Source organism: Enterobacter sp. I4 (genome assembly GCF_022669095.1).
In the GTDB taxonomy this organism is placed as follows: Bacteria; Pseudomonadota; Gammaproteobacteria; order Enterobacterales; family Enterobacteriaceae; genus Enterobacter; species Enterobacter pasteurii.
Genome location: NZ_JALBUO010000001.1, coordinates 1,090,333 through 1,148,003, shown reverse-complemented (window position 1 = coordinate 1,148,003; position 57,671 = coordinate 1,090,333). Strand labels below are relative to the sequence as shown.

At 59.2% G+C, this 57,671-nt stretch carries 49 protein-coding genes (2 of these 49 only partly in view); 21 read left to right on the top strand and 28 right to left on the bottom strand.

Features of this window, described 5'->3' with window-relative positions:
- Positions 1-1,337, bottom strand: the 5' portion of a protein-coding gene (maeB, locus tag MOQ06_RS05410) for an NADP-dependent oxaloacetate-decarboxylating malate dehydrogenase (RefSeq protein ID WP_242171813.1). Its footprint begins 943 nt before the window's first position; the window shows 1,337 of its 2,280 coding nt (coding positions 1-1,337); it begins with the start codon at positions 1,335-1,337; its stop codon lies off the left edge, out of view.
- A 286-nt stretch (positions 1,338-1,623) separates the two neighbouring features.
- Here maeB and tal point away from each other — a divergent pair, with 286 nt between their 5' ends.
- Both tal and tkt read left to right on the top strand, forming a co-directional pair.
- Positions 1,624-2,574 carry a transaldolase gene (tal, locus tag MOQ06_RS05405; protein WP_242171808.1) on the top strand — a complete coding sequence of 317 codons (951 nt, stop codon included), beginning with the start codon at positions 1,624-1,626 and terminating at the stop codon, positions 2,572-2,574.
- Positions 2,575-2,593: 19 nt separating this feature from the next.
- Positions 2,594-4,582 (top strand): transketolase, encoded by a 1,989-nt coding sequence (tkt, locus tag MOQ06_RS05400; RefSeq protein ID WP_242171806.1) that lies wholly within the window; start codon positions 2,594-2,596, stop codon positions 4,580-4,582.
- Positions 4,583-4,621: 39 nt separating this feature from the next.
- On the opposite strand, the gene MOQ06_RS05395 is transcribed toward tkt, so the two are convergent.
- From MOQ06_RS05395 to aegA, 3 genes are all read right to left on the bottom strand, one after another.
- Entirely contained in the window at positions 4,622-5,665 is a 1,044-nt protein-coding gene (locus tag MOQ06_RS05395; protein WP_148420720.1) for a DUF1176 domain-containing protein, read from the bottom strand.
- 109 nt (positions 5,666-5,774) lie between these two features.
- Positions 5,775-6,365, bottom strand: coding sequence for a GDP-mannose pyrophosphatase NudK (nudK, locus tag MOQ06_RS05390; protein ID WP_242171777.1), 591 nt, complete (start codon positions 6,363-6,365; stop codon positions 5,775-5,777).
- A gap of 67 nt (positions 6,366-6,432) precedes the next feature.
- A complete protein-coding gene (gene aegA, locus MOQ06_RS05385) occupies positions 6,433-8,409 on the bottom strand; it encodes a formate-dependent uric acid utilization protein AegA (RefSeq protein WP_242171775.1) in 1,977 nt (658 codons plus the stop codon).
- Positions 8,410-8,561: 152 nt separating this feature from the next.
- On the opposite strand from aegA, the gene narQ reads away from it, so the two are divergent.
- Entirely contained in the window at positions 8,562-10,262 is a 1,701-nt protein-coding gene (gene narQ / locus MOQ06_RS05380) for a nitrate/nitrite two-component system sensor histidine kinase NarQ (RefSeq protein ID WP_242171759.1), read from the top strand.
- A gap of 135 nt (positions 10,263-10,397) precedes the next feature.
- Entirely contained in the window at positions 10,398-13,511 is a 3,114-nt protein-coding gene (acrD, locus tag MOQ06_RS05375; protein ID WP_193356711.1) for a multidrug efflux RND transporter permease AcrD, read from the top strand.
- A 108-nt stretch (positions 13,512-13,619) separates the two neighbouring features.
- Here acrD and ypfM read toward each other — a convergent pair whose 3' ends face one another.
- Entirely contained in the window at positions 13,620-13,679 is a 60-nt protein-coding gene (gene ypfM / locus MOQ06_RS05370; protein WP_102751470.1) for a protein YpfM, read from the bottom strand.
- 387 nt (positions 13,680-14,066) lie between these two features.
- Between ypfM and MOQ06_RS05365 the strand changes: the two genes are divergently transcribed.
- Genes MOQ06_RS05365 through MOQ06_RS05355 form a run of 3 tightly spaced genes read left to right on the top strand, consistent with a single transcriptional unit; the run spans position 14,067 to position 15,776 of the window.
- On the top strand, positions 14,067-14,423 hold the full coding sequence (locus MOQ06_RS05365; RefSeq protein ID WP_176609787.1) for an ArsC family reductase: 357 nt from the start codon (positions 14,067-14,069) through the stop codon (positions 14,421-14,423).
- 3 nt (positions 14,424-14,426) lie between these two features.
- The gene (gene dapE / locus MOQ06_RS05360) at positions 14,427-15,554 is read left to right on the top strand and encodes a succinyl-diaminopimelate desuccinylase (protein WP_148420714.1); all 1,128 of its coding nucleotides are present in this window, start codon (positions 14,427-14,429) and stop codon (positions 15,552-15,554) included.
- A 24-nt stretch (positions 15,555-15,578) separates the two neighbouring features.
- Positions 15,579-15,776, top strand: a complete 198-nt coding sequence (locus MOQ06_RS05355) for a YpfN family protein (protein ID WP_000383991.1) — start codon at positions 15,579-15,581, stop codon at positions 15,774-15,776.
- Positions 15,777-15,875: 99 nt separating this feature from the next.
- On the opposite strand, the gene ypfH is transcribed toward MOQ06_RS05355, so the two are convergent.
- The 6 genes from ypfH to dapA all read right to left on the bottom strand — a co-directional run bounded on the left by ypfH (position 15,876) and on the right by dapA (position 22,333).
- Positions 15,876-16,571, bottom strand: coding sequence for an esterase (ypfH, locus tag MOQ06_RS05350; protein ID WP_176609786.1), 696 nt, complete (start codon positions 16,569-16,571; stop codon positions 15,876-15,878).
- Between the two features lie 73 nt (positions 16,572-16,644).
- Complete coding sequence (locus tag MOQ06_RS05345) at positions 16,645-18,591, bottom strand: GNAT family N-acetyltransferase (protein ID WP_242171757.1); 1,947 nt, start codon at positions 18,589-18,591, stop codon at positions 16,645-16,647.
- Entirely contained in the window at positions 18,591-19,460 is an 870-nt protein-coding gene (locus MOQ06_RS05340) for a neutral zinc metallopeptidase (protein WP_242171752.1), read from the bottom strand. The genes MOQ06_RS05345 and MOQ06_RS05340 overlap by 1 nt, the downstream gene beginning before the upstream one ends.
- A 120-nt stretch (positions 19,461-19,580) precedes the next feature.
- Positions 19,581-20,294 carry a phosphoribosylaminoimidazolesuccinocarboxamide synthase gene (purC, locus tag MOQ06_RS05335; RefSeq protein WP_148420711.1) on the bottom strand — a complete coding sequence of 238 codons (714 nt, stop codon included), beginning with the start codon at positions 20,292-20,294 and terminating at the stop codon, positions 19,581-19,583.
- A 109-nt stretch (positions 20,295-20,403) separates the two neighbouring features.
- On the bottom strand, positions 20,404-21,438 hold the full coding sequence (bamC, locus tag MOQ06_RS05330) for an outer membrane protein assembly factor BamC (protein WP_148420710.1): 1,035 nt from the start codon (positions 21,436-21,438) through the stop codon (positions 20,404-20,406).
- 16 nt (positions 21,439-21,454) lie between these two features.
- On the bottom strand, positions 21,455-22,333 hold the full coding sequence (dapA, locus tag MOQ06_RS05325; RefSeq protein ID WP_148420709.1) for a 4-hydroxy-tetrahydrodipicolinate synthase: 879 nt from the start codon (positions 22,331-22,333) through the stop codon (positions 21,455-21,457).
- A 145-nt stretch (positions 22,334-22,478) separates the two neighbouring features.
- Between dapA and MOQ06_RS05320 the strand changes: the two genes are divergently transcribed.
- Positions 22,479-23,048 (top strand): glycine cleavage system transcriptional repressor, encoded by a 570-nt coding sequence (locus MOQ06_RS05320; RefSeq protein WP_148420708.1) that lies wholly within the window; start codon positions 22,479-22,481, stop codon positions 23,046-23,048.
- Complete coding sequence (gene bcp / locus MOQ06_RS05315) at positions 23,048-23,518, top strand: thioredoxin-dependent thiol peroxidase (protein WP_148420707.1); 471 nt, start codon at positions 23,048-23,050, stop codon at positions 23,516-23,518. The genes MOQ06_RS05320 and bcp overlap by 1 nt, the downstream gene beginning before the upstream one ends.
- Positions 23,519-23,603: 85 nt before the next feature.
- Here bcp and MOQ06_RS05310 read toward each other — a convergent pair whose 3' ends face one another.
- Complete coding sequence (locus tag MOQ06_RS05310) at positions 23,604-24,668, bottom strand: AI-2E family transporter (RefSeq protein ID WP_148420706.1); 1,065 nt, start codon at positions 24,666-24,668, stop codon at positions 23,604-23,606.
- Between the two features lie 219 nt (positions 24,669-24,887).
- Between MOQ06_RS05310 and bepA the strand changes: the two genes are divergently transcribed.
- Both bepA and arsC read left to right on the top strand, forming a co-directional pair.
- A complete protein-coding gene (gene bepA, locus MOQ06_RS05305) occupies positions 24,888-26,351 on the top strand; it encodes a beta-barrel assembly-enhancing protease (RefSeq protein ID WP_148420705.1) in 1,464 nt (487 codons plus the stop codon).
- A 14-nt stretch (positions 26,352-26,365) separates the two neighbouring features.
- Positions 26,366-26,722 carry an arsenate reductase (glutaredoxin) gene (gene arsC, locus MOQ06_RS05300; protein WP_242171742.1) on the top strand — a complete coding sequence of 119 codons (357 nt, stop codon included), beginning with the start codon at positions 26,366-26,368 and terminating at the stop codon, positions 26,720-26,722.
- Here the strand turns inward: arsC and MOQ06_RS05295 are convergent.
- Positions 26,719-27,543, bottom strand: a complete 825-nt coding sequence (locus MOQ06_RS05295) for an XRE family transcriptional regulator (protein ID WP_242171722.1) — start codon at positions 27,541-27,543, stop codon at positions 26,719-26,721. The two genes, arsC and MOQ06_RS05295, sit on opposite strands and share 4 nt — an antisense overlap.
- A gap of 147 nt (positions 27,544-27,690) precedes the next feature.
- Between MOQ06_RS05295 and celB the strand changes: the two genes are divergently transcribed.
- Genes celB through MOQ06_RS05280 form a run of 3 tightly spaced genes read left to right on the top strand, consistent with a single transcriptional unit; the run spans position 27,691 to position 31,412 of the window.
- Positions 27,691-29,010 (top strand): PTS cellobiose transporter subunit IIC, encoded by a 1,320-nt coding sequence (celB, locus tag MOQ06_RS05290; protein WP_242171720.1) that lies wholly within the window; start codon positions 27,691-27,693, stop codon positions 29,008-29,010.
- A gap of 3 nt (positions 29,011-29,013) precedes the next feature.
- A complete protein-coding gene (locus MOQ06_RS05285; RefSeq protein ID WP_242171711.1) occupies positions 29,014-29,970 on the top strand; it encodes a N(4)-(beta-N-acetylglucosaminyl)-L-asparaginase in 957 nt (318 codons plus the stop codon).
- Complete coding sequence (locus MOQ06_RS05280; protein ID WP_242173214.1) at positions 29,970-31,412, top strand: leucyl aminopeptidase family protein; 1,443 nt, start codon at positions 29,970-29,972, stop codon at positions 31,410-31,412. Before MOQ06_RS05285 ends, MOQ06_RS05280 begins: the two co-directional genes overlap by 1 nt.
- On the opposite strand, the gene MOQ06_RS05275 is transcribed toward MOQ06_RS05280, so the two are convergent.
- The 4 genes from MOQ06_RS05275 to MOQ06_RS05260 form a co-directional block, all read right to left on the bottom strand.
- A complete protein-coding gene (locus MOQ06_RS05275) occupies positions 31,402-32,103 on the bottom strand; it encodes a DnaA inactivator Hda (protein ID WP_211482948.1) in 702 nt (233 codons plus the stop codon). The two genes, MOQ06_RS05280 and MOQ06_RS05275, sit on opposite strands and share 11 nt — an antisense overlap.
- A 96-nt stretch (positions 32,104-32,199) precedes the next feature.
- Positions 32,200-33,489, bottom strand: coding sequence for a uracil permease (uraA, locus tag MOQ06_RS05270; protein WP_148420700.1), 1,290 nt, complete (start codon positions 33,487-33,489; stop codon positions 32,200-32,202).
- Positions 33,490-33,574: 85 nt separating this feature from the next.
- Positions 33,575-34,201 carry a uracil phosphoribosyltransferase gene (gene upp, locus MOQ06_RS05265; RefSeq protein WP_040074548.1) on the bottom strand — a complete coding sequence of 209 codons (627 nt, stop codon included), beginning with the start codon at positions 34,199-34,201 and terminating at the stop codon, positions 33,575-33,577.
- A 226-nt stretch (positions 34,202-34,427) separates the two neighbouring features.
- The gene (locus MOQ06_RS05260) at positions 34,428-35,858 is read right to left on the bottom strand and encodes a 6-phospho-beta-glucosidase (RefSeq protein ID WP_148420699.1); all 1,431 of its coding nucleotides are present in this window, start codon (positions 35,856-35,858) and stop codon (positions 34,428-34,430) included.
- 266 nt (positions 35,859-36,124) lie between these two features.
- On the opposite strand from MOQ06_RS05260, the gene purM reads away from it, so the two are divergent.
- The 4 genes from purM (at position 36,125) to ppx (ending at position 41,606) form a co-directional block, all read left to right on the top strand.
- Positions 36,125-37,162 carry a phosphoribosylformylglycinamidine cyclo-ligase gene (purM, locus tag MOQ06_RS05255; protein ID WP_242171708.1) on the top strand — a complete coding sequence of 346 codons (1,038 nt, stop codon included), beginning with the start codon at positions 36,125-36,127 and terminating at the stop codon, positions 37,160-37,162.
- A complete protein-coding gene (gene purN, locus MOQ06_RS05250; RefSeq protein WP_242171698.1) occupies positions 37,159-37,800 on the top strand; it encodes a phosphoribosylglycinamide formyltransferase in 642 nt (213 codons plus the stop codon). The genes purM and purN overlap by 4 nt, the downstream gene beginning before the upstream one ends.
- Before the next feature lie 203 nt (positions 37,801-38,003).
- Positions 38,004-40,064 (top strand): polyphosphate kinase 1, encoded by a 2,061-nt coding sequence (gene ppk1 / locus MOQ06_RS05245; protein ID WP_148420696.1) that lies wholly within the window; start codon positions 38,004-38,006, stop codon positions 40,062-40,064.
- Between the two features lie 3 nt (positions 40,065-40,067).
- Positions 40,068-41,606, top strand: coding sequence for an exopolyphosphatase (gene ppx, locus MOQ06_RS05240; protein ID WP_193356047.1), 1,539 nt, complete (start codon positions 40,068-40,070; stop codon positions 41,604-41,606).
- A gap of 4 nt (positions 41,607-41,610) precedes the next feature.
- On the opposite strand, the gene MOQ06_RS05235 is transcribed toward ppx, so the two are convergent.
- Positions 41,611-43,848: an EAL domain-containing protein gene (locus tag MOQ06_RS05235; RefSeq protein ID WP_193356048.1), complete on the bottom strand. Its 2,238-nt coding sequence runs from the start codon at positions 43,846-43,848 to the stop codon at positions 41,611-41,613.
- A 368-nt stretch (positions 43,849-44,216) separates the two neighbouring features.
- Between MOQ06_RS05235 and MOQ06_RS05230 the strand changes: the two genes are divergently transcribed.
- From MOQ06_RS05230 to MOQ06_RS05220, 3 genes are all read left to right on the top strand, one after another.
- Positions 44,217-44,387 (top strand): YfgG family protein, encoded by a 171-nt coding sequence (locus tag MOQ06_RS05230; RefSeq protein ID WP_176609775.1) that lies wholly within the window; start codon positions 44,217-44,219, stop codon positions 44,385-44,387.
- A gap of 201 nt (positions 44,388-44,588) precedes the next feature.
- The gene (locus MOQ06_RS05225) at positions 44,589-45,056 is read left to right on the top strand and encodes a DUF6130 family protein (protein ID WP_148420693.1); all 468 of its coding nucleotides are present in this window, start codon (positions 44,589-44,591) and stop codon (positions 45,054-45,056) included.
- 11 nt (positions 45,057-45,067) lie between these two features.
- On the top strand, positions 45,068-45,811 hold the full coding sequence (locus MOQ06_RS05220; protein ID WP_242171697.1) for an alpha/beta hydrolase: 744 nt from the start codon (positions 45,068-45,070) through the stop codon (positions 45,809-45,811).
- An 89-nt stretch (positions 45,812-45,900) separates the two neighbouring features.
- Here the strand turns inward: MOQ06_RS05220 and iolB are convergent, their stop codons facing one another.
- From iolB to MOQ06_RS05170, 10 genes are all read right to left on the bottom strand, one after another.
- Positions 45,901-46,725: a 5-deoxy-glucuronate isomerase gene (gene iolB, locus MOQ06_RS05215; protein WP_242171696.1), complete on the bottom strand. Its 825-nt coding sequence runs from the start codon at positions 46,723-46,725 to the stop codon at positions 45,901-45,903.
- Between the two features lie 9 nt (positions 46,726-46,734).
- Positions 46,735-47,625 carry a myo-inosose-2 dehydratase gene (iolE, locus tag MOQ06_RS05210; protein WP_242171686.1) on the bottom strand — a complete coding sequence of 297 codons (891 nt, stop codon included), beginning with the start codon at positions 47,623-47,625 and terminating at the stop codon, positions 46,735-46,737.
- Positions 47,626-47,636: 11 nt separating this feature from the next.
- Positions 47,637-49,541: a 5-dehydro-2-deoxygluconokinase gene (gene iolC / locus MOQ06_RS05205; protein WP_242171682.1), complete on the bottom strand. Its 1,905-nt coding sequence runs from the start codon at positions 49,539-49,541 to the stop codon at positions 47,637-47,639.
- A gap of 12 nt (positions 49,542-49,553) precedes the next feature.
- Positions 49,554-50,687: a Gfo/Idh/MocA family oxidoreductase gene (locus MOQ06_RS05200; protein ID WP_242171679.1), complete on the bottom strand. Its 1,134-nt coding sequence runs from the start codon at positions 50,685-50,687 to the stop codon at positions 49,554-49,556.
- 8 nt (positions 50,688-50,695) lie between these two features.
- Entirely contained in the window at positions 50,696-51,724 is a 1,029-nt protein-coding gene (locus MOQ06_RS05195) for an ABC transporter permease (RefSeq protein WP_242171675.1), read from the bottom strand.
- An 11-nt stretch (positions 51,725-51,735) separates the two neighbouring features.
- A complete protein-coding gene (locus MOQ06_RS05190) occupies positions 51,736-53,283 on the bottom strand; it encodes a sugar ABC transporter ATP-binding protein (protein WP_242171672.1) in 1,548 nt (515 codons plus the stop codon).
- A 54-nt stretch (positions 53,284-53,337) separates the two neighbouring features.
- Entirely contained in the window at positions 53,338-54,267 is a 930-nt protein-coding gene (locus MOQ06_RS05185; RefSeq protein ID WP_050860406.1) for a sugar ABC transporter substrate-binding protein, read from the bottom strand.
- 31 nt (positions 54,268-54,298) lie between these two features.
- A complete protein-coding gene (gene iolG, locus MOQ06_RS05180; RefSeq protein WP_242171670.1) occupies positions 54,299-55,285 on the bottom strand; it encodes an inositol 2-dehydrogenase in 987 nt (328 codons plus the stop codon).
- A gap of 436 nt (positions 55,286-55,721) precedes the next feature.
- The gene (iolD, locus tag MOQ06_RS05175) at positions 55,722-57,647 is read right to left on the bottom strand and encodes a 3D-(3,5/4)-trihydroxycyclohexane-1,2-dione acylhydrolase (decyclizing) (RefSeq protein WP_242171667.1); all 1,926 of its coding nucleotides are present in this window, start codon (positions 57,645-57,647) and stop codon (positions 55,722-55,724) included.
- 11 nt (positions 57,648-57,658) lie between these two features.
- Positions 57,659-57,671 carry the 3' end of a CoA-acylating methylmalonate-semialdehyde dehydrogenase gene (locus MOQ06_RS05170; protein ID WP_242171652.1) on the bottom strand. Its footprint extends 1,493 nt past the window's final position, so the window shows 13 of its 1,506 coding nt (coding positions 1,494-1,506); its start codon lies off the right edge, out of view; its stop codon occupies positions 57,659-57,661.

Genomic DNA, 57,671 nt, shown 5'->3' with positions numbered 1-57,671 from the left:
ACCACGCGCTTCGCGTCGGCACGCGCCTGGGAGAAGATCGGCTTCATAAACAGGTTGGTTTTGTAGACAAACTCGGTGAGCTTATCGACATAGGCATCGAAGTCTTCAATCGGGCGCGTCGCCACGCCGGAATCCATCGCCGCTTTAGCCACCGCAGGCGCGATCTTCACGATCAGACGCGGGTCAAACGGTTTTGGAATGATGTAGTCCGGGCCGAAGCTCAGATCCTGATCGCCGTAGGCGGAGGCCACCACTTCGCTCTGCTCGGCGTGCGCCAGCTCCGCGATGGCGTGAACGGCGGCGAGCTTCATCTCCTCGTTGATCGCCGTTGCGCCGACGTCCAGCGCGCCGCGGAAGATGAACGGGAAGCAGAGCACGTTGTTGACCTGGTTCGGGTAGTCAGAACGGCCGGTACAGATGATGGCGTCCTCACGCACCGCTTTCGCCAGCGGCGGCAAAATTTCCGGCTCGGGGTTCGCCAGCGCCAGAATCAGCGGGGCGCGCGCCATCTTCTGCACCATCTCCTGTGTCAGCACCTTCGGACCAGAGCAGCCCAGGAAGATATCCGCTCCGTCAATCACGTCCTCGAGCGTGCGCTTGCCGTCATCTTGCACCGCGTAGGCCGCTTTGGTTTCCGCCATGTTCGGCTCGCGGTCTTTGTAGATAACGCCCTTGGAGTCGCAGACCACGATGTTGTGCTTCTGCATTCCCAGCGCCACCAGCAGGTTCATACAGGCAATCGCCGCTGCCCCCGCGCCGGACACCACCATGCGCACGTCGGAAAGATTTTTTTCCACCACGCGCAGGCCGTTCAGAATGGCGGCGGTGCTGATAATTGCGGTGCCGTGCTGGTCGTCATGGAACACGGGAATGTTCATACGCTCGCGCAGCTTCTGCTCGATATAGAAACATTCCGGCGCTTTGATGTCTTCCAGGTTGATGCCGCCGAAGGTCGGCTCCAGCGCCGCCACCACGTTGATGAATTTATCAGGATCCAGTTCGTCCACCTCGATATCGAACACGTCGATACCGGCGAATTTCTTAAACAGAACGCCCTTGCCTTCCATTACCGGCTTACCGGCCAGCGCGCCGATGTTCCCCAGCCCGAGCACCGCCGTGCCGTTAGATATCACCGCAACCAGGTTGCCGCGCGCGGTGTATTTGTAGGCCGCCAGCGGATCTTTTTCGATTTCAAGGCACGGGGCCGCCACGCCCGGCGAGTAGGCCAGCGCCAGGTCGCGCTGGGTTGCCAGCGGCTTGGTGGGGGAAACCTGGATTTTACCCGGAACAGGAAACTCGTGAAAATCGAGAGCACTTTGTTTTAACTGATCGTCCATCTTGTTATTCCTTTCACGTTTCGGTCAAAAAGGGTGATGTTGACGTTCCTATGCACACCCTGGTGTGCCGCATAGTATCGCCGCAGGCAGGTCCACAAACTTTGAAGGCTGCCAAACTCTCACCATTGCAGAATAAAAATTGTTATCAACTTATAGCAACCATGTTACCCGTCTCAGGGAGCAATGCCTCCCCCGTCTGCTATGCTTTTTTGTTAAGTCCATCATGATTTTCTCAGAAGTGTGAACTAACGCACTCGACTAACTCTTTTATTTCCAAGGAGTAATTATGAACCAGCTAGACGGCATCAAACAATTTACCACCGTGGTTGCGGACAGCGGCGACATCGAGTCGATTCGTCACTACCAGCCGGAAGACGCGACCACCAACCCTTCTCTGCTGCTCAAGGCGGCCGGGCTGGCGCACTTTAGCCATCTGATTGACGACGCCCTTGCCTACGGCAAACAGCGCGGGAAGACCCAGGAGCAGCAGGTCGCCGAAGCGAGCGACAAGCTGGCGGTTAACATCGGTGCGGAAATTCTGAAAAGCATACCGGGGCGCGTCTCCACCGAGGTGGATGCCCGCCTCTCGTTCGATCGGGAAAAAAGCATTAACAAAGCCCGCCGCATAGTGGAGCTTTACCAGGAGCAGGGGATCGACAAATCGCGCATTCTGATTAAGCTCGCCTCCACCTGGGAAGGCATCCGCGCGGCGGAAGTGCTGGAAAAAGAGGGGATCCACTGCAACCTGACGCTGCTGTTCTCCTTTGCGCAGGCGCGCGCCTGTGCCGAAGCGGGCGTGTTCCTGATCTCCCCCTTCGTCGGGCGTATTTACGACTGGTATCAGGCGAAACAGCCGATGGATCCGTACGTGGTGGAGGAAGACCCGGGCGTGAAGTCGGTACGTAATATTTACGACTATTACAAGCAGCACCGCTACGAGACCATCGTCATGGGGGCCAGCTTCCGCCGCACCGAGCAGATCCTGGCGCTCGCGGGCTGCGACCGCCTGACCATCTCCCCGGATCTGCTGAAAAAGCTTCAGGAGAGCGAAGAGACGGTGATCCGCAAGCTGGTGCCAACCTCTACCGTACTGCCGAAACCGAAAGCCATGACCGAAGCGGAATTCCGCTGGGAGCACAATCAGGACCCGATGTCCGTGGAAAAACTGGCGGACGGCATCCGCCAGTTCGCCGTCGACCAGCGCAAACTTGAAGATCTTCTTGCTGCCAAACTTTAACCTTGCCACGGAGTGAACTATGTCCCGTAAAGAGCTCGCCAACGCCATTCGCGCCCTGAGCATGGATGCCGTACAAAAAGCCAATTCCGGCCACCCTGGCGCCCCCATGGGTATGGCCGATATCGCCGAAGTGCTGTGGAATGATTTCCTGAAGCACAACCCAACCGATCCGACCTGGTACGACCGCGACCGTTTTATTCTCTCCAACGGCCACGCCTCGATGCTGCTCTACAGCCTGCTGCACCTGTCCGGCTACGATCTGCCGCTTGAGGAGCTAAAAAACTTCCGCCAGCTGCACTCCAAAACGCCGGGCCACCCGGAGATCGGCTATACGCCGGGCGTTGAAACCACCACCGGGCCGCTGGGCCAGGGGCTGGCGAATGCCGTCGGGCTGGCGATTGCCGAACGCACGCTGGCCGCGCAGTTTAACCAGCCGGACCACGACATTGTCGATCACTACACGTATGTCTTTATGGGCGACGGCTGTCTGATGGAGGGGATCTCCCACGAGGTCTGCTCTCTCGCGGGCACGCTGGGGCTGGGCAAGCTGATTGGCTTCTACGACCACAACGGCATCTCCATTGACGGCGAAACCGAGGGCTGGTTTACCGACGACACGGCGAAGCGCTTTGAGGCCTACCACTGGCACGTGGTGCATGAGATCGACGGTCACGACGCGGAAGCGGTGAAAAAAGCGATTCAGGAAGCGCAGAGCGTGACGGACAAACCGTCCCTGATTATCTGCCGCACCACCATCGGCTTCGGCTCGCCGAACAAAGCGGGCAAGGAAGAGGCGCACGGCGCGGCGCTGGGTGAAGAGGAAGTGGCGCTGACTCGTCAGAAGCTGGGCTGGAAACACCCGGCATTTGAGATCCCAAAAGAGATCTACAGGGCCTGGGATGCCCGCGAAGCCGGTGAAAAAGCGCAGCAGTCCTGGAACGAAAAGTTTGCCGCCTACAAAAAAGCGTATCCTGAGCTGGCGGCCGAGTTTACCCGCCGCATGAGCGGCGGCCTGCCGGAGGACTGGGAAGAGAAAACCCAGGCGCTGATTAAAAACCTGCAGTCCAGTCCGGCGAAAATCGCCACCCGTAAAGCCTCGCAAAACACCCTGAACGCCATTGGCCCGATCCTGCCTGAGCTGCTCGGCGGCTCGGCGGATCTGGCGCCAAGCAACCTGACCATCTGGTCCGGCTCGAAATCGCTGAAGGAAGATATCGCCGGGAACTACATCCACTACGGCGTGCGCGAGTTCGGAATGACCGCGATTGCCAACGGCATCGCCCATCACGGTGGCTTCGTGCCGTACACCGCCACCTTCCTGATGTTTGTCGAATATGCCCGTAACGCGGCGCGTATGGCGGCGCTGATGAAGGCAAGGCAGATCATGGTGTACACCCACGACTCCATCGGGCTGGGGGAAGATGGCCCTACCCACCAGGCGGTGGAGCAGCTGGCAAGCCTGCGCTTAACGCCGAACTTTAGCACCTGGCGCCCGTGCGATCAGGTTGAAGCGGCAGTGGGCTGGAAGCTGGCCGTTGAGCGCCATAACGGGCCAACGGCGCTGATCCTGTCGCGCCAGAACCTGGCGCAGATCGAGCGCACGCCGGAGCAGGTGAAAAATATCGCCCGCGGCGGCTACATCCTCAAGGACAGCGGCGGCAAGCCGGACGTGATCCTGATTGCCACCGGCTCCGAGGTGGAAATCACGGTGAAAGCGGCGGAGAAGCTGACCGCCGAAGGACACGCGGTGCGGGTGGTATCCCTGCCTTCCACGGATATCTTCGACGCGCAGGATGAGGCGTACCGGGAATCGGTGCTCCCTTCCAACGTCGCGGCACGCGTGGCTGTCGAGGCGGGCATCGCCGACTACTGGTACAAATACGTCGGGCTGAAGGGGGCGATTGTCGGTATGCGGGGCTACGGTGAATCCGCCCCTGCCGACAAGCTGTTCCCGTACTTCGGCTTTACCGTTGAGAACGTGGTAGAGAAGGCCTTGAGCGTGATGTAGTGCGCTCTGCGTGCCCGGTGGCGCTACGCTTGCCGGGCACTACCGCGTGATCCATAGCGTGGGCCAGGCGTCTGGCCCATTCCAGTTATCACAGCTTGGCTCTTCGGCATAGCGCACCAGGCGGAAGCGCTGGCCGTTAAAGCGCCAGCGGGTCTGGATCCCGCAGTCGCCAATCCCTCGCCCCAGCGCCAGCGTCGTCAGCTCGCGCGTTTTTTCATCGAAGCTGGCATTCATCAGCTCCATGTCGCTGGTCTGGCTGGACGGGGTAAACGGCAGACGCAGCCTGACGCTTCTGGCCGAAAACGGTTTTTTACGCGACACCAGCCACGCCAGGTCGACGGTATTGTACGCCCCCGCTTCGCAGCTGATGATCATCAGCGCTTTATCATCGGTTAGCGCGGTGACGCGCACTTCGCGCCGGTTCGGATCGAGGGAGCACTGGCTGCGGTTCATCCGCCAGGCACCGTAATCCAGCAGATCGTTCAGCTCGCTATGCGTCAGCGGCGTTGGCGTCGGGTTCACCACGGCCACCTTTTTTAAAGGCGGCGCGGGCGGCACGCTCAGCGGCGGGCTATCCCCTTTCCTGATCCATGCCGTTTCGCTGCCGACGCGCTTCTGCTGGGCGTCGATAAACAGCAGCGCCGCCTTCAGCCCGACCAGAGAGATCGTCTGCTTCCCCCCGCGCAGGGTTATCGCCTGCCCTTCCTGAATGGTTTTCAGAAACGTGGTGATGGTGCCCGTATCGTCAGTTTTAAGGTGCCAGGGGGTTAGCAGCCAGCGCTGCGAATTGAGTTTTAGCGGGACATTGTCGAGCAGCAGGCGCGGGGCGACGTCTGGCTCTTTCACCGGAGGGGCCGAAAGCCCGCCGAGATCGATGCGCAGGCTGGCGTCCGTTTTTGCTCCGGCGCTGCGGCTCAGGGTCATGACCAGGCCGCGATGCTCGCCGGTATTCCGCGCTACGCAAAAATTCTGGTTGTTGCAGGTAACCTGCCAGTCCGAGAAGGACTGCTGCGCGGGCGCAGCCCACGCCAGCGGCGCGGGTAGCCCACAAAAAACGAAGAGAAGTAAAACGCAGTAGCGCATGAATGGCACAGCCCCGGAAGCGAAAAGGTCAATCTGGGGCGTATCTTCGTGCCCCGGGCGGGCTGGCTCAATCGGATTTATCGGATAGATTTATCTGAAATACAACTTCTCACGACGCCTGCGCGACGTTCATCAGCCCGCTGGTTTGCAGGTACTGCAACAGGATCACCGCCTTACCGTCGCGGATCTCGCCGCTTTTCATCATCGCGACGGCCTGACTGAAGGGCATTTCCAGCACTTCAATATCTTCGTCCTCCACGCCGCCGCCCCGGTGAGTGCGCTGGGCATCGGTGTATTCCGCAATGAAGAAGTGAACCAGCTCGGTTACCCCGCCAGGGGACATGAAAAGCTCGAAGACCTTCTGCACCGCGCCCACCTCAAACCCCGTCTCCTCGATAGCCTCTTTGCGGATGCACACTTCCGGCTCATCGTCGTCAAGCAGGCCCGCGCAGGTTTCGATCAGGCGACCGTCCGCATTGCCATTGACCCATGTCGCCACACGAAACTGGCGGATCAGCACCACGCTTTGCTTTTCACGGTTATACAGCAGAATGGTTGCGCCATTGCCCCGGTCGTAGACCTCGCGCCTGTGGCGAATAACGTCTCCGTTCTTACGGGTTAAATCGTAAGTGATGTTACGCAGGACAAAGTAATTTTCGGAAAGGATTTTGTCTTTGATAACGGTGATGTTCAGGGACATACGGGCTCCACGGCAAAATGAGTCTGCTTATATTACGCCGTGAAGCCCGCTTTGTCGCCCGCGAGCGTTAATGCATCCTGCGCGGCTGCACGCCGAGCCACTCCACGATCCCCTGCGCGGCATGGCGCCCTTCCGCCATGGCGGTGACCACCAGATCCGCACCGCGTACCGCATCCCCGCCGGCAAAAATCTGCGGATTCGAGGTCTGGTAGCGATAGCGGCTCTCCACGGAGGCCCTGATGCGGCCCCAGTCGTCGGTGTCGACCCCCTGCGCCTGCAGCAACGGCATGGCGTGCGGATTAAACCCAAATGCCATGATCGCCGCATCAGCAGGCATCACAAACTCGCTGCCCGCCACCGGGACAGGGCGCCGACGCCCCTGCGCATCCGGCTCGCCCAGCACGGTGCGCAGCATCCTGACACCGTTGACCTTCCCGTCCTCATCCAGCGTTAGCTCAACCGGCTGGACGTTAAACTCAAACGCCGCGCCCTCTTCTTTCGCGTTTTTGACCTCTTTTTTTGAGCCCGGCATGTTGGCCTCGTCCCGCCGATAGGCGCAGGTCACTTTTGCCGCACCGTGGCGCAGCGCGGTGCGCACGCAGTCCATCGCCGTATCGCCCCCGCCGAGCACCACCACGTTCAACCCCCGCGTGTCGATAAACGGCTCGTCCGCGGAGGGCTCAAGCCCCATGACGTTCCGCGTGTTTGCCACTAAAAACGGCAGCGCGTCATAGACCCCCGGCGCGTCCTCATTGGGAATACCCGCTTTCATGGAGCGATAGGTACCAACGCCGATAAAAATGGCGTCGTAGTCGCTCCGCAGCCGGTCCATCGACACGTCTTTACCCACCTCGCAGTTCAGCTCGAAGCGGATGCCCATCGCGCTGAAGATCTCCCTGCGCCGCGCCAGCAGCGATTTATCCAGCTTGAAGGAAGGAATGCCAAAGGTCAGCAGCCCGCCGATTTCCGGATGACGATCGTAAACCGTCACGCTCACGCCGCTGCGCACCAGCGCATCGGCGCATGCCAGCCCTGCCGGACCGGCGCCGATGATGGCGACACGCTTATCGACCGGCACGACGTTGCTGAGGTCCGGCGTCCAGCCCATCGCCAGCGCCCGATCTGAGATATACCGTTCGATATTACCGATGGTTACGGCACCAGACGCGTCACGCAGGGTGCAGGCGCCTTCACATAATCGATCCTGCGGGCAGACGCGGCCGGTAATTTCCGGTAAACAGTTGGTCTGGTGAGAAAGCTCGGCCGCCCCGGCGATATCACCCGCCCCGATCCGTTCGATCCACTGCGGGATGTGGTTGTGCAGCGGGCAGGTCCATTCGCAGATGCTGTGCTCGCCGCATTTCAGGCACCGGGACGCTTCGCGCTGCGCCTGTTCCGGCCGAAACGGCTGGTAGATCTCGTTAAAATGGCAGGCGCGCGCTTCGGGGCTGAGCTTATCCGGCTCACCGCGCGCCGGGGTGTGTTGCATCTGCTGCAGTTTGCTTTGCGGACGTACCGCCTGTACCGCCTCGCTGTGCCACGGCTGCGCTTCAAGCCCTGCGCTGCGCTGGCGGCGCTGCTTCGCCAGGTTATCCAGCACGGCGGGAGTGGCGAGCGTGAGCACGTTAGCGGGGCAGTTTTCAACGCAGGCCGGGCCCTGTGGCCTTCCCTGACAGAGGTCGCACTTGTGCGCCGAGGCCTTTACGCTGCCGTTATCCAGCGGGGTAACTATTATCTCCATGGTGCCGAAGGGGCAGGCCACCACGCAGGCCTTACAGCCAATGCATTTTTGTTGATTGACCTGTACGCTGTCGCCCTGTTTAGCGATGGCCCCGTTCGGGCAGCTTTGCGCGCAGGGTGCGTTTTCACAGTGGTGGCAGGTGACGGGGCTTTTTCGGGAGCCAGACGTCAGGACCGTAATGCGGGGATGAAAATGACGCTCGCTCAGCACGTGCTGTTTACCATTGTGCGCCATCACGCAGGCGACTTCGCAGGCGCGGCAACCGATGCACTGCTCACTGCTGGCGATAATAAAACGATTCATAACAACACCTGTTTTTGGTTCAATAACCTTATTCTTTATATTGTTACCGTATTTACCCACAGCGGCATGGCGACGCAATGTTCAAATGCCCAGGAAGCCGAACTATTTCCAGTGAACCTGTGGCAGATCAATTTTATTCAGGAAGCTGATTTGTGACCGTTAAACGCCCCGTTTCGGGAAGCCTGGCCCGGGCTTTCTTTTTGATGATTGTGCTGTCCGTCCTCATCAGCGCCATTGCGCTGGTTACGCTCGCCAGCAGCCAGCGCGACGCCGAGGCGATTAACATCGCCGGATCGCTGCGCATGCAGAGCTACCGCCTGGGCTACGAACTGCAGCGCGCCAGCCCGTCGCTGGCAGAGCACCGCGCGGTCTGGCAGCAAACGCTGGGCGCCCCCGCGTTGCAGAAGTTAACCCGCTGGTATGTGCCGGAGGACGTCAAGCAGCGTTACGGGCAGCTTCACCTTGCCTGGCAGGAGATGGATAAACGCATCGCCAGCGGCGATGCCGGGTGGTATCAGACCCACATTGAGGACTTCGTTGGCCGCATCGACGCCTTCGTGCTGGCGCTACAGCACTACACCGAACATAAAATTCAGCTGGTGGTTTTAGTCTCGCTGACGGGCGGGCTGGCCATTTTACTGCTGGCGGTAGTCACCCTGCGGCGGATCCGGCGTCAGGTCGTGCTGCCGCTGAACAACCTGGTGGCGGCGAGCGAGCGTATCGAGCAGGGGCAGTTCGACACGCCCGCGCCGGACACCGCGCTCCCCAACGAGCTGGGCCAGCTTTCCCGCGCCTTCAACCATATGTCGGCGGAGCTGCACACCCTGTATCGCTCCCTTGAAGCCTCCGTTGCCGAAAAAACCCGCCACCTGAATGAAGCGCACCAGCAGCTCGACATGCTGTTTAAATGCTCGCAGGCGCTGAATACCGGGCAGATAGACAGCCACTGCTTCCGGCATATGCTGCAGATTGTGCATGAATACACCCGAATGAATTACCTGCAGCTGCGCACCAGCGACGACTGGCAGCTGTGCGAAGGGCAGGAAACGCCCGGCGCGGAGATGCACAATTTACCGGTGTTAATGCAGGACACCCTCTACGGCGAACTGCGCTGGCAGAGCGCGACGGGGCATGTTCCCCTGCCGCTGATGGAAAGCGTGGCGACGATGCTTGGCCGCGGGCTCTATTTCAACCAGGCTCAAAAGCACTATCAACAGCTGCTGCTGATGGAGGAGCGCGCCACCATTGCCCGCGAGCTGCATGATTCGCTGGCGCAGGTGCTCTCCTATTTACGCATTCAGCTTACGCTGCTGAAGCACGCCGTGCCGGGCGATAACGCCCCGGCGCAGAGCATTATTACGGACTTCTCCCGCGAGCTGAATAACGCCTGGCATCAGCTTCGCGAGCTGCTTACCACCTTCCGCCTGACGCTGAATCACGCCAATCTTCCCGCCGCCCTTCAGGAGTCTCTCGACGGACTGCAGGGCCAGACCAGCGCGAAGCTGGTGCTCGACTGCCGCCTCTCATCGCTGGCGCTGGACGCGCAAAAGCAGGTTCACCTTCTGCAGATCGTACGCGAGGCGGTGCTGAATGCGATTAAACATGCCGGGGCGAGCGAGATCGTCGTCAGCTGCATTACCGCGGCGGATGGCACCCACACGGTCACGGTCTGCGATAACGGTATTGGTATCGGCGACGCAAGTGAACCGCCGGGGCACTACGGGCTGAACATCATGCGCGAACGCGCAGAGCGGCTCGGCGGGACGTTACGCTTCTCCCAGCCGCCGCAGGGCGGTACGCAGGTCAGCGTGACGTTCCGGACGCCGGCGGCGCAGGCTGAAAAATGGTCATAACGCGGGCGCGCTGGGAAAAGCGCATGATAATTTACATTATCTCCTTTATTTCTCCACGTTTGACCTGTGCCTTGCCGCTAAAGTGATGCGGGCAATAGACAATAACGACGTGCTGCATAACGAGGTCATTTTTTCATGGCGAATTTTTTCATCGATCGCCCCATTTTTGCCTGGGTGCTTGCAATCCTGCTGTGTCTGACGGGCGTCCTGGCGATTACATCACTTCCGGTTGAGCAATACCCTGACCTCGCCCCGCCTAACGTGCGCATCACCGCTAACTACCCTGGCGCCTCGGCACAGACGCTGGAAAATACCGTTACGCAGGTTATCGAGCAGAACATGACCGGCCTCGATAACCTGATGTATATGTCCTCCCAGAGCAGCGCCACGGGCCAGGCGACGGTAACCCTGAGCTTTACGGCGGGCACGGATCCGGATGAGGCGGTGCAGCAGGTGCAAAACCAGCTGCAGTCGGCCCTGCGTAAGCTGCCCCAGGCGGTGCAGAATCAGGGGGTTACCGTTCGTAAAACCGGCGATACCAACATCCTGACCATCGCGTTTGTCTCAACCGACGGCTCGATGGATAAGCAGGACATCGCCGACTACGTTGCCAGCAATATTCAGGATCCGCTCAGCCGTATCAACGGCGTGGGCGATATTGACGCCTACGGGTCGCAGTACTCCATGCGCATCTGGCTGGATCCGAACAAGCTGAACAGCGTGCAGATGACCGCCAAAGACGTCACCGACGCGATTGAGTCGCAGAACGCGCAGATCGCCGTGGGTCAGCTGGGCGGTACGCCGTCCGTGGATAACCAGGCGCTCAATGCCACCATTAACTCTCAGTCGCTGCTCCAGACGCCAGAACAGTTCCGTAATATCACCCTGCGGGTAAATCAGGACGGATCGGAAGTGCGGCTGGGTGATGTCGCTACCGTGGAGATGGGTGCGGAAAAATATGATTACCTGAGCCGCTTTAACGGCAAGGCCGCGTCCGGGTTAGGGGTGAAGCTGGCCTCCGGCGCCAACGAAATGGCTACCGCGCAGCTGGTGTTAGACCGGCTGGATGAGCTTTCGCACTATTTCCCGCACGGCCTGGAGTACAAGGTCGCCTACGAAACCACCTCGTTCGTTAAGGCCTCCATTGAGGATGTGGTAAAAACCCTGCTCGAAGCCATCGCGCTGGTATTCCTCGTGATGTACCTGTTCCTGCAAAACTTCCGCGCCACCCTTATTCCTACCATTGCCGTGCCGGTGGTGCTGCTGGGAACCTTTGCGGTGCTGTATGCCTTTGGCTACAGCATCAACACCCTGACCATGTTCGCCATGGTGCTGGCAATCGGCCTGCTGGTGGATGATGCCATCGTGGTGGTGGAAAACGTTGAGCGCATCATGAGCGAGGAAGGGCTTTCCCCGCGCGAGGCAACGCGCAAGTCGATGGGGCAAATACAGGGCGCGCTGGTGGGGATCGCCATGGTGCTCTCGGCGGTATTTATCCCGATGGCTTTTTTTGGCGGCACCACGGGCGCGATTTATCGTCAGTTCTCCATCACCATCGTTTCGGCGATGGTGCTCTCGGTGCTGGTGGCGATGATCCTCACCCCTGCCCTGTGCGCGACGCTGCTTAAGCCGCTGCACAAAGGCGAGCACCACGGGCAGAAAGGCTTTTTCGGCTGGTTTAACCGCATGTTCAATCGCAATGCGGCGCGCTATGAGGCGGGCGTGGGCAAGGTGCTGCACCGCAGCGTGCGCTGGATGGCGATCTACGTTCTGCTGCTCGGCGGCATGGTCTTTTTATTCCTGCGCCTGCCGACGTCCTTCCTGCCGCTGGAAGATCGCGGAATGTTTATCACCTCCGTACAGCTGCCGAGCGGCTCGACCCAGCAGCAGACTCTGAAAGTGGTGCAACAGGTCGAGAACTACTTCCATACGCAGGAGAAGGATAACGTCGTTTCGGTCTTCGCCACCGTCGGCTCTGGCCCGGGCGGTAACGGGCAGAACGTGGCGCGCATGTTTGTGCGCCTGAAGGACTGGGACCAGCGCGACAGCGATACCGGCTCCTCATTTGCCATCATTGAGCGCGCAACCAAAGCGTTCAGCAAAATTAAGGAAGCGCGCGTGTTCGCCAGCAGCCCGCCGGCCATCAGCGGGCTGGGCAGTTCAGCCGGGTTCGATATGGAGCTTCAGGATCACGCGGGTGCCGGGCACGACGCGTTAATGGCTGCACGCGACAAGCTGCTGGAGCTGGCCGGGAAAGATCCGCAGCTCACCCGCGTTCGTCATAACGGCCTTGATGACAGTCCTCAGCTGCAGGTGGACATTGACCAGCGTAAAGCGCAGGCGCTGGGCGTCTCCATCGACGACATCAACGACACCCTGCAAACGGCATGGGGCTCAAGCTACGTGAATGATTTTATGGATCGTGGCCGCGTGAAGAAGGTCTACGTCCAGTCTGCCGCCAAATACCGCATGCTGCCGGACGATATCAACCGCTGGTACGTGCGAAATAAAACCGGCGGCATGGTGCCGTTCTCGGCCTTCGCGACCTCACGCTGGGAGACCGGCTCGCCGCGCCTGGAGCGCTATAACGGCTATTCGGCGCTGGAGATTGTCGGCGAGGCCGCACCGGGCGTTAGTACCGGTACCGCAATGGATATTATGGAGAAACTGGTTCAGCAGCTGCCCACGGGCTTTGGCCTGGAGTGGACGGCGATGTCCTACCAGGAACGGCTCTCAGGCGCTCAGGCGCCAGCCCTGTATGCGCTTTCCCTGCTGGTGGTGTTCCTCTGTCTGGCGGCGCTGTATGAGAGCTGGTCAGTGCCGTTCTCGGTGATGCTGGTGGTGCCGCTCGGGGTCATCGGCGCGCTGCTGGCAACCTGGATGCGCGGCCTGGAAAATGACGTCTATTTCCAGGTCGGGCTGCTCACCGTCATCGGATTGTCGGCAAAAAACGCCATTCTGATCGTCGAATTTGCCAACGAGATGAATGCCAAAGGACAAGAGCTGACGGCCGCCACGCTGTACGCCTGTCGCCAGCGTCTGCGCCCGATCCTGATGACCTCTCTGGCGTTTGTGTTTGGCGTCCTGCCGATGGCAACCAGCTCGGGCGCGGGCTCCAGCAGCCAGCATGCGGTGGGAACGGGCGTGATGGGAGGAATGATTTCAGCGACGGTGCTGGCCATCTACTTCGTACCGCTGTTCTTTGTGCTGGTACGTCGCCGTTTTCCGCTGAAGGAGAAGCCGGAATAACCGGCTGAAATAAAAAAGGCGGCTTTGAGGGCCGCCTTTTTATTGTGTGATTCTTTCACACTATGGTTATTTTAGTTAAATAAGTGCTCTTGCATTACTTACCGGAAATTATTTACGAAGCATCCCTTCGATAAAGTCTTTCCAGTTCCCCATTTCACGTTCAATCATAACAACCTCTCTTATTATTATGCGCATTCTACGAAAACGTATCATCATTGTGAAGCCACTTTATCCGATTGCTGTGATTGAGCCCCGCAATGCTGTTGGGTTTAGCCTCACTATGAGCGCTGACGGGTAAATTTTATGTGACCTACAGCAATATTTTGAAATAGTCAGACGAGAGGAAGCCTTTTATTTTTCGCGTTGAGTTTACTGGCAATTTAAACACGGTGGACAACTATGCTTAAAAGATGAAAGACTATTCAGCTTACAGCTGTTCGTTGAATTAAGGAGAATTGTAAATCAGGAAAAAATCCGAATGTGTTATATTCCCCTAAAGGATATATCTTCGAAAATATTGAACATTTACTCCCCAAAACAACAAAAGGATTCACCATGGTTGTGATGTACGGCATTAAGAATTGTGACACGATTAAAAAAGCCCGCCGCTGGCTGGAAGCCCATAACATTGATTATCGCTTCCATGATTACCGTGCCGACGGGCTCGACCCGGCGTTTCTGCATTCCGCCATTCAGGAGCTGGGGTGGGAAGCGCTGCTGAACACCCGTGGCACTACCTGGCGAAAGCTGGATGAATCCCTGCGGGCCACGATCGGCGACGCCGACAGCGCTGCGCGACTGATGCTTGAAATGCCAGCAATTATCAAACGCCCATTGCTCTGCAAGCCAGGTCAGCCTATGCTGCTGGGTTTCAGTGAAACCCTTTATTCAGATTTTTTCGTTGAGGTGTAGTCTATGTCATGCCCGGTCATTGAGCTGACTCAGCAGCTTATTCGCCGCCCTTCCCTGAGCCCGGACGACGCGGGTTGTCAGGCATTAATGATTGAGCGCCTGCGTGCCATCGGGTTTACCGTTGAGCATATGGATTTTGGCGATACGCAGAACTTCTGGGCATGGCGCGGTCAGGGGGAGACGCTGGCGTTTGCCGGACATACCGACGTGGTTCCCGCAGGTGACGCGGACCGCTGGATCAACCCGCCGTTTGAGCCAACCATCCGCGATGGCATGCTGTTTGGACGCGGCGCGGCTGACATGAAAGGTTCACTGGCCGCGATGGTCGTGGCGGCAGAGCGCTTTGTGGCCCAGCATCCGAATCATAAAAACCGTCTTGCGTTTTTGATCACCTCTGATGAAGAAGCCAGCGCCCACAACGGCACCGTGAAGGTCGTTGAGGCGCTGATGGCCCGCAACGAGCGTCTGGACTACTGCCTGGTAGGTGAACCGTCCAGCACCGAAGTGGTGGGCGACGTAGTGAAAAATGGCCGTCGTGGTTCGCTAACCTGCAACCTGACCGTCCATGGCGTGCAGGGCCACGTTGCCTATCCGCACCTGGCGGATAACCCGGTTCATCGCGCGGCGCCGATGCTGAACGAGCTGGTAGGCATTGAGTGGGACAAAGGCAACGAGTTCTTCCCGCCAACCAGCATGCAGATTGCCAACGTCAAGGCCGGCACCGGCAGCAACAACGTCATTCCCGGCGATCTCTTCGTCCAGTTTAACTTCCGCTTCAGCACCGAACTGACCGACGAGATGATTAAAGCGCGCGTGGTTGCGCTGCTGGAGAAATATCAGCTGCGCTATACCATCGACTGGTGGCTTTCCGGGCAGCCATTCCTGACGCAGCGCGGTAAGCTGGTTGATGCGGTGGTGAACGCCATTGCGCACTATAATGAAATTAAGCCACAGCTGCTGACAACGGGCGGCACGTCTGACGGACGCTTTATCGCCCGGATGGGTGCACAGGTTGTCGAACTGGGTCCGGTTAACGCAACGATTCACAAAATCAACGAGTGTGTGAACGCAGCGGATTTACAACTGCTGGCCCGCATGTATCAACGTATTATGGAGCAGCTCGTCGCCTGACGGGTGCTTTTAGAGGATTAGCGAATGGACTGGCTTTCAAAGTACTGGTGGATTCTGGTGTTGGTGTTTCTGGTAGGCGTGCTGCTTAACGTGATTAAAGATCTCAAGCGCGTTGACCATAAAAAGTTTCTTGCCAACAAGCCGGATCTGCCGCCGCATCGTGATTTTAACGACAAGTGGGACGATGAGGACGACTGGCCGAAGAAGGACCAGAAGAAGTAATTGTGCTCACCCCTCACCCTGACCCTCTCCCCAAAGGGGAGAGGGAACAAAACCCCCCTCGCCCCTCTGGGGAGAGGGGCTGGGGGTGAGGGGAAAAACTCACATAAACTCTACGATATCATCGTCATTTGGCTTACCGCCGCTGAGCGCTTCATCAAAGTAGTGCTTCGGTACGGTATAGCGTAAACGATCGAGCGCAAACTGCATGCTGCGATCGTCAATGGCGTGCCCCAGATCGTCCACGATATCCAGCGTCACATCCCCGCCTTCGCGGATCAGCGTATCCTGCGCGGCAACCGCATGAGAAAGCTCAATCACCCGGTCTTCACCGCCGTGGATCAGATGGATCGTGGTCTGCGTCGTCGCGCTTTGCGGTAGCGTCGCAAAACGACCGTTAAAGGCAATCACGCGGGACGCCAGCCCGGGCTGCGCTTTAACGCTCTCAAGTGACATGATTGACCCCTGCGAGAAGCCAATCAGCGCCGTCGCGTCGGCCCCTACGCCACTCTGCTGCTGCCAGTAGCGCACGGTATCGATAAACGCAGGCATGACGGCATCGATGCGCGCCTGACGATTCTCCTCCGTCACGCCCTCAACGGAAAACCACTGCCGCCCGTCAGGGCCGCATGGCTCCACGCCCGCGATGCTGACGATCAGCGCCTGTGGGAAAACGGGGGCAAACCAGCTGCCAATCTGTCCCATATTTACGGCATTATCGCCAACGCCATGAAACAGGAGCAGTAACTGTTTAGCCGGCTTATCCGGGCTTTGTACAACAAAATGATCGTGTGTCATGGCGGTCTCCTTAATTGATGAGCAGGATTTTACGCCTCTGCGGGGTAATGACCATGCCGCTTTACTGAAGAAGTCATTGAAAAAATTGCCATTGCAATATGTCGGCTTTCAGCTGCTGGCAGCGGAAAGAGTCTAGTTCTTCAAGCGCGCGTGCAGTTTCTTCGCGCAGCTTCGCCAGCAGCGCCTTGCGCCCGACGTCGTGCGTGCTCCCCTCCATTTTTCCACGCAGCGCCGGGAGCGGCGCATCCACGGCTGACAATAATCGCGTCAGTGCGGCAACCGAGGTGGCAAACGCCCGGTGAGCAAAGGCAAACCCCGCCAGCTCCAGCCAGTCGTCATCGTTAAGGGTAGCTTCCCAGGCGTCAGCCACCGGGATCTTTTCACCATTCCAGGCAGACAGGACGCGCATATCGCGGCATAAACGCCGGTGTTCCCGTTCGCAAAGCCGCTCCCCGGCCTCGCTTAGCGGCAGCAGCGCCATCGCCGTGTAGCAGCCGCTGCTGGCCTCCCGATGGCTGCCCATCCGCACCAGCACAAAACCGCACTGCTGCCAGAAGCGCCACAGCTCGTCGGTATATCCAAAGCTAACCGAGAGATAGTCTTCACCGCTGGCACTGCGAATGAGCCGCTGGCCGATGCCTTCCCGCTGGCGATGGGGATGAACCGCAATGCGGCTGACGCGTCGGCCCTTCAGCGTCGCCGCGAGAGGCGATCCGCCGTGCGCCGCCAGCGACTGCGCCACAAGGTTTCCGCGCGGACGGCGAAAGCCTGCCCACACCGCCCGGCTAAGTTCAGGACGTAGCCCCCCTTCCTCCACCAGCCAGAGCGCGCCCGCGATGTCCGCGCCGGCCTGGGCAACCGCAAAGTGCTGGCCGGGCGCGTCCATCATGCGGCGTAAATCGAGCGGAGAGGTCCGGTAGTGCGCGGCGCACAGCAGTTCATACACGCCCGCCGCACGGGTCGGATCGCTCTCCCACACCCCGGGTGCCAGCGACGTTAAACGCACCTCACCTTCCGGCCTGCGGTCGATAAGCGCATCGTCAAACAGCAGCGTATTCGCCACGATTCGCTCAAGGGGACATCCGGCCGCCCAGCGCACCGGGCTTGATAAGGTATACCGCCGCAGCCCGCTGAACCGGGCGCAGAATTTAAGCAGAAATCCCCTGCCCGTGCCTTCATAACCCTGCACCGTAGTGGTCAACAGCACGCGTGGAAAACGCGACACCAGCTTGCCCAGCAGCGGGCCGGGAATAGCGGCCGCCTCATCGACAATCAGCCAGTCGGCCTGCGTCGCGGAGGCCAGCAGCGCATCCGGAGCCATAAAGTGAAAATGCTCGCCTGCGAAACGGGCGATGACGTCCGTAGCCCCTTTTGCCGGTGCGGTCACTACCGCATTGCCGCGAATGCCGTTGAGCAGCATGCCTGCCAGCGCTGACTTTCCGCGCCCGCGCGGGGCCGTAACGGCAGCCACACCCGCAGGCATGGCCAGAAGCGCGTCGAGGATCGCAGCCTGCTCGCGCTGCGGCTCACCGCATGCGGGCTGCCAGGCGGGTGAATCCGGCGCAGCGGGAAGAGACAGGGGATAATGCTGTTGCCAGACGATGGCATCCGAATCGGCGGCCAGCGTCCGGCAAAAATGGTGAACGAAGCGCGGGGTGGGAATCGGCTCGGCGCTGTCGCTCCAGCGAACGGAATCGCTGTCGGGCCGGTCGGCCCAGTCGGAGAGCGGCGGCACCAGCAGCACCAGAAGGCTGCCGGCGCGCAGGGTTCCGCTGAGGGCGGCAAAGGCCGAGACGTCAAAGCCGGCGCGCGCATCAAAAACAGCATGCCGGTACTCGCGCCCCAGCAGCCCGCTGATGGCTTTAGAGGGCGCTTCCGAAAGCCACGGCCAGTCTCCCGGCAACGTTTCGCGAAGGCGACTGGCCTGGCTCAGCGTCCACTGTTCATCGCCACTGAGCACCACCAGCCGGCGGTGCCCGGTACGCTCAAGCTGATGGATCAGCCGTTCAACCCCCGGCATCACATAGCTTTGCCGAAGGTATTACACTGCGACGGGTTGCCGCTGTCAAAGCCACGCTTAAACCAGCTGTAGCGCTGCTCGGAGGTGCCGTGGGTGAAGCTGTCCGGCACAACGCGCCCCTGGCTCTGCTGCTGTAAACGATCGTCACCAATTGCCTGTGCGGCATTCAGGGCCTCTTCGAGATCGCCCGTCTCCAGCACGCCCTGCTGCTGCATGTTGTGTCCCCAGACGCCAGCGAAGCAGTCGGCCTGAAGCTCCATGCGCACGGAGAGATGGTTCACCTCCGCCTGCGAGGCATTTTGCTGCATCTGACGCACCTTAGGCTCAATGCCGAGCAGCTTCTGCACGTGGTGCCCCACTTCATGCGCGATCACGTAGCCCTGGGCAAAATCACCATCGGCGCCCAGCTTGCTTTTCATGTCGTCATAGAAGGAGAGATCGATATAGACGGTGCTGTCCGCCGGGCAGTAGAACGGCCCCATAACGGACTGCCCGGTGCCGCAGCCGGTGCGGGTTGCGCCACGGTACATCACCAGTTTTGGAGGCTGATAGGTGCGGCCCATTTTCTCGAACTGCTGACCCCAGGTATCTTCGGTGGTCGCGAGGATCACGGAGGTAAATTTCGCGGCCTCATCTTCATTCGGGCTGATGGAACGCTGAGAATACTGCTGCTGTTGCATCGGTTCACCGGTCATTAAGCCGGTCAGGTCGACGCCGTAGTAGCCCGCCACGAGCACCACCACCAGCAGAATAATACCGCCCTTGCCGCCGGGTAAACGGAACCCTGGCCCGCCCATGGACGGACCACCGCCACCACTGTTGCGTCTGTCTTCTACATTGTCACTTTCACGACGCCCTTGCCAGCGCATAACCACCTCGAACTATTCCATTAATAATAGCTATGATCGTAGGCGGTTAATGAAAGGATTACCATAGTAAACAAGGATAAGACGCCAAAGGATGCAAACATCCTTTGGCAAATGAGGAGATTAGTCGAGCTTAACGCCTAAACGGTGAGCAACCGCTTCGTACGCTTCTACCACGCCGCCCAGGCTCTGACGGAAACGGTCTTTGTCCATCTTATCCAGCGTCTCTTTGTCCCACAGGCGGCTGCCGTCCGGTGAGAACTCGTCACCGAGCACCACTTCACCTTTGTACAGACCGAACTCCAGCTTGAAGTCGACCAGGATCAGGCCCGCGTCATCAAACAGCTTTTTCAGCACGTCGTTCGCTTTGTAGGTCAGCTCCTGCATACGCGCCAGGTTCTCTTTGCTCACCCAGCCGAAGGTTTCGCAGTAGGATTCGTTAACCATCGGGTCGTGCATGGCATCGTTTTTCAGGAACAGGTCGAACAGCGGCGGATTCAGTTCGATACCCTCTTCAATGCCCAGACGCTTCACCAGGGAGCCTGCGGCACGGTTACGGACAACGCACTCAACCGGCACCATATCCAGTTTTTTTACCAGACATTCCGTATCGGACAGCAACGCTTCCATCTGAGTCGGGATACCGGCTTCGGCCAGTTTGGTCATAATGAAGTGGTTGAACTTGTTGTTCACCATGCCTTTACGATCGAACTGCTCAATGCGCGCGCCGTCTCCTGCTGACGTATCATTGCGGAACTCGAGCACCAACAGATCCGGGTTTTCCGTGCTGTATACGGTTTTCGCTTTGCCACGATACAACTCAGCTTGCTTCTGCATCTTCATTACTCCTGGTGTGATGATTTGTATTCAAAACTGGGCATATTATGCCACGCACACGTTTGCGTGGCACGAAAATAAAAAGGGCTGGATTCACCAGCCCTCGCTTTTATTTGCTGAATGCGGCCTGGAAGGCAGCGACCAGCGCGTCGTTCTGCGCCTGGGTCAGCGTGTGTCCTTTCGGATCGATAAACTGCAGGCTGCTGCGGTTATCGAGGTCGCCGACCTGGATTTTGTAATCGCCGGAAGGCAGCTGCGGATCGCGCGCGCCCAGTTCCTGCCAGGCGCTCTCAGACAGCGGCTTATAGGTCGCTGTGATGCTGCCCGTTGAACGGGTGCTGTCGGTCACCTTCATGCCCACTTTTTCCAGCGTGGCTGGCAGACGCTGCCAGGTCTGGTTAAACGGTGCGCGTACCACCAGCATTGGCAGACCGGTATCATCCGCACCGCTCTGCACGTCAAACGTTGAGCCGTTACGGTTCTGCGCGGCGTTAGCGGCGTCGGTGGCGTTTTTATCGAGACCCGCCGCAATCACGTTCAGCATTTCGGTGCTGTAGCGCTGCATGGCGGCCGGATCGGCAACCGGTTTACCCGCCTGCTCAAGATTCAACAGCTTAACGGTAACCGCCTGCTGATAACCCTGCGGCTTAACGGAGACTTGATAACGACCGCGATACTGCTGATCTTCATCGAGACGGTTCCACTCAATCCAGTCGGTGGTTAACGTCTGGCTGGCGTCGTCGCGTTTATCAATCGCGTAATTTTTCGACTGGATCACGCTCACCACCTGCGGCCACAGCGTGGTGCCGCGTGCGCTTTCCACCAGCAGAGAGGCAGTGTCACCCGTAAACTGGGTGCGCGCGCCGCTCACCAGCGCCAGAGGCTGAGCTGGCGGACGAATATCAAGCGCTTTCCCTACCAGACCGCTGCCGTTAGTGACCGGAATATTATAATCACCGTTCTGAATCGGCAGGATCATGCCGGCAGGCGCGTGAAGTTCAGCAAGCGGCGGCGAATCCAGATAGGATTCATCACCGCTCACCTGGCGCTTGTAGCGCGAGTCTGAACTACAGGCAGCGAGGAGCATAACAAGCGAAACACCCGCAACCTTCGCCAGGCGCGACTTCTGTACTGAATAAGCCATCAAATCTCCCTAAACTTTACAGCAAACCAGCATGCTTCAGCGCGCCAGCGACGATTTCACGACCGTGGTCGGTAATCGGTGTCATTGGCAGACGCAGCGTGTCGGTCGCTACAAGCCCCAACTCCTTACATGCCCATTTCACTGGGATCGGATTGGGTTCGACAAATAATTTATTGTGCAACGGCATCAGACGCTGATTAATCACGCGAGCTTCATCAAAGTGACCGGCTGCGGCCAGTTTGCACATGTCAGCCATATCGCGCGCCGCAACGTTCGCCGTCACGGAAATCACGCCGTTACCACCGAGCTGCATAAAGTCCAGCGCGGTCGCATCATCACCGCTCAACAGGATAAAGTCGTCTGAAACCAGCTCTTTGATCTGATGAACGCGGCTTAAGTTCCCTGTCGCCTCTTTAATCCCGATAATATTTTTTACTTTCGAGAGACGGCCAACGGTTTCCGGCAGCATATCGCAACCGGTACGGGACGGCACATTATACAGAATTTGTGGCAGGTCAGTATGTTCTGCGATGGCTTTGAAATGCTGGAACAACCCTTCCTGCGTAGGACGGTTGTAGTAAGGCGTGACCGTCAGACAGCCAACAATGCCGCTGTCGTTAAAACGTTGAGTCAGGCTAATCGCCTCAGCCGTTGCGTTTGCGCCGGTACCCGCGATGACCGGAATACGTCCGTCAGCCAGCTCCAGGGTAAGCATCACAACGTCGCCGTGCTCGTCGTGACTCAGCGTTGCGGATTCACCGGTAGTCCCTACCGAAACGATCGCCGAGGTTCCATTGGCGACATGATAATCAATCAGCTTCTTCATGCTTGACCGGCAGACATTACCTTTTTCATCCATCGGTGTAACAAGCGCGACAATACTTCCCGTGAACATGGGCCATCCTCTGTGCGAACAAGAGTCTCAATGTTACGTTTGGAACTGTAATAAAAGCAAGCGACCTGAGGCGCTCGGGCGGTTGTATGCATGTTTTTTTTATGCTTTCCTTAGGAAGACTTAACCATGCAAAGGAAGAACAGGTTTGACAACCTCATCACAACATTACCTGGTTATCACTGCGCTGGGTGCTGACAGGCCGGGTATCGTGAACACCATCACTCGTCACGTGAGCAGCTGCGGCTGCAATATCGAAGACAGCCGTCTGGCTATGCTTGGCGAAGAGTTCACGTTCATTATGCTGCTTTCCGGGACATGGAATGCCATTACCCTTATCGAATCTACCCTGCCGCTGAAAGGCGCAGAGCTGGATTTACTGATTGTGATGAAGCGCACCACCGCGCGCCCGCGTCCGGCCCTGCCTGCTACGGTCTGGGTGCAGGTTGAAGTGCCTGATTCACCCCATCTGATTGAACGTTTTACGGCGCTGTTTGACAGCCATCAGATGAACATTGCCGAACTGGTTTCCCGCACGCAGCCGGGTGATGAAAACGCAATCCCGACGCTGTTTATTCAAATTACCGCGCACAGCCCTGCCTCGCAGGATGCGTCAAATATCGAGCAGGCGTTCAAAGCCCTCTGTACAGAATTACACGCGCAGGGCAGTATAAGCGTCGTCAATTATTCGCAGCACGAACAGGATGGAGTTGAGTAATGAACCCACTGAAAGCCGGTGATCTCGCACCGAAATTTAGCTTGCCGGATCAAGACGGTGAGCAAGTAAATTTGACCGACTTCCAGGGACAGCGTGTTCTGGTCTATTTCTACCCGAAAGCCATGACCCCGGGCTGTACCGTACAGGCCTGCGGATTACGCGACAACATGGATGAGTTGAAAAAAGCCGGTGTAGAAGTGCTGGGCATCAGCACCGATAAGCCAGAGAAGCTGTCACGCTTTGCGGAAAAAGAGCTGCTGAACTTCACGCTGCTTTCCGATGAAGACCACCAGGTCTGCGAGCAGTTTGGCGTCTGGGGCGAGAAGTCCTTTATGGGCAAAACCTACGACGGTATTCACCGCATCAGCTTCCTGATTGACGCTGACGGTAAAGTTGAACACGTGTTTGATGATTTCAAAACCAGCAATCACCACGACGTGGTGTTGAACTGGATCAAACAAAGCGCCTGATAAACAGCAAAACGGCAATCCTGGTTGCCGTTTTTTGTGTTTGCCCCCTCTCCCCGCGAGAGAGGGGCATCAGGCTGCACTAAGCCTACTTCTCTTCCACCGCCGGCACATCCGGCCACGCGTGAACTACCGCCTTGATAAGCGTCGCCAGCGGAATGGCGAAAAACACGCCCCAGAAGCCCCACAGCCCGCCGAAAATGACCACCGATAAGATAATCACCAGCGGATGCAGGTTCACCGCCTCGGAGAACAGCACCGGCACCAGCAGGTTACCGTCCAGCCCCTGAATAATCAGGTATACGGCGAAACAGCTCCAGAATTCCGTGCCCAGGCCAAACTGGAACAGCGCAACGCCCACCACCGGAATGGTCACCACAAACGCGCCGATGTACGGGATCAGAACCGAAAACCCGACCAGCACCGCCAGCAGCAGCGAGTAATTCAGGCCGAAGATCAGGAAGCCAATCCAGGTCGCTACGCCCACCACTATCATCTCCAGCACTTTGCCGCGAATGTAGTTGGTGATCTGCTGGTTCATCTCCTGCCAGACCTGCCCTGCCAGGCCGCGATTGCGCGGCAGCACCCGGCGCACCGCGTTCAGCATCTGCTCTTTATCCTTCACCAGGAAGAAGACCATTAACGGCACGAGGACCAGATAAACGGCCAGGGTCAGCAGCCCCACCAGCGAGGCCAGAGAGTATTTCACCACCGAGTCGCCCATGGTCATGATGCGGGCGCGCATATTTTCGGCCATCGCGTCGATGATCCCGGCGTCCATCAGCGCAGGGTAGCGACGCGGCAGCGTGGCGGCAAAGTCAGACAGCTTATTGAGCATGCCGGGCATGTCGCGGATCAGGTAAATCCCCTGCTGCCAGGCGATAGGCATAACCACGAAGGACATTAACAGCAGAATACCGACAAACAGCACCAGCACGATGCTGGTGGCCCAGCGGCGGGAACAGCCGATATGTTCCAGACGCGCCGTTGGCCACTCCAGCAGATACGCCAGGACAAGCGACACCAGCAGCGGAGCCAGCAGGCCACTAAAGAAGAACAGGATACCGAACCCGGCAACCAGAATGACCAGCAAAGCAATGGCTTCCGGGTCACTGAACCGACGCCGGTACCACTGCATTAACATTTCGAGCATACAACCCTTCCCTGAATCGAATAGCGGGAGTGAGGGACGAATTGTATCTAACTGTCACAAAAAAGACTTTCCTTTTTGTATCACTGTCAGGTTTCGCAAAACCCTGATGAATGGGATTTTCTTCATCTCCTAACACGGCTACACTCGCAGAGCAGCGGAGATGAACGTTATGCGGGTTCATCGGTCAAATTAGCACATCCAAAATACAGGACAGTGGTTATGTTCAGGCAGTTGAGAAAAACACTGGTTGCGACACTGATTGCCGCAGTGACGGTGGGTCAGGTGTTGCCCGCTTTCGCTGACTCGTCCGATTCATTGCCGGACATGGGCACCACGGCAGGAAGCACGCTCTCCATCGGGCAGGAGATGCAGATGGGGGATTATTACGTACGCCAGCTGCGCGGCAGTGCTCCGCTGATCAACGATCCTTTGCTGGTGCAGTACATCAACGGTCTGGGGATGCGTCTGGTGGCGCACGCGGATTCGGTAAAAACCCCCTTCCACTTCTTTTTAATCAATAACGACGAGATCAACGCCTTCGCCTTCTTTGGCGGAAACGTGGTGCTGCATTCGGCGTTATTCCGCTATTCCGATAACGAAAGCCAGCTGGCGTCGGTCATGGCGCACGAAATTTCACACGTCACCCAGCGCCACCTGGCGCGTGCGATGGAAGACCAGAAGCGTAACGCCCCGCTGACCTGGGTTGGCGCGCTGGGCTCCATTCTGCTGGCCATGGCCAGCCCGCAGGCCGGGATGGCGGCGCTGACCGGGACGCTGGCGGGTACGCGCCAGGGGATGATCAGCTTTACCCAACAGAACGAGCAGGAGGCAGACCGCATCGGCATTCAGGTATTGCAGCGTTCGGGCTTTGATCCGCAGGCCATGCCGAGCTTCCTGGAAAAACTGCTCGATCAGGCGCGCTACTCGTCGCGTCCTCCGGAAATTCTGCTGACCCACCCGCTGCCGGAAAGCCGACTTTCGGATGCGCGTAACCGCGCCAACCAGATGCGTCCGGTGGTCGTGCAGTCATCGCAGGACTTCTACATGGCAAAGGTGAGAACGCTCGGCATGTACAACTCCGGGCGTAACCAGCTCACCAGCGATCTGCTGGATACGCTGGCAAAAGGCAACGTCCGCGAGAAAAACGCGGCGCAATATGGTCAGGCGCTCCAGGCGATGGAGGCCAGCAAATACGATGAAGCGCGTAAAGCGCTACAGCCGCTGCTGGCGTCGGAGCCAAATAACCCGTGGTACCTCGACCTCGCCACCGATATCGATCTGGGGCAGAAAAAAGCAACCGATGCGATCAATCGCCTGAAAGGGGCGAAAGACATTCGCAATAACCCGGTACTGCAGCTTAACCTGGCGAACGCGTACCTGCAGGGCGGCAAGCCCGGCGAGGCGGTGACCATTCTGAACCGCTACACCTTTAACAATAAAGATGACCAGAACGGCTGGGAGCTGCTCGCCCAGGCGCAGGGGCAACTGGGTAACCGCGATCAGGAGCTGGCCGCGCGTGCGGAAGGGCTGGCGCTGGCGGGACGGCTCGATCAGGCCATATCTCTGTTAAGCAGCGCCAGTTCGCAGGTGAAGCTCGGCAGCCTGCAGCAGGCCCGCTACGATGCGCGAATCGACCAGCTGCGCGCCCTTCAGCTGCGCTTTAAGCCGTACGAGAAGATGTAATTAAAGGAGAAGTCATGACAGACGCGGTAAAAATTTACCATAACCCTCGCTGCTCCAAGAGCCGCGATACCCTCAGCCTGCTGAAGTCTAACGGCGTCGACCCCGAGGTGGTGCTGTATCTGGAGACGCCGCCGGACGCGCAGACGATCCGCCAGCTGCTTAAGATGCTTGATATGGACAGCGCGCGCGAGCTGATGCGTCAGAAAGAGGATCTGTACAGGACGCTCAACCTGAACGACCCGCATCTCACCGAAGATCGGCTCATCCAGGCCATGGTCGAGAATCCAAAGCTGATTGAGCGCCCGATTGTGGTTGCGAACGGCAAGGCGCGTATCGGCAGGCCGCCGGAAGACGTGCTCGAAATCGTCTAATCGTTACGCCGCAGCGCTTCCAGAAACGCCTGCGGCGTACTCTCACCCAGTTTTTTCTGCGCTTTTCCCCGGTTGTAAAACTCGCACAGCTGGATCAGCAGCTCCGCCGCGGGTTCACTATTTACGCGCGGAATGATTTCGCGTAGCGGCACAGCGACCTGAACGGCGAGATTGTACCGTGAATGCACTCTTACAGTGACGCTATGCTCCGGCAGCTTCACTTCCAGCCCGAAAGTCTCAACACAATGAATATCAGCCGGACAGGCAGCCAGCGCCGCGTTTACCCAGTGGGTTAGCAGCTGCGGGGAAACGCCCGCATAAAGCCGGGCATAGCACCAGCCGCTGACGGGTTCACGCGCCCAGAGCAGATGTTGCTCCCCGCCGTCGTCCATATGCAGCGACAGCGGCTGATGCCACAGCAGCAGCTTTTGCGGCACGATGCCGGCCTTCAGCGCCTTTTTACCCTGCAGCGACGCGCCCTTTTGCCTGGCAGAGGCCGGTTTGAGGTAGCGGTTCAGGGTGGCGCGGGAAACGGTAATCCCGAGCCCGTCATTGACCATCATCAGCAGTTCATCCAGCGGTGCGCCGGTAATATCCCGCAGGGCGTTTACCAGCGAAACCTGTTCCTGTCTCAGCGCCTTGTGTATCACTTTTGGCGTGGTGTGGTTGTCCGAAACCTGCTCGCGGTTGCGCCAGCGCCTGACGGTCGTAACCGAAATACCCAGCTCGACGGCCAGCTCCCTGTCGCTTTTATCCGAGCGTTGCAGATAGCGGCGGATGCGCGGCGTGGTGGTGGCATTGGCGTGCAGCTTAATTTCCATCGCGAAGATCTCCGAAACCAACCTTGTGAGATTTATAGTGCATCAGCGAATGCTTTGTGACCGATTTCACCTTTCGCTCGCCGCGCTTCACTGATAATCCACAGACATAACATAAACAACACCTCTCAATCTTGTACGGAGTTCACAATGAACAATGTTCTGGGATTTCTTGAAGCAAAACTGATGCCGCTGGCGGCGAAGACCGCCCAGCAGCGTCATCTTGGGGCCATTCGCGGCGCCTACGTTTCATTCATGCCGTTTATCATTGTCGGCTCCATTCTGCTGGTGATCTCCTCATTCCCGAACCAGGCCTACCAGCAGTTTATGTCTCAGGCCTTTGGTGAGAGCTGGAGTGCAATTATTGAGATCCCGTTCAACGCGGTGTTCTCGACCATGTCGCTGTTTATCAGCTTTCTGGTCGCCTACCGCCTGGCGGAACATTATGGCGAAGACCGCATCTCCTGCGGCATCCTCGCGCTTGTCGCCTTTTTGATCCTGACGCCCTTCATCAGGGTGGCGGAAAACGGCGGTATTATCGTCATGCCGGTAGAGTGGATTGGCAGTAAGGGGCTGTTCGTGGCGATGATCGGCTCCCTGCTGTGGACGGAGCTGTTCTGCTGGCTGAAGCGCAAAAAGCTGGTTATTAAAATGCCGGACGGGGTTCCTCCGGCGGTGCAGGAGTCCTTCGCCGCGCTGATCCCGGCCCTGCTGGTGATGATTCTGGTGCTGGCGATCCGCATCCTGTTTGAAAATACCCACTACAACACTATCCACCAGTTTATTTATGACGTGGTTGCAACGCCGGTACGTCACTATGGCACCTCCTATTTTGGCGCGCTGATGACGGTCTTCAGCATCACCATTCTGTGGTCGGTGGGCATCAACTCCGGCTCGATGATCAACGGCATTATTCGCCCGCTGTGGATGGAGAACCAGACCGATAACATCGCCGCGATTCAGGCGGGAACGACGCCGCCGCACATTATCACGGAACAGTTTTTTGACATGATCTGGATGGGGGGCGCCGGGGCAACGCTGTCGCTGGTGATCGCGATGCTGATTTTTGCCCGCAGTAAAAACATGCGCGAAGTGGCCCGCCTCGGCGCCGGAGCATCGGTGTTTAACATCAACGAACCGATACTGTTCGGCCTGCCGGTGATCATGAACCCCATCATGCTTATTCCGTTCAACCTGGTGCCGCTGGTGCTGGTCACCGTGCAGTACGCGGCGATGAAAATTGGCGCGGTTGCCGTCACCACCGGGGTATTTATTCCCTGGACGCTGCCGCCGGTCATCAGCGGATTTATCGTTACCGGGCACCTGAGCGGCAGCGTGATGCAGCTGATCAACCTGCTGATTGGCGCCATGCTGTACCTGCCCTTCATGCGTATCGTGGATAAACAGTACCGCGCCGCGGAGCTGTCCACGGTGACGCAAACCGACAACACCCTTGCAAAACAGGAGTAAAGCATGTGGGGAATTATCGCAACCTGGCGAATGGCGCTTGAAGGGGTAACGGAGTCTGCTTCTGCCCTGGCGGCGGGAAAACCGGCCGCTGCGGCGGTGGTTGACGCCGTCGCCGCCGTGGAGGACTTCCCGCTGTATAAATCCGTCGGCTACGGCGGGCTGCCCACCGAGAACGGCGAGGTGGAGCTGGATGCGGCGTACATGGACGGCGACACGCTGGCGTTCGGCGCCGTAGGGAATCTGGTGGATATTGCCAACCCGGTGCGCGTGGCCCATGCGCTCAGCCGCCAGCGCTACAATAGCCTGCTGGTTGGCCAGGGCGCGCGCGAATGGGCGCTGAGCCAGGGCTTTAGCGACAAAACCATGCTCACCGACCGCGCCATGCAGCACTACCGCAAGCGCTGCCGGGAGACGCTGGACAAAGGCCTGAGCCCGTACGACGGGCACGACACCGTCGGCATTATCGGTCTGGATATGCAGGGCTCCATGAGCGTAGCGACCTCCACCAGCGGCCTGTTTATGAAAAAACGCGGTCGCCTCGGCGACTCGCCGATCGTCGGCTCCGGCTTTTACTGCGACAGCGAAACCGGCGCGGCGACCGCGACGGGCGTCGGTGAAGATCTGATGAAAGGCTGTACCAGCTATGAGATCGTGCGCCGGATGGCGCAGGGCATGACGCCACAGCAGGCGGCGGATTCGGTGGTGTTTGAACTGGAGGACAAGCTGATGTCGCGCTTTGGCCGGGTTGGCGACCTCTCCGTGGTGTGCATGAATAACCGGGGCGAATTCGGTGCCGCGACGAACATCAAAACCTTTTCGTTTGTGGTCGCAACGGCCCGCCAGCCTCTCACGGTTTTTCGTACCGAACGCCTGCGGGAGAAAACCCATTATCACGCCGTGGACGAGGCGTGGATGCAGGCCTATGCCGCACGCATCCGCGCGCCCATTGAGGAGTCATGATGATCGCTTATCAGTTTATCACCACGCTTGCAGACGCAGCGCCGCAGGGCCACCTGATTGCGCCCGCTTCCAGCGCCCATTTACCGGACAGCGCGCTTCTCGCTGAAATGCGCCAGCAGCACAGCATTGCGGACGCGCGCTTTGGCTGCGCGCCCTTTGCCCGCATCACCCTGCTGCCGGACGCGCTCTGGCATGACGCCCTGACCGAAGGGTTACTCACCGCGCTGCGGCCGCTGGTTGCCGCTCCGGCCAGCGCCGACATCGTGCTGGACGTAACGGATATTGATGAGGTGGTGCTGGCGCAGGTGCTGCGCTTTCTCTTTAATCAGGCGCACAGGCTTAGCGACCTGGGGCTGAAGCAAACGGACCCTTCGGCGGCGCGCATTACGCGCATCACCGCCCTCTGCGTGCCGGAGCAGCAGGCGAGGCTTGAAACGTTCTTCCGCCAGCAGCAGGCCATCGCCCGCGGCATGGTCGCGGCGCGGCGTCTGGCGGATACCCCGTCCGACCGCTGCACGCCGCAGCATATGGTGGAGGAGGCGCAAAAACGCTGCGCCGCCTTCCCTGCCCTGCGCTGCGAGGTGCTGAACGAAAAGGATATCGTTGAGCAGGGCCTTGGGCTACTGCACGCCGTTGGCAAAGGGGCAACCTGCCCGCCGCGTCTGCTGGCTATTCATTATGATGGCGCGAACGACGGCCCGGTGCGTTGCTACGTGGGAAAAGGCATTACCTTTGATACCGGCGGCCTGTGGCTGAAGGAAGGCGCAGGCATGTACACCATGAAATATGACATGTGCGGCGCGGCAAACGTGCTGGGGTTAATGCTGAGCGTTGCTGAACTGGGCCTGCCGGTCCGCATGATGGGGGTGCTGGCGCTGGCAGAAAACGCCATCGGCCCGGACGCCATGCAGCCCGGCACGGTGGCGACGGCCTGCAACGGCACCACCGTTGAAATCAACAATACCGATGCCGAAGGCCGGCTGGTGCTGGCGGACGCCATTGCCTGGGCCAGCCGGAAGCACCCTCAGGCGCGCTATATCATTGATATGGCAACCTTAACGGGCGCGGTCGTGAAGGCGCTGGGGTATGAGCTGAGCGGGCTGATGACGCAGGACGAGCCGCTGCGCGAGGCGCTGACGCAGGCGGGAAAACGAAGCGGTGACGAGGTATGGTCGCTGCCGCTGGATGCGCGGCTGAAAAAGCAGACCGACAGCGCCATTGCCGACCTGTGCAATACGCCTCCCAACAATGCGGCAATCAGCGCCTCGGCGGCGTGGCTGCTGCACCATTTCTGTCCGCCGACGATCCCGTGGGCGCATCTGGACATCAGCGGAACGGCGCTGTGGCGTGAGAACGGACGAAGCGTGGCGTCGGGAAGGCCGATTCCGCTACTGGTGGAGCACCTGATGGAAGAGCTCAGGCCCGGCGCAGCTAGAGCTTGAGAATATCTTTCACAAACGGAATAGTCAGCTTGCGCTGGGCGGTAATGGAGGCGCGATCGAGCTGATCGAGCGTATCGAACAGCGTGCGCATTTCGCGATCCAGCCGCTTCAGCAGGAAACGCCCCACGTCCTCCGGCAGCTCGAAGCCGCGCAGCCTTGCGCGCAGCTGAAGCGCCTGGAGCTTGTCTTCATCCGACAGCGGCTGGAGCTTGTAGATTTGCCCCCAGTCCAGGCGAGACGCCAGATCCGGCAGCCCAAGATTAAGCTGGCGCGGCGGGCGATCCCCGGTGATCAGCAGCCGGGTTTTGCCCGACTCCAGAATACGGTTGTAGAGGTTAAAGATCGCCATTTCCCACGGCTCGTCCCCCGCCACGCATTCGATATTATCGATGCAGACCAGGGAGAGATGTTCCATGCCCTCGAGCACCTCAGGCACAAACCAGGTACGTTTATCCAGCGGCACGTAGCCTACCGCGTCACCGCGCGCGGAGAGTTCAGCACAGGCCGCATGCAGCAGATGGCTGCGCCCCGCGCCCTCGCGTGACCAGATATAGATGTATCCGCTGTGTTCCTGGCGCAGCACGTTTTGCAGTGCAGCCAGTAAAGAGGGGTTATCACCCGGCCAGAAACTTGCAAAAGTTTCGTCGTCAGGGAGATAAAGTGGCAGAGAGAGCTGTGCCGGTCCGTTCAGAAATACCTCAACCAGAGATCTTACATAAAATCGGAATGGAGTTTAACACGGAACCTGCAAGGAGAGAACCGGGCGATCCGTCGCCCGGCTTTACGATCAGCGTGGCGCTTTTTCGCTTTCGTCAGCGTCCAGCACCACCTCTTCCGGGCGGATCACCGAGATCAGCTTGAAAATCAGGCTCAGGCCGACGCCCACGATGGTCGCCAGCGCCATGCCCTTCAGCTCGGCCGCACCGATGTGTACCTTGGCGCCGCTCACGCCGATAATCAGGATGACGGAGGTCAGGATCAGGTTTTGCGCCTTGCTGTAATCCACTTTGGATTCAATCAGCACGCGAATACCGGAGGCACCGATCACCCCGTAAAGCAGCAGAGACACGCCGCCCATCACCGGGACGGGGATGATCTGGATCGCCGCCGCCAGCTTGCCGACGCAGGAGAGCAGAATGGCGATGATCGCCGCGCCGCCGATAACCCAGGTGCTGTAAACGCGGGTAATTGCCATCACGCCGATGTTCTCACCGTACGTGGTGTTTGGCGTGGAGCCGAAGAAACCGGAGATAATGGTGGAAAAACCGTTCGCAAACATGGAGCGGTGCAGGCCCGGGTCGCGGATCAGATCGCGCTTAACGATGTTCGCGGTCACCACCAGGTGGCCGACGTGCTCGGCAATCACCACCAGCGCGGCAGGCAGAATGGTGAAGATAGCAAACCATTCGAAGCGCGGGGTATAGAAGGTTGGCAGCGCGAACCAGTGCGCCTCGGCAATGGGGGTGGTATCCACAACGCCCATTACGAAGGAGAGCGCATAGCCCGCCAGCACGCCGATCAGGATCGGGATAATTGCCATAAAGCCGCGGAACAGCACGGAACCAAACACCGTCACGCCGAGCGTCACCAGCGAGATGATGATGGTTTTGGTGTCAGGCGACTGACCGTCCGCCGGCAGCAGGCCGGCCATGTTCGCCGCCACGCCCGCCAGCTCCAGGCCGATGACGGCAACGATTGCGCCCATCGCCGCAGGCGGGAACATCACGTCCAGCCAGCCGGTACCCGCTTTCTTCACAATGAAGGACACCAGGCAGAACAGCACCCCACACATGATAAAGCCGCCCAGGGCGACCTCATAACCCAGCGGCAACAGCAGCAGTACCGGGGAGATAAAGGCAAAGCTCGACCCGAGATATGCCGGGATTTTGCCTTTACAGATGAAGAGGTAAAGCAGCGTTCCGATGCCGTTGAACAGCAGCACGGTAGCCGGGTTAATGTGAAACAGGATTGGCACCAGCACGGTTGCGCCAAACATGGCGAACAGGTGCTGCAAACTAAGCGGGATTGTCTGTAAAAGCGGCGGTCTTTCACTCACCCCGATAGCACGGCGCGTCATAGTGTTTTCCTCTGAGTGTCATTGTTATGGGTTTTTATTCAAAAAAAAGCCGACTATCAAAGTCGGCTTCTTTATCGTTATTCGATTATTTAGTACCAAAAATCTTATCGCCGGCATCGCCAAGCCCCGGGATGATGTACCCGTGCTCGTTCAGCCCCTGGTCGACGGATGCGGTATAGAGTTCAACGTCCGGGTGCGCTTTTTCCAGCGCCGCGATACCTTCCGGCGCCGCGACCAGAACCAGCACCTTGATGCTGCTGCATCCTGCTTTTTTCAGCAGGTCGATGGTGGCGATCATGGAACCACCGGTCGCCAGCATCGGGTCAACCACCAGCGCCATACGCTCGTCGATGTTGGAAACCAGCTTCTGGAAGTACGGGACTGGCTCAAGGGTCTCTTCGTCACGATAGATACCTACCACGCTGATACGCGCGCTTGGCACGTGCTCCAGCACGCCTTCCATCATGCCCAGACCCGCACGGAGGATCGGCACAACGGTAATTTTTTTACCTTTGATCTGCTCAACCTGTACCGGGCCGTTCCAGCCTTCGATGGTCACTTTTTCCGTTTCCAGATCGGAGGTTGCTTCGTAGGTCAGGAGGCTGCCCACTTCAGAAGCCAGTTCGCGAAAACGCTTCGTGCTGATGTCATGCTCACGCATCAGGCCCAACTTGTGTTTAACGAGTGGGTGTTTCACTTCCACAATCTTCATTCTCTTTCTCCTCTGAGGTGGCATCCGCAAAAAAATCGCGGGATTATACCGCTTTTTTCGGATTGCGCCATACCCATCTTGCTTGACGTATATCAATCAAAATGATTAACGCATAAAAAAACCGGAGACAAGGCTCCGGCTTTGGTGCGAGGTTCTGCCGGGTGGCGCTAACGCTTCCCCGGCCTGGAAACCCCGCAGGCCCGGCAAGCGCAGCGCCACCCGGCAATTATAGCTGTTCCCCGTTGCTGGCAATCACCCGCTTGTACCAGTCAAACGACTTCTTCCTGCTGCGGTTCAGCGTGCCGTTACCTTCGTTATCTTTATCAACAAAGATAAAGCCGTAGCGTTTCTTCATTTCACCGGTGCCGGCAGAAACGAGATCGATACAGCCCCACGGGGTGTAACCCATCAGATCCACGCCATCTTCCACCACCGCTTTTTTCATCTCGCGGATGTGCGCGGAGAGATAATCAATGCGGTACTGGTCGTTCACCGTGCCGTCGCTCTCCTGCACGTCAATCGCGCCAAAGCCATTCTCAACGATGAACAGCGGCAGCTGGTAGTGATCCCAGAACCAGTTGAGGGAGTAGCGCAGCCCAACCGGATCGATCTGCCAGCCCCAGTCGGATTTCTGCACGTACGGGTTGGAAACCAGGCTCTTGCTCTCGTCGTAATCCAGCTCCGGATTATCCGCCGTCGCTTTGGTGGCGAAGGACATGTAATAGCTGAAGCCGATGTAGTCCACGCAGCCCTGGGCCAGCGCTGCTTTATCCTCTTCGGTGATGTCCAGCGCGAAGCCGCGACGTTCAAAGTAGTTCAGCAGGTGCTGCGGATATTTGCCGCGCACGTGGACGTCGGTGAACCAGTAGCGGCGATGCATGGCGTTCATCGCCATCATCATGTCGTCCGGGGCGCAGGTCAGCGGATAGATTGGACACATGGCAATCATGCAGCCGATTTGCAGCGACGGGTTGATCTCGCGCCCCGCCTTCACCGCCAGAGCGCTGGCCACCAGCTCATAGTGCGCCGCCTGGAACATGACCGGCTCGCGATCTTCACCCGGTGCGTATTTCAGCCCGGAATTGGTAAACGGCGCGAAGTCCTCGTGGAAGTTGGCCTGGTTGTTGATCTCGTTAAAGGTCATCCAGTACTTCACCTTATGCTGGTAGCGCTCAAAAACGACCGTCGCGAAGCGGACAAAGAAGTCGATAAGCTTACGGTTGCGCCAGCCGCCGTATTCCGTCACCAGGTGGAAAGGCATCTCGAAGTGGGAAAGCGTGATCACCGGTTCGATACCGTGCTTCAGGCACTCGTCGAACAGATCGTCATAGAATTTGAGGCCCGCTTCGTTCGGCTCCAGCTCGTCGCCTTTCGGGAAGATACGCGTCCAGGCGATAGAGGTGCGGAAGCATTTGAACCCCATCTCGGCAAAGAGTTTGACGTCTTCTTTATAGCGGTGGTAAAAGTCGATGGCTTCGTGGTTAGGGTAATTTTTCCCCTCCAGCACGCCGTTGGTGATTTCACGCGGCACCCCGTGGGCCCCCGCCGTCATGACGTCGGCAACGCTCACGCCCTTGCCGCCCTCTTTCCAGCCGCCTTCAAGCTGATGCGCCGCAACGGCCCCACCCCACAGAAAACCTGCTTTAAATCCTGACATTCGCTTTCCCTCATTCTGCGTTATTTTCTGCAAAAACAGTTACAGAAACCGGTTTCATTTCGATGATGTGCAAAGGGGATAACGGTTGCAAGCAGTTCGCCGAAACCGGTTTCATTTTCGTGAACAGAGTCATGTTTGTCGGCCCGCACGGGCGAGAGTGAAAAAAAGATCCCCGCGCCGAGAATAGGCTCGCAAACGTTTGCCTGGACTGTTAGAATTGCGCCGATTTTTCTTACTAGCTATGCAATCGCGTGGGGATTTAAGCCGTGACCAACAAAACTTCTCTCAGCTACAAAGATGCCGGTGTTGATATTGACGCAGGTAATGCGCTGGTTGACCGAATCAAAGGTGTGGTGAAAAAAACCCGCCGCCCGGAAGTGATGGGTGGCCTGGGTGGATTCGGCGCACTGTGCGCGCTGCCGCAAAAATATCGTGAACCTGTGCTGGTCTCGGGTACGGATGGTGTGGGTACTAAACTGCGCCTGGCGATGGATCTTAAGCGTCACGACACGATCGGTATCGATCTGGTGGCAATGTGCGTCAACGACCTGGTGGTACAGGGCGCCGAGCCGCTGTTCTTCCTGGATTACTACGCGACCGGCAAACTGGACGTGGATACCGCAGCCAGCGTGATTAGCGGCATCGCCGAAGGCTGCCTGCAGTCAGGCTGTGCGCTGGTCGGCGGCGAAACCGCGGAAATGCCGGGCATGTATCACGGTGAAGATTATGACGTCGCGGGCTTCTGCGTCGGCGTGGTAGAAAAATCAGAAATTATCGACGGCAGCAAAGTGGCCGACGGCGATGTGCTGGTTGCGCTGGCCTCCAGCGGTCCGCACTCCAACGGCTATTCCCTGGTGCGTAAAATCCTCGAAGTGAGCGGCTGTGACCCGCTGACCACCGAGCTGGACGGCAAACCGCTGGCCGATCACCTGCTGGCCCCGACCCGCATCTACGTGAAAAACGTGCTGGACCTGATCGCGAACGTTGACGTTCACGCTATCGCCCATCTGACCGGCGGCGGCTTCTGGGAAAACATTCCGCGCGTGCTGCCGGACAATACCCAGGCGGTAATCGACGAATCTTCATGGCAGTGGCCGTCCGTCTTCAACTGGCTGCAAACCGCAGGCAACGTAAGCTCTCACGAAATGTACCGCACCTTTAACTGCGGCGTGGGCATGGTTATCGCCCTGCCGGCCAGCGAAGCGGATAAAGCGGTTAAGCTGCTGACTGAAAAAGGTGAAAACGCGTGGAAAATCGGTACGATTAAAGCCTCCGATTCCGAACAGCGTGTGGTCATTGAATGAAAAACATCGTGGTGCTCATTTCCGGTAACGGAAGCAATTTGCAGGCAATTATTGACGCCTGCAGGCAGAAGAAAATCAATGGCACCATTCGGGCAGTATTCAGCAACAAGGCCGATGCGTTCGGCCTTGAGCGTGCGCGGGAAGCGAATATCCCGGCGCACGCGCTGGAAGCCAGCCAGTTTGCCGGCCGCGAGGCATTTGACCGCGAGCTGATGCAGGAGATTGACGCCTACGCGCCCGACGTGGTGGTGCTGGCCGGGTACATGCGTATCCTGAGCCCGGCGTTCGTTGAACGCTACGCCGGTCGTCTGCTCAATATCCACCCTTCCCTGCTGCCAAAATATCCCGGCCTGTACACCCATCGTCAGGTTCTGGAAAACGGCGACGAGGAACATGGTACCTCCGTGCATTTCGTCACCGACGAGCTGGACGGTGGCCCGGTGATTTTGCAGGCGAAAGTGCCGGTCTTCGAGGGCGACAGCGAAGATGACGTAACCGAACGCGTGCAGACGCAGGAACACGCCATTTACCCGCTGGTGGTAAGCTGGTTTGTTGACGGGCGTCTGGCAATGCGCGACGGTGCAGCCTGGCTGGACGGCGTTAAGCTGCCCCCGCAGGGCTATGCGGCCGAAGAGTAGTTTATCGTGTCGGGTGGTGCCGCGCTCACCCGACCTGCACGCGGCGTTACCCGATATCCCCTTCTCCAACCCTCTAAAATCCCCAACAAAAAAATAACTGTCATACTTTTCTGGCACTGTTGGACATATCGTGGAAATGCTCGCCATAATAAGGACGAGACGGATTTACCACGTCCTGTGATTGAACTGGAGTGTGAGCTGTAATGGGTCAGGAAAAGTTATACATCGAGAAAGAGCTAAGCTGGTTAGCATTCAACGAACGTGTACTTCAGGAAGCGGCCGATAAAAGCAACCCGCTGATTGAGCGTATGCGCTTTTTAGGCATCTATTCCAACAATCTGGATGAATTCTATAAGGTTCGTTTTGCTGAACTGAAGCGCAGAATCATCATCAGCGAAGAACAGGGCTTAAACTCGCATTCGCGCCACCTGCTGGGCAAAATCCAGTCTCGCGTAATGAAAGCCGATCAGGAATTTGATGGCCTCTATAACGAGCTGCTGCTGGAAATGGCGCGTAACCAAATCTTCCTGATTAACGAACGTCAGCTTTCCGCGAACCAGCAAAACTGGCTGCGCCACTATTTCAAACATTATCTGCGCCAGCACATCACCCCGATTCTGATCAACCGTGAAACCGATCTGGTGCAGTTCCTGAAGGATGATTACACCTATCTGGCCGTGGAAATCATTCGCGGTGAGAATATTAGCTACGCGCTGCTGGAGATACCGTCTGATAAAGTCCCGCGCTTTGTGAACCTGCCGCCGGAAACCCCGCGCAGACGCAAGCCGATGATTTTGCTCGATAACATCCTGCGCTACTGCCTGGACGATATCTTCAAAGGCTTCTTCGATTACGACGCGCTAAACGCCTACTCGATGAAGATGACCCGCGACGCCGAGTACGATCTGGTTCATGAGATGGAAGCCAGCCTGATGGAGCTGATGTCCTCCAGCCTCAAGCAGCGCCTCACGGCAGAGCCGGTGCGCTTTGTCTATCAGCGCGATATGCCGGATGCGATGGTCGAAATGCTGCGCGACAAGCTGACCATCTCCCGCTACGACTCCATTATTCCCGGCGGGCGTTACCACAACTTTAAAGATTTCATCGGCTTCCCGAACGTCGGCAAAGCCAATCTGGTAAACAAACCGCTGCCGCGGCTGCGCCATATCTGGTTCGATAAGTTCCGCAACGGGTTCGACGCCATCCGCGAGCGCGATGTGCTGCTCTACTATCCGTACCACACCTTTGAACACGTGCTGGAACTGCTGCGGCAGGCGTCGTTCGACCCGAACGTGCTGGCGATTAAAATCAACATCTATCGCGTGGCGAAAGATTCCCGCATCATCGACGCGATGATCCACGCGGCGCACAACGGCAAAAAAGTCACCGTTGTGGTTGAACTCCAGGCGCGTTTCGACGAAGAAGCCAACATCCACTGGGCGCGCCGCCTGACGGAAGCGGGCGTGCACGTCATCTTCTCCGCGCCGGGGCTGAAAATTCACGCCAAGCTATTCCTGATCTCCCGTAAAGAAGGCGACGACGTGGTGCGTTACGCCCATATCGGTACCGGCAACTTTAACGAGAAAACGGCGCGTATTTACACCGACTACTCGCTGCTGACTGCCGATGCGCGCATCACCAACGAAGTGCGTCGGGTGTTCAACTTCATTGAAAACCCGTACCGCCCGGTTAGCTTCGACTATCTGCTGGTTTCACCGCAGAATTCTCGCCGTCTGCTGTACGATATGATCGACAAAGAGATCGCCAATGCGCAGAACGGCCTGTCGTCCGGCATTACGCTGAAGCTCAATAACCTGGTGGACAAAGGCCTGGTGGACCGCCTGTACGCGGCCTCCAGCTCCGGCGTTCCGGTAAACCTGCTTATTCGCGGCATGTGTTCACTCATTCCGGAACTGGAAGGGATCAGCGATAATATCCGCGTGATCAGCATTGTGGATCGCTATCTTGAACACGATCGCGTCTATATTTTTGATAACGCCGGCGATAAGCGCGTTTACCTCTCATCCGCCGACTGGATGACGCGTAATATTGATTACCGTATTGAAGTGGCGGCACCGCTGCTGGACCCACGCCTGAAGCAGCGGATCCTCGACATTATTGAGATCCTGTTCAGCGATACGGTGAAAGCACGCTATATCGACAAAGAACTCAGTAACCGCTATGTACCGCGCGGCAATCGCCGTAAAGTGCGGTCGCAACTGGCGATTTACGATTATATCAAATCACTTGAGCAACCCGATTAACCTATGCCAATAAACGATAACACCCCACGCCCGCAGGAATTCGCCGCGGTCGATCTTGGCTCAAACAGTTTTCACATGGTCATCGCCCGCGTGGTGGATGGCGCGATGCAGATCATCGGTCGCCTGAAGCAGCGCGTGCATCTGGCCGACGGTCTGGACGCGCGTAATATGCTGAGCGAAGAGGCAATGGAGCGCGGCCTGAACTGCCTGTCGCTGTTCGCAGAACGTCTTCAGGGCTTTTCGCCCTCCAGCGTCTGCATCGTCGGGACGCATACGCTGCGCCAGGCGCTGAACGCGCCGGAATTTCTCAAGCGCGCGGAAAAGGTTATCCCCTACCCGATTGAGATCATCTCAGGGAACGAGGAAGCGCGCCTGATTTTTATGGGCGTTGAGCACACCCAGCCGGAAAAGGGCCGCAAGCTGGTGATTGATATCGGCGGTGGCTCAACGGAGCTGGTGATTGGCGAAGACTTCGAGCCGCGCCTGGTGGAGAGCCGCCGTATGGGCTGCGTCAGCTTCGCGCAGATGTATTTCCCGGGGGGCGTGATTACCCGTGAAAACTTCCAGCGCGCGCGCATGGCCGCGGTTCAGAAACTGGAAAATCTGGCCTGGCAGTATCGTATTCAGGGCTGGAACGTGGCGCTGGGGGCTTCGGGTTCGATTAAAGCCGCCCACGAAGTGCTGCTGGCAATGGGTGAAAAAGACGGGTTTATTACCCCTGAGCGGCTGGTGAAGCTTACCGAAGAGGTGCTTAAGCATAAGAGCTTTGATGCCCTGAGCCTGCCGGGCCTGTCGGACGAGCGTAAAGCGGTATTCGTGCCGGGGCTGGCGATCCTCTGCGGCGTGTTTGACGCCCTGGCGATCAAAGAGCTGCGCCTCTCTGACGGCGCCCTGCGCGAAGGCGTGCTGTACGAGATGGAAGGACGCTTCCGCCATCAGGACATTCGCAGCCGTACCGCGCAGAGCCTGGCGAACCAGTACAACATCGACCGCGAGCAGGCGAAGCGCGTGCTGGAGACCACGGTTCAGATGTACGAGCAGTGGGAAGAGCAGAATCCGAAGCTTGCCCACCCCCAGCTTGCCGCACTGCTGAAATGGGCCGCGATGCTGCACGAGGTGGGGCTGAACATCAACCACAGCGGGATGCATCGCCATTCGGCCTATATCCTGCAAAACAGCGATCTGCCGGGCTTTAACCAGGAGCAGCAGACCATGATGGCCACGCTGGTGCGCTACCACCGCAAGGCGATCAAGCTCGACGATCTGCCGCGCTTTACGCTGTTCAAGAAAAAGCAGTTCCTGCCTTTAATTCAGCTGCTGCGCCTGGGCGTATTGCTCAACAACCAGCGACAGGCCACCACCACCCCGCCGACGCTGAAGCTGAAAACGGACGACCATCACTGGACGCTGAGCTTCCCGCACGACTGGTTTAGCCAGAACGCGCTGGTCCTGCTGGATCTGGAAAAAGAGCAGCAGTACTGGGAAGCGGTCACCGGCTGGCTGTTGAAGATCGAAGAAGAGAGCGCCGAGGTTGCGGCGTAACGCCTCAGGCGCTCTCCTGAGGCTGCGCTTCAGCCAGCGTTTCCAGCTCAACCGGCATGCCTATCAGATAGCCCTGAACATAATCGATACCTAGCGCGTGAACCGCGCTACGTATCTCTTCTGTTTCCACGCATTCCGCCACCACCAGCATTTTCTTCATCCGGGCCAGATGGCAAATCGAGGCCACAATCTGGTAGTCCAGGCTGTTGCTGACAATATTGCGGATAAAGCCGCCGTCTATTTTGAGGATGTCGGCATCCACGCTTTTCAGCCGCGCATAGCTGGCGTAGCCGGTGCCAAAATCATCAATTGCGATGCGTATGCCCATCTTTTGTAACTGCCTGAGCGTGGGGGCGGCCAGGTCCGTACGGCCCAGGGTGCTGCTTTCGGTCACTTCAAAGATCAGCTGCCACGCTTCAATGGCGTATTTAGCCAGCAGGCGATTCACCTCAAGCGGAAACTGCGACCGGTAGACGGTAGACGGTGCGAGATTGATGGCAAAGCGCTGGCCCGGCAGCCGCTGTCGGTGCTCCGCCAGGAAACGCAGCGTACGCTCCAGCACCCATAAATCGACGCGCGAGGACAAGCCAAACTCCTGCGCGACGGGCAGGAACTGCTCGGGGAAAATCAGCGCGCCGTTATCATCGCGCATCCGCAGCAGTACCTCGTGGTAACGATCGCCCCGCAGCCCCCGGACGGGCTGAACCAGCAGGGTAAAGGCGTTCTGCTCCAGCGTCGCCTGCAAACGGCTCATCATCGCCACCTTATCTTTCAGGCTACGCTGCAAATGAACAGCGCCGCGCTGCTGAAGGTTTTCCGGGTGGTTGGTTGAAAGTGAGAGATCGGCAACCAGGCCCAGCTCGCCCAGCACCAGGTAGAGGTGATTAACCGGCGAGCGCACGTAACAGTAGCTCACGCCAACCTGCGGCTGCACCGGCATCCCATCCCAGACAAAACGGAACTGCTTAATGTGCTCGTCCAGCGCCTCGATGCGCTGTTGATGGGACTCCGCATTCAGGCGCACCGCCATGTCAAAGCCGGTGAGATGGTAGACCCGCTCGTTGGGCTGAAGCGTGCCGTTTATCCATTGCGCCAGCTGCTGTTTGTACTGGATCCGCAGCAAAACCCCGTAATTGCGCCCCAGCACTTCCAGTTCAGGCACGCGCAGCAAACAGAGCGCCGACCACGGATTCGCGGCAAGCTCACGCGACAGCGACCGCAGATTGGGCATGTGCAATATCGGATCGAGAAATGCCTGTCTGCGGGAACGAATGTTGATGCTCCGCTGGCGTGTTGCCAGCATCGCCATGTAAATCACGACGAAGGAAAAGACCAGATAGCTGGAGGAGGTAATGGCCAGCTGGATGTCATAGCCCTGATTCAGCGGAATGTAGTGATAAAAATAGTGTATCGACACCAGCAAAACCGGCGTCCAGATAATCGACATCAGCTTATAGCCGAAGCGCATTGCCCCCCAGAGCATCACGGGCATCAGCAGGGACAGCGTATAGTTAGTGCTGAAAATAGAGCTGTTGATATTCATGGGCAGGAGCAGCATGCCCAGCAGCCCGCCCAGGGCGATAAACCACACCACAAACTCAACAACCGTTACCTTTTTGTCTATTTGCGCGCGGAGCTGTGACAGTAGCGCTTTGATATAGCGAGGATGGCGAATCAGGCGGATCAGCAGATAGCTGAGCGGTACCCCCGTCAGCCCGCTCACCAGCAGCGCCTGATAGTTGATGAGGGTTCGAATATTAAAAGGGTTTAACCCCGCGAGGCTCTGGCGGCTCTCATAAACGCCCAGATAAACCGCAAACTGAAACAGCGCCAGAAACAGCGTTGCCGGGCAGAAAACCTGCCAGAACATGCGCTGCCCCATCAGCCTCACGTCACCGTAAGCGGTCATATTACGTCGGGGAGCAAACACGCGGTAGCCGCCCCAGCTGAGCACCAGCGGGACGATAAAATGAAGAATGCCGGCCACGGTTTCATAGAGCCCAACGGCCGGGTAATAACGGATAAATAGCGACACCAGAACGCCCGGAATGGCTTCCAGGCCAAAAAACAGCATCAGCGTCAGCAAAAAAGAGAGGGGTAAATAGTAGAGCGCAACGATACCGTCGCCCAGCTGCGTTAGGGTATTCGCCACGCTGAGCACCGGGAGTAACGCCACGGGTAAAATAAGAGGAAGCGCCCACCAGCGGTTTTTATTCTGCTTCAGGATGTGGTGAATTTTCATAGATGCTCGTTTACAACCCTTTCGCTCCAGAGGGTAAGTGAAGACAGGCATCCAACCTGACGTACACGTCGCCCGGAAAATTCCTGGCAAGCACAGTGGAGGAGGGATTTTAAATATCAACGACGCAATCCGGTTGACTTAAATCAAACAATTTTATCTGATTAAATCTTTCTTACGTTTTTTTTAATTATTTTTCCTGTATTTATCAATGCGATAAATAAATGCGTTGTTTTTAATAACATATATTAATGTAAGCATTGACGGTATTTTACACTTCATCGAATTGACCCGTTCGTACGGTTGTGCCTTAATAGCCGCATCGCCCGGAAGGGTATACTCAGGAAAAGAAAGTGAGTCAGGCTACGCGTATGCGAAAACGACATCGATTTAACACCCGAATGACCCGCATCATACTGCTCATCAGCTTTCTGTTTTTCTTTGGCCGCTTTGTGTACTCCTCCATTGGCGCCTGGTATCACCATCAGGACAAAATCCAGTCACAGCAAACCAGCCTGACCGTCGACGCGCCAGAACGCTAGTTCCTCAGATGGTGTTGCAATAACCGAATAACGCCGGCGATTGCCATTGTCCGCCTTTCCGGCAGGCAAACTGTATCGCACTGTATCCAGCGCGCCACGCTGACAGACGGGTACAAAACGGCGCCTCCGGCAAATCTCTCCGATACATAAATACGGTTATCTGTGTCTGACATCATTCAGAACCGATGAGGAGAGACACCGATGATGCGTCGATACCTGCTGTTCCCCCTGCTGGCCCTCGCGTCGGCAACCGGCTCCTGGGCCGCGCCCCTGGACAACCTGAGCGCCGCGGATGTTAACGGCCCCGCCGCCGTCGCGCCGCTGGCACACCCGCAGCCCCCTGCAAAGCTGATTGTCGATCCGCCCCTTGCCGGGCCGCTGAGCAAAGGCGCGGTGTTTATTCAGTACCGTGCCGAAAACCTGCGCATCGAGCCGGTGTTTGGCCCCGAGGCGCTCAGGGTCACCCCGCGCATAGGCCACATTCACGTGGTGGTGGATGACGCGCCGTGGCACTGGGCTGACGCCAGCGGCGAGCCGGTGATCCTGGTGGGGCTGCCCGCCGGTAAACACAAGGTGACGATTATTCTGGCCGACCCGACGCATAAACCGCTCGACCACAAAACCATTGAATTCACCGTACCGCCCCACGCGGCGGTTCACCATTTTTAAGGACGCTCAAGATGAAAGCACTGTCTGTAGTGACGGCGGGCCTGCTGGCGCTTTCCGCCAGCGCCTTTGCGGAGAGTAAAATCAGCGTCGTGCTGGTGCACGGCGCGTTTGCCGACGGCAGCAGCTGGAATAAGGTGATTACCCTGTTGCAGAAACAGCATACAGAGGTCATTGCCGTCCAGCTGCCGCTCACCTCGCTGAACGATGACGTCGCGGCCACAAAGCGGGCCATCGCACGCGCGCAGGGCGACGTGGTGCTGGTAGGCCACTCCTGGGGCGGGACCGTAATTAGCGAAGCGGGTAACGATGCGCGGGTCAAATCGCTGGTTTACGTGGCGGCGTTCGCGCCGGACGCCGGCCAGTCGACGGCGGATCTCGCTGGAAGCTTCCCTGCACCGCCGGGCTGCGCGGGTATTGCCAAAACGGCGGACGGCTATTTATATCTGCCAGCGGAGGCCGTCAGGAAGGATTTCGCGCCTGACGTGAAGCCGGGTGAGCAACAAACCATTGCGGCCACGCAGGGGCCAATAAGGGGCGATGCGTTTGGGGAAAAGATTACTCGTGCAGCGTGGCGCACTAAGCCGAGCTGGTATGTGGTAAGCGAGAATGACAGGATGATTAACCCGGCGCTGGAGCGCGCGATGGCGAAGGCGATCCGCGCAAAAACCACCGAGGTGGCGGCAAGCCACGTGTCGATGGTGAGCCATCCGGAGGCCATCGCCCGCACGATTGAGCAGGCGAGGCGGGTGCACTGAGGACAATTCGCCCGGCGGCGGCGCGCTTGCTCAGGACTACGGTTTCGCAGGTCGGGTAAGCGCAGCGCCGTCCGACAAGAAAGGCCGCGCTAGCCACCCCTCTCTGCGGGATAATCGCGATTAATCCACGCGTGATCGTCTTCCCAGGTGAACATCCATTTGCGCACCGGCCCGGCCATCACGTTGAGGTAATAGCTGTCATACCCCGCCATGGTTGCCACCGGGTGGTAGCCCTTCGGCACCATCACCACGTCGCGGTTGTAGACCGCCAAGCACTCGTCCAGCGTTCTGTCATCGGTGTAAACGCGCTGCATGCAGAACCCCTGCTCCGGGTTGAGGCGATGATAGTAGGTCTCCTCCAGGTAGGTCTCCTGCGGCGGGTTATCCGTATCGTGCTTGTGGCTCGGGTAGGAGCTGGTGCAGCCCTCGCTGGTCCACACCTCCACCACCAGCAGGCTGTCGGCGGGCTTGTCTTCCGGCAGAATGTTGTGCACGTAGCGCTGATTGTGCCCCTTGCCGCGCGCCTCACCGTCGATATCCTGCGGGGCAATCAGCCGCGTCGGATACGCGCCTTTGCCGGGAGCGGCGCAGACCGCCAGCTCGAGCTTCGTCAGCGCCTGCACCTGCACCGTCTCATGCGGGGTGACGTAAACCGCCCACGGCTTGATGCGCTCGAACGGGCTCATCCGCTCCCCGATGTCGTTAAACCGCGCGGATGGCGTGCTGATGGAGGCGCGCCCGGCCACCAGCACCAGACAGCGCTCTTCGCTGACCGCGGGCAGCGTCAGCTCCTGCCCCTCCTGAAGTTCATAGGCCTCAAAGCCAACATATTCCCACCCCGCGCTTTGGGGCGTCACGGACTGGGTGCGGCCCTCAGCGTTCGGCTGTTGCCAGCGTGATAGCAGACGTGACATGTCACCTCCTCAGATAAGCCCGGCGTCGCGCGCCAGGCGGCTCAGGTTGTTATAACCCAGACGGGCGTAGGTCAGCGGATGGGCAATCGCCGGATCCTGCTCGGCCTCCACCACCAGCCAGCCGTGATAGTCCTGCGCCTTCAGCAGCCGCATAATCGGCGGGTAATCCACAGAGCCGTCGCCCGGCACGGTAAACACGCCGCTCAGCACCGCGTCGAGGAAGCTGGTTTTGCGGTTTTTCACGTCCGCCAGCACGTCGGCGCGCACGTCTTTGCAGTGGACGTGATTGATGCGCGTCGCCCAGCGCTGCGCCACCGCCAGCGGATCGGCCCCGGCAAAGGTCAGATGCCCGCTATCCAGCAGCAGTCCCACCTCGTCGCCGGTGTGGGTCATCAGGCTGTCCACGTCGTCGGCGGACTCAATCACCGTGCCCATATGGTGATGGTAGGCAATCTGCACACCCTGCTGCTGCGTATAGCGCGCAAATTCGGTGAGCTTCTCGCCGTACTCCTTCCAGCGATCCTTCGGGAAGCGCGGGCGCAGGTGCACCGGTGTCTGCTGCTCGCCGTGAATGCAGCCGCTCACTTCCGCAAAGACCAGCACCTTCGCCCCCAGCTCGCGCAGCAGCGTCAGGTGCGGCTGCACGGCGGCAATCTCCTCCTCCACGCTGCGCTCCAGCAGGCGGCCGGAGTACCAGCCGGAGACCAGCTGCAGGTCGTGGCGCTGCAGAATAGGGCCGAGCAGGCGCGCTTCGCGCGGGAACTTATTGCCCAGCTCGAAGCCGGCAAAACCGGCCTCTTTGCCTTCGCTCAGGCAGGTCTCCAGCGGCGTCTCCGCGCCGAGCGAAGGCAGATCGTCGTTCGTCCACGTCAGCGGGTTGATGCCCAGTTGTACACTCATTGTCGTCTCCATTATGCGTGCCCGCGCTCGCGCCACCAGGCGATAAGCTGCAGGTAGTTGTCCCGGATGCGCGCCACCAGCTGCGCATCGTCGATATCGTGCTTCAGCCATGCGCGGGAAGCGTCGCCGAACAGCGTGCGCCCCACGGCAAACCCCTTCACCAGATCGTGCCCCGCCGCGGCGTTAAACCCGGCGCGCAGCTGTTCGGCCGGCGCGTCCAGCCCGAGGATCACCACTCCGCGGCAGTGCGGGTCCCGGCGTTCGATAATTTCACCGAGCGACGTCCAGCCCTCGGCCGAGAGCGGCGGCAGCTTCCACCAGTCCGGGTAAATGCCCAGGTTGTAGAAGCGGGAGATGGCGCGCAGGTAGAGCTCGTCGCTGCGCGGCATGGTCGCGGGCAGGATCACCTCCAGCAGCAGCTCGTGCCCGGACCGGCAGCAGGCGTGGTACACCTCGGCGATTTTCTGCTCCTGCTCCAGGCGCAGGCCGTGGGCATCTTCCGGATGGAAAAAGACCAGGCACTTCACCACGTGCTCCTGCGGCCAGCTGATAAGCTGGGTGCCGATATTGCCGTGCTCCATTTCCAGCGGACGAGAGCCCGGCAGCTCAATGGGCCGCCCGATCCACCAGCCTTCACCGGTAATGGCGTTGAGCGCGTCCTGGCCAAAGGTGCCGTCGCACAGCAGGCCGGCTTTGCCCTCCAGCCCGGCGCGGCTCGCCGCCTCGCGGCTGGCCTGCAGGATCAGCTGCTTCAGGGCCGGAATGCGCCCGAGCGACGCGCCGCACTGTATAGCCATATCCTCAAGCTGGCTGCGATGGTCGAAGGCCATCACGCACAGCTCGGGCCATTCACGGCGGCGGGTGGTGACGCGGTGGAGATGGTTCAGGCGCGGATCGAGATCCGGGCGCGGCACATTCGCGGCGCGGGAGAGATAGTCATCCAGCTCGATTTTGCTCGGCATCGCCGGGGCGCAGCCGTGGCGCGAGACCACCAGCGCGCCGCAGGCGTTGGCGTAGCGGCACGCCTGCTCCCAGCCCTCGTCGTTCAGGTAGCCGCGCAGCAGGCCGGACATAAACGCGTCCCCCGCGCCGAGGACGTTCAGCACCTCCACGCGCACGCCGGTCACCGTCAGGCCGTCGTCCAGCCGTGGCGGAATGGCGTCGGTATAGACCGAGCAGCCGAGCGCGCCGCGTTTGCAGACCAGCGTGGCCTGGCTCACGTCGCGCACCCGTTCCAGCGCCTGTAAGGTATCCGTGCTGCCGCCCGCAATATGGAACTCCTCCTCGGTGCCGACAATGACGTCGAAGAGGTGCAGCACCTCCTGCAGCTCGCGGGTGACCCGATCGGCGGGAATAAAGCGCGTTTCGCCGTCGCCCAGGGGGGTCAGCCCCCACAGCACCGGGCGGTAATCGATGTCCAGCACCGTGCGCACGCCGTGACGGCGGGCATAGCCCAGCGCCGTCAGCACCGCCTCGCGGGTCTGAGGATGAGAAAGGTGAGTCCCGGTGATGGCAAGACAACGAGCGGAGGCAATGTAGCTTTCGTCCACATCGCTGGCCGTAATGGCCATATCCGCGCAGTTATCGCGATAAAAAATCAGAGGAAAGGTGTCCCGGTCTTTAATGCCGAGCAGCACCAGCGCCGTGAGGCGGTCTTTATCGGTGATCAGATGGCTGGTATCGCAGCCCACCTGGTTGAGCTCTTCGCGCAGGAAGCGGCCCATATGTTCATCGCCCACGCGCGCCAGCATCGACGAACGTAAACCCTGACGCGCGGTACCGTACGCCACGTTGCCGGACGACCCGCCGAGGTATTTGGCGAAGCTCGACGCATCCTCCAGACGGGCGCCAATCTGCTGGCTGTAGAGGTCTACCGCCACGCGGCCCATGCATATCACATCAAACTGCTTTTCCACGTTGATACCTCTTCAGACAATGTCGTTCACGTTCAGCCAGCGGCCCTGCAGGTGCGAGAGCGCGATGGCGTCCAGCACACGGGACACCTTCCAGCCCTCTTCGAAGTCCGGCCACATCGGGACGTCGGCGGCTATGCCGTCCACCAGGTCGCGCACCTCCACCGTTTTTTGATCGTTAAAGCCGATCCCGTGGCCCGCGCCCATGCAGAACGCGGCGTAGTCCGGGTGTGCCGGGCCGACCAGCAGCGTGCGGAACCCCTGACGGTTGACCGGATCGTCATGCAGATAGAGCTTCAGCTCCGCCATGCGCTCCTGGGTGAAGCTGATGGCGCCTTTCGTCCCGGTGATGACGTACGACAGCCCCATCTTGCGGCCGCAGGCGACGCGGGAGGTTTCAATCACACCCTGCGCCCCGCCCGCGAAGCGCACCATCGCGTGGGCCTGATCCTCGTTTTCGACGGCAATCATGTCCGACGATCCGGCCTTTGCCGGGCGCGCCGGGACCACGATCTTCAGGTCGCCGCAGACCTGCTCGATATCCCCCACCAGGTACTGGGCCATATTGACGATGTGCGCCGCAAGGTCGCCCAGCGCCCCCAGCCCGGCGGTCTCCCTGAAGCAGTGCCAGTGAATGGGCGAAAGCGGGTCGGCCATATAGTCTTCGTTGTGGGTGCCGTAGAAGTGGATCACCTCGCCAATCTCGCCGCGGGTGATAATTTCCTTCGCCAGCTGCGCCGTCGGGTTCTTCATGTAGTTGAACCCCACCAGCGTCTTCACCCCTGCCCGCTTCGCGGCGTCGACCATCTCGCGCGCGTCGTGGGCGTTCAGCGCCAGCGGCTTCTCCGAGTAGACGTGCTTGCCATGACGGATCGCCTCCAGCGCCATCTCTTTATGCAGGTGGTTGGGCGAGCAAATATCCACCACGTCAATAGCCGGGTCGGACACCAGAGCCCGCCAGTCTCCCGTTGAACGGTTGAAGCCAAACGCCTGCGCGCGCTCTGCCGCCAGCGTCGGGTTTACCTCGGCCACCATCTCGCGCACCAGCCTGCCGCGCAGGTTGAACACCGTCGGGGCCTGGGCATAGGCGATAGCGTGCGCCTTGCCGATATACCCGGTGCCGATTAATCCAATACGTACCTCTTTCATCACGATCCTCACAGTGCGCCGCGACGGCTCTTGGCGTAGGTGTCGAACGCCACCGCCAGAACGATAATTAATCCGGTGATAATCTGCTGGTAGTAGGCCGAGACGTTCATCAGCACCAGGCCGTTAATCAGAATACCCATGATGATGGAGCCGATAACGGTGCCGCCGATGCGCCCGTAGCCGCCCATCAGCGAGGTGCCGCCAATCACCACCGAGGCGATGACGCGCAGCTCAAAGGAGATCCCGGCCACCGCCTCGGCGCTCCCCAGCCGCGCGCTGAGGATGAAGCCCGCCAGCCCCGCCAGGCAGCCAATCAGCACGTAGACGCTGACCAGCACCCGCTTCACGTTGACACCCGCCAGACGCGCCGCCTCCGGGTTGCCGCCGATGGCGTAGACGAAGCGGCCCCAGCGGGTTTTGTGCAGCGCCAGATAGCCGCCGACGGCGACGATGGCGAAGATCCAGATCGGAATGGAGATGCCGAGCAGCTCGCCGCGCCCCCACCAGCGGTAGCCCTGATCGAAACCGGCGATCGGCGCGCCGTCGTTAATCACCAGCGTCAGGCCGCGCCAGATGGTCATCCCGCCGAGGGTGACGATGAACGGCGGCAGGCGCAGGCGGGTAACGCCCAGACCGTGCAGAAAGCCAATCGCCGTGCCCATCGCCAGGCAAATCCCCAGCCCAATCAGCCAGCTCATGCCGCCCCAGGCGTTCGGGTCAACGGTGGTAAAGTTGTCGCCCTTGATCACGTACGCCGCGGTCATGGCGCACACCGCCAGAATGGAGCCGACGGAGAGGTCGATCCCGGCGGTCAGGATGACGAAGGTCATCCCCACGGCCATGATCCCGTAGATGGAGACTTCGGTCAGGATGTTGAAAATGTTGCGTTCAGAGAAAAAGTTGCTGTTCTGCGACTGGAAGAAGATCAGCAGCAGGATCATGAAAATCAGCACCCCGAAGCGCTCGAAGAAGGCGATGGGATCGATGCGTCCGGCGCGTTTGACCGGGGCCTGCGTTTTAGAAATCATCTGCGTCATGAGAAACTCCGTTATGCCGCGTTCAGGGCGTTGTGGTTGATGGCCATCATCGTCATCAGCCGTTCTTCGTTAGCGTCGTCGCCGTGGATCTCGCCGGTCACCCGGCCTTCGCTGAGGGTGATGATCCGGTCAGACACCGCCATCACTTCAGGCAGATCGGAGGAGATCACGATCACCGCCACGCCCTTTTTCGCCATGTCAAACAGCACCTGGTGCACTTCCGATTTGGTGCCCACGTCGATGCCGCGCGTCGGCTCGTCGACGATCAGCACCCGCGGGTTGAGCGCCATGCAGCGCGCGAGGATCACTTTTTGCTGGTTACCGCCGGAGAGCTTGCGCACCTCCTGCTCGCTGTTGACCATTTTGATCTGCAGCGCCTGGCGGTAGGACTCAATCAGGTCGTCCTCTTTGCGGGTGTTGACGAACCAGCGCCACTGCAGCAGTGACGAAAGGCAGGAGAGCGACAGGTTGTCGCGAATCGACAGCCCCAGCACCGCCCCCTCTTTTTTGCGATCTTCAGGCACCAGCGCCACGCCCTGGTCGAGGGCATACAGCGGATCGCGCGGCCGGTACGGCACGCCGTCCAGCTCAAAGCTGCCCGAGGTAAACGCGTCCGCGCCAAACAGGCAGCGCGCCACCTCGGTGCGTCCCGCGCCCACCAGCCCGGCAATGCCTAAAACCTCCCCGGCGTGGACGTGGAAGCTGATGTCGTGCAGGGCGATGCCGTGCGGATCCAGCGGCGGCTTTTCGCGGCTCAGCCCCTTCACGGCCAGGCGGACGGGTTTGTCTTCATGATGCGTTTCGCTGGCAGGACGACGGTTAAACGCCACGTCGCGCCCGACCATCAGGCGGATCAGCTGCTCGACGTTGGTCTCCGCCACCGCGCCGGTGCCGGTGAAGCGGCCGTCCTGGAACACGGTGAAGCGATCGCAGAGCTGGAAAACCTCGTGCAGGCGATGGGTCACATAGATAATGCTCACCCCGCGATTTTTTAGCTCCCGCACCACGCGGTGCAGGCTTTCCACCTCGCTGTCGCTCAGCGCGGCGGACGGTTCGTCCATAATGATTAACCGGGCATTGAGGGTCAGCGCCCGGGCGATCTCCACCATCTGCTGCTGCGCCACGCTCAGGCGGGCGACAGGCGTGGTCGGGGCGACGTTCAGCTGCAGGTAATCGAGGATGACCTGCGCCTCCTGGTTTACCGCCTTTTCGTCGACGATCAGGTTACGCCTGCGCGGCTCGCGCCCGAGAAACATGTTCTCCGCGACGGTCATGTTGGGCAGCAGGTTGAACTCCTGATAGATGGTGATAATGCCCTTGTTCTGCCGCTCCACCGGGGAGTCGTCCACCGGCAGCGTTTCGCCGTTGAACCAGATCTCCCCGCGCGTTTGCGGCTGCGCCCCCGCGAGCGCCTTCAGCAGCGTGGATTTTCCCGCCCCGTTTTCCCCCAGCAGGGCGTGTATTTCCCCACTGCCGACGGTCAGCTGAGCGCTGCTCAGCGCCCAGACGCCGGAAAAGCTTTTCGCCAGGTCGGTCACTTTCAGTAAGGGTTGCGACATCGGTCTGCTCCTCCTTCAGAGTGCGCCGCCGCTCGCGCGGCGGCTGCGGATAGATCAGTTACCGGCCTCGCCGATGCGCTCAGCCTGCTGCAGGTTCTCTTTGGTGATAAGCGTCGGCGGGTAGTCCGCGCCGGTGATGGCTTTCTTCTCACGCACGTTAGCCACCAGCTGGCTCATCGCCGTCTGCACCGCAAAGCCCGGGCGCTGATCCGCCGTCACCGCCAGCCAGCCGTCGCGCACGCGGGCCAGCGCTTCCGGAACCGCATCAAAGCCGGTGACCAGAATTTCGCCCGGCTTCACGCCCTGGCTCTGCAGGGCTTCAATCGCCCCCAGCGCCATATCGTCGTTGGCGGAGAGGATCACCTGCGGACGTTTCGGCAGCGAAGGCAGAACGCTTTCCACAATGCGCATCCCTTCTGAACGCATCCAGTTGCCGGTCTGATCGGCGACAATCTTGTACTTATCCCCGCCCGCCTTCAGGCTGTCGCGGATCCCTTTGGTGCGTTCGATGTTGGAAGAGGAGCCCGGCTGACCGGTGAGCAGAATGATCTCTGCCCCGTCGGGGAATTTGCTTTTCACGAAGTCGCCAATCGCCTGGCCACCCTTGTAGTTGTTGGCGCCGAAGTGCGGCACTTTTTTCTGGCTGTCGACGGAGCGGTCAAGGGTGACAACCGGCAGCTTCGCATCCTGAATTTCATCCACCGCGCTTGAGACCGCGTTCACGTCGTTCGGGGAGACGATGAACCCCTGCGCCCCACGGGTAATGGCGTTTTCCAGGTCAGCCACCTGTTTTGGCGAGCTGCCCTGCCCGTCCAGCACCTGAAGCTTCACGCCCATCTCTTTTGCGGCTTTTACCGCCGTGCGCTGCATGTGAACTTCAAACGGCATGGCCAGGTTTGGCGTACTGAAAACAATTTGCTCGTTTTCGGCGAGGGCGGCCCCGGACGTCATGGCGATGAGGGCGGCTACGATCAGTTTTTTCATTATTATGTCTCTCTGTGTAGGGTGGTTGTGTTTAGAGGACGATCTCGCGCTGGCTGCGCAGCGACTCCAGCGCTTTATCCGCGAGGTACAGCGCACGTTCACCATCATCGCCGCTGCAGTCAGGCACCGCTTCGCCGCGCAGGACCGCAACAAAGTGTTCCCATTCCGCGGCGTAAGCGGATTTATAGCGCTGCAGGAAGAAGTGTTCCGGCAGCGCGCTGGTGCAGCCCTGTTTGCCGTAGTGCTGCACCTGGTTTTCCAGAATATTGCCCGCGCAGAGCAGCCCTTCGGAGCCGTGCAGCTCCAGGCGCTGGTCGTAGCCGTACGAGGAGCGGCGGCTGTTGACGATGGTCGCCATCGCGCCGGAGGCATATTTCAGAACGATAAACGCGGTGTCGATGTCCCCCGCCTCGCCAATCGCCGGATCCACCAGGTTACTGCCCTGGGCATACACCGACACCGGCTCTTCGCCCATGATGAAGCGCGCCATGTCAAAGTCGTGGATGGTCATGTCGCGGAACATGCCGCCGGAGACGCGCACGTACTCCGCAGGCGGCGGAGACGGATCGCGGGAAATAATCAGCAGCGATTCCGGCTTGCCGATGCGCCCGGCCTGGGCGTCGGTTTTCACGCGGCGGAACTGCGGGTCGAAGCGGCGGTTAAAGCCGATGAACAGCGGCACGCCACACTCCTTGACCACCTTCAGGCAGTCGCGCACGCGGGCGAGGTCGAGGTGTACCGGCTTTTCACAGAAGATGGCCTTGCCGTGGCGGGCGGCCATCTCAATCAGATCCGCATGGGTGTCCGTTGCGGAGGCAATCAGCACGGCATGAACGTCAGGGTCGGTCATCGCCTCAGTCAGGCTCTGCTGGCGGGCCTGATACCGCGCGGCGAGGCGGGTGGCAAATTCCTGATTCGGGTCAACCACGGACCACAGCGTGGTCGCACCGTGGCTGGCGATGTTAGCTGCATGTACCTGACCAATTCGGCCAGCGCCCAGTAAAGCAATGTTAAACATAACGGCTCCCGGTGTTGGTGAATGCTGTAAACTAACGACCCTTTAAATAAAACATTTATTTCATTTTTATAAATAGTGAAAATTATGTTTTTGAGTGTGGGTTAACACTTTTGAGATGAATGAGATAAATTTTGTTATCAATCTCACAACATGGAAGGGCGTACATCTTCCCCTCACCCCGGCCCTCTCCCCAAAGGGGCGAGGGAGAAAAGACAGCCCCGAGCCGTCCTCTTTCCCCAAATGGGCGAAGGAGAAAAGGCCACACCGAACCATCCCCTCTCCCCAGGTGGGCGAGGGAGAAAAGGCCGCACCGAACCATCCCCTCTCCCCAGGTGGGTGAGGGAGAAAAGGCCGCACCGAACCATCCCCTCTCCCCTTTGGGGAGAGGGTTAGGGTGAGGGGAAATGAAATGAAAATTTCGTTACGACATGAAAATTTAATACTGACGCGCTTTTTTCACCTGCGCCTGCGTCTGCGCCGCGGCCTCGCGCACGGCTGAGGAGGCCGCCACCTGCGCATCGCCGGTTCGCCACCAGGCGTCGTAATCGTGGGTCATGGTTTTCGGCAGCACCTTAATGTCCAGCAGCGTCGGGCCAGGGTGCGCGCGGGACGCCGCCAGCGCCGCCAGCAGGCCTGGCTCATCGTGTACCCGCCACGCGCGGCAGCCGTAGCTTTCCGCGTTTTGTGCAAAGTCGACCTTCACCAGCGGCCCGTCGAGCCGCCCGGTTTCCGGGTTACGGTGGCGGTTTTCGGTGCCAAAGCTCCCCATGCCGTGCCCCATCTGCAGGTTGTTAATGCAGCCGAAGCTGGCGTTATCAAACAGCAGAACGGTGACCTTAACGCCCTCCTGCACCGCGGTTTGCAGCTCGGAGTGCAGCATCATGTAGGAGCCATCCCCCACCATGGCGTATACCGGCTGTTCGGGGCACGCAAGCTTCGCGCCAATCGCTGCCGCTATCTCGTAGCCCATGCAGGAGTAGCCGTACTCAAGGTGATAGGTGTCGGGCGTTTTGACCTGCCAGAGGCGCTGTAAATCTCCCGGCAGCGAACCGGCCGCGCCCACCACGATGGCGTTATCCTCAACATGCTGATTAATCAGCCCCAGCACCCGCGTCTGGGTCAGCCGGGTGTTGAGCGTCTCGCCGTATTCGGCCAGCTGCGCGTCCAGGTGCCCCGCCACCTCGGGCGCATCTGCCGGATGCCACTGGCGATCCCACAGGCGGCGGCACTCGTCGCGCCAGGCGGCTTTCGCCTCAGCAATCTCCTCTCCCCATCCGCTGCGGTAATCCTTAAGCGCATGGGTCAGGGCCTGCAGCCCGGTTTGGGCATCGGCCACCAGCGCGGTGGCGTCCAGCTTCAGGGCGTCAAATTCGGCCACGTTCAGCAGCAGAAACTCGACGTCCGGATGGGAAAAGAGCGCCTTGGAGCCGGTGGTAAAGTCCGTGAGGCGCGTGCCGACGCCAATCACCAGGTCTGCCTGCGGCGCAAGCCGGTTAGCGGCCATTCCGCCCGTCACGCCTACCCCGCCCAGATTAAGCGAGTGGTCACTTACCAGCGCCCCCTTTCCGGCCTGGGTTTCGGCAAACGGCAGTTGCAGCGTCTCGACAAATTCGCGAAACGCCGCATGCGCGCCGGAATAGCGCACGCCGCCGCCGCACACCACCAGCGGACGTTGCTTGCGGGCAATTAACGCCCGCGCCTGCACCAGACGATGCGGATCGGGCGGTCGACGCTCAACGTGGTGCACGCGGCGCGCGAAGAAGCTCAGCGGGTAATCCCAGGCTTCCCCCTGCACGTCCTGCGGCAGGCAAATGGTCACCGTCCCCGTATTTGCGGGGTCAGTAAGCGTTCGCATCGCATTTAGCATGGCGCTCATCAGCTGCTCGGGGCGGTTGATGCGGTCCCAGTAGCGGGAGACCGGACGGAAGCAGTCGTTGGTGCTGAGGCTGAGATCGTGATACTGCTCGATCTGCTGCAGCACCGGGTCCGGCTGGCGGCTGGCGTAGATATCTCCCGGCAGCAGCAGCAGCGGGATTCGGTTCGCCGTAGCGGTTGCCGCGGCGGTCACCATATTGGCGGCGCCCGGCCCGACGGAGGAGGTGACGGCAAAAATGCGCTGTCGGCGGTGCTGTTTGGCGAACCCCGTCGCCATATGGGCGATGCCCTGCTCGTTGCAGCCCTGCATTACCTGCAGATGGCCCGGATCCTGCTCCAGCGCCTGGCCGATACCCAGCACGTTACCGTGTCCGAAGATAGTGGCCACGCCCTCCACGAAGGGCGTTTCGTTGCCGTCAACGCTGACGTACTGTTGATTAAGGAAGCGGACCAGCGCCTGGGCCATGGTCATACGTTCGGTTTGCATAACACCTCCTGTCAGCCCAGCGTC

Excerpts from the sequence above, each read along its gene's own strand:
- iolD (WP_242171667.1), bottom strand. The coding sequence starts at position 57,647 with ATGCAAACCGAACGTATGACCATGGCCCAGGCGCTGGTCCGCTTCCTT.
- bamC (WP_148420710.1), bottom strand. The coding sequence starts at position 21,438 with ATGGCTTATTCAGTACAGAAGTCGCGCCTGGCGAAGGTTGCGGGTGTT.
- iolB (WP_242171696.1), bottom strand. The coding sequence starts at position 46,725 with ATGTCACGTCTGCTATCACGCTGGCAACAGCCGAACGCTGAGGGCCGC.
- acrD (WP_193356711.1), top strand. The coding sequence starts at position 10,398 with ATGGCGAATTTTTTCATCGATCGCCCCATTTTTGCCTGGGTGCTTGCA.
- MOQ06_RS05345 (WP_242171757.1), bottom strand. The coding sequence starts at position 18,591 with ATGCCGGGGGTTGAACGGCTGATCCATCAGCTTGAGCGTACCGGGCAC.
- MOQ06_RS05190 (WP_242171672.1), bottom strand. The coding sequence starts at position 53,283 with ATGTCGCAACCCTTACTGAAAGTGACCGACCTGGCGAAAAGCTTTTCC.
- MOQ06_RS05195 (WP_242171675.1), bottom strand. The coding sequence starts at position 51,724 with ATGACGCAGATGATTTCTAAAACGCAGGCCCCGGTCAAACGCGCCGGA.
- MOQ06_RS05285 (WP_242171711.1), top strand. The coding sequence starts at position 29,014 with ATGTGGGGAATTATCGCAACCTGGCGAATGGCGCTTGAAGGGGTAACG.
- dapA (WP_148420709.1), bottom strand. The coding sequence starts at position 22,333 with ATGTTCACGGGAAGTATTGTCGCGCTTGTTACACCGATGGATGAAAAA.
- MOQ06_RS05310 (WP_148420706.1), bottom strand. The coding sequence starts at position 24,668 with ATGCTCGAAATGTTAATGCAGTGGTACCGGCGTCGGTTCAGTGACCCG.
- MOQ06_RS05395 (WP_148420720.1), bottom strand. The coding sequence starts at position 5,665 with ATGCGCTACTGCGTTTTACTTCTCTTCGTTTTTTGTGGGCTACCCGCG.
- MOQ06_RS05295 (WP_242171722.1), bottom strand. The coding sequence starts at position 27,543 with ATGGAAATTAAGCTGCACGCCAATGCCACCACCACGCCGCGCATCCGC.
- MOQ06_RS05225 (WP_148420693.1), top strand. The coding sequence starts at position 44,589 with ATGATGCGTCGATACCTGCTGTTCCCCCTGCTGGCCCTCGCGTCGGCA.
- MOQ06_RS05220 (WP_242171697.1), top strand. The coding sequence starts at position 45,068 with ATGAAAGCACTGTCTGTAGTGACGGCGGGCCTGCTGGCGCTTTCCGCC.
- MOQ06_RS05235 (WP_193356048.1), bottom strand. The coding sequence starts at position 43,848 with ATGAAAATTCACCACATCCTGAAGCAGAATAAAAACCGCTGGTGGGCG.
- bcp (WP_148420707.1), top strand. The coding sequence starts at position 23,048 with ATGAACCCACTGAAAGCCGGTGATCTCGCACCGAAATTTAGCTTGCCG.
- MOQ06_RS05355 (WP_000383991.1), top strand. The coding sequence starts at position 15,579 with ATGGACTGGCTTTCAAAGTACTGGTGGATTCTGGTGTTGGTGTTTCTG.
- purC (WP_148420711.1), bottom strand. The coding sequence starts at position 20,294 with ATGCAGAAGCAAGCTGAGTTGTATCGTGGCAAAGCGAAAACCGTATAC.
- dapE (WP_148420714.1), top strand. The coding sequence starts at position 14,427 with ATGTCATGCCCGGTCATTGAGCTGACTCAGCAGCTTATTCGCCGCCCT.
- aegA (WP_242171775.1), bottom strand. The coding sequence starts at position 8,409 with ATGAATCGTTTTATTATCGCCAGCAGTGAGCAGTGCATCGGTTGCCGC.
- tkt (WP_242171806.1), top strand. The coding sequence starts at position 2,594 with ATGTCCCGTAAAGAGCTCGCCAACGCCATTCGCGCCCTGAGCATGGAT.
- MOQ06_RS05365 (WP_176609787.1), top strand. The coding sequence starts at position 14,067 with ATGGTTGTGATGTACGGCATTAAGAATTGTGACACGATTAAAAAAGCC.
- celB (WP_242171720.1), top strand. The coding sequence starts at position 27,691 with ATGAACAATGTTCTGGGATTTCTTGAAGCAAAACTGATGCCGCTGGCG.
- ppk1 (WP_148420696.1), top strand. The coding sequence starts at position 38,004 with ATGGGTCAGGAAAAGTTATACATCGAGAAAGAGCTAAGCTGGTTAGCA.
- arsC (WP_242171742.1), top strand. The coding sequence starts at position 26,366 with ATGACAGACGCGGTAAAAATTTACCATAACCCTCGCTGCTCCAAGAGC.
- nudK (WP_242171777.1), bottom strand. The coding sequence starts at position 6,365 with ATGTCCCTGAACATCACCGTTATCAAAGACAAAATCCTTTCCGAAAAT.
- upp (WP_040074548.1), bottom strand. The coding sequence starts at position 34,201 with ATGAAGATTGTGGAAGTGAAACACCCACTCGTTAAACACAAGTTGGGC.
- MOQ06_RS05185 (WP_050860406.1), bottom strand. The coding sequence starts at position 54,267 with ATGAAAAAACTGATCGTAGCCGCCCTCATCGCCATGACGTCCGGGGCC.
- tal (WP_242171808.1), top strand. The coding sequence starts at position 1,624 with ATGAACCAGCTAGACGGCATCAAACAATTTACCACCGTGGTTGCGGAC.
- MOQ06_RS05280 (WP_242173214.1), top strand. The coding sequence starts at position 29,970 with ATGATCGCTTATCAGTTTATCACCACGCTTGCAGACGCAGCGCCGCAG.
- iolE (WP_242171686.1), bottom strand. The coding sequence starts at position 47,625 with ATGAGTGTACAACTGGGCATCAACCCGCTGACGTGGACGAACGACGAT.
- iolG (WP_242171670.1), bottom strand. The coding sequence starts at position 55,285 with ATGTTTAACATTGCTTTACTGGGCGCTGGCCGAATTGGTCAGGTACAT.
- ppx (WP_193356047.1), top strand. The coding sequence starts at position 40,068 with ATGCCAATAAACGATAACACCCCACGCCCGCAGGAATTCGCCGCGGTC.
- MOQ06_RS05200 (WP_242171679.1), bottom strand. The coding sequence starts at position 50,687 with ATGAAAGAGGTACGTATTGGATTAATCGGCACCGGGTATATCGGCAAG.
- purN (WP_242171698.1), top strand. The coding sequence starts at position 37,159 with ATGAAAAACATCGTGGTGCTCATTTCCGGTAACGGAAGCAATTTGCAG.
- MOQ06_RS05230 (WP_176609775.1), top strand. The coding sequence starts at position 44,217 with ATGCGAAAACGACATCGATTTAACACCCGAATGACCCGCATCATACTG.
- ypfH (WP_176609786.1), bottom strand. The coding sequence starts at position 16,571 with ATGACACACGATCATTTTGTTGTACAAAGCCCGGATAAGCCGGCTAAA.
- MOQ06_RS05260 (WP_148420699.1), bottom strand. The coding sequence starts at position 35,858 with ATGTCAGGATTTAAAGCAGGTTTTCTGTGGGGTGGGGCCGTTGCGGCG.
- MOQ06_RS05340 (WP_242171752.1), bottom strand. The coding sequence starts at position 19,460 with ATGCGCTGGCAAGGGCGTCGTGAAAGTGACAATGTAGAAGACAGACGC.
- uraA (WP_148420700.1), bottom strand. The coding sequence starts at position 33,489 with ATGACGCGCCGTGCTATCGGGGTGAGTGAAAGACCGCCGCTTTTACAG.
- bepA (WP_148420705.1), top strand. The coding sequence starts at position 24,888 with ATGTTCAGGCAGTTGAGAAAAACACTGGTTGCGACACTGATTGCCGCA.